This is a genomic window from Cryobacterium arcticum (assembly GCF_003185895.1).
GTDB classification, from domain to species: domain Bacteria; phylum Actinomycetota; class Actinomycetes; order Actinomycetales; family Microbacteriaceae; genus Cryobacterium; species Cryobacterium arcticum.
In genome coordinates this window covers 282,501-337,206 of the sequence record NZ_QHLY01000012.1, presented here as the reverse complement: position 1 = coordinate 337,206, position 54,706 = coordinate 282,501, and the positions used below count along the sequence as shown (strand labels likewise).

Annotated in this window: 56 protein-coding genes (2 of these 56 only partly in view); 28 read left to right on the top strand and 28 right to left on the bottom strand. The window is 68.3% G+C overall.

Annotated features, from left to right (window positions below):
- From CTB96_RS11265 to CTB96_RS11250, 4 genes are all read right to left on the bottom strand, one after another.
- Positions 1-739, bottom strand: partial view of a cupin domain-containing protein gene (locus tag CTB96_RS11265; protein WP_110127003.1) — the 5' portion only. The gene continues 503 nt to the left of window position 1, outside the view; the window shows 739 of its 1,242 coding nt (coding positions 1-739); it begins with the start codon at positions 737-739; the stop codon falls past the left edge of the window.
- Positions 739-993, bottom strand: coding sequence for a BatC protein (locus CTB96_RS11260; protein WP_110127002.1), 255 nt, complete (start codon positions 991-993; stop codon positions 739-741). The genes CTB96_RS11265 and CTB96_RS11260 overlap by 1 nt, the downstream gene beginning before the upstream one ends.
- A gap of 440 nt (positions 994-1,433) precedes the next feature.
- On the bottom strand, positions 1,434-2,828 hold the full coding sequence (locus CTB96_RS11255) for an FAD-binding oxidoreductase (protein WP_110127001.1): 1,395 nt from the start codon (positions 2,826-2,828) through the stop codon (positions 1,434-1,436).
- Positions 2,829-3,034: 206 nt separating this feature from the next.
- The gene (locus CTB96_RS11250) at positions 3,035-3,772 is read right to left on the bottom strand and encodes a DUF72 domain-containing protein (protein ID WP_110127000.1); all 738 of its coding nucleotides are present in this window, start codon (positions 3,770-3,772) and stop codon (positions 3,035-3,037) included.
- A 138-nt stretch (positions 3,773-3,910) separates the two neighbouring features.
- Here CTB96_RS11250 and CTB96_RS11245 point away from each other — a divergent pair, with 138 nt between their 5' ends.
- Positions 3,911-4,822: a hypothetical protein gene (locus tag CTB96_RS11245; protein WP_146215802.1), complete on the top strand. Its 912-nt coding sequence runs from the start codon at positions 3,911-3,913 to the stop codon at positions 4,820-4,822.
- Positions 4,823-4,835: 13 nt separating this feature from the next.
- Here the strand turns inward: CTB96_RS11245 and CTB96_RS11240 are convergent, their stop codons facing one another.
- Positions 4,836-5,681, bottom strand: a complete 846-nt coding sequence (locus CTB96_RS11240; protein ID WP_110126998.1) for an SDR family NAD(P)-dependent oxidoreductase — start codon at positions 5,679-5,681, stop codon at positions 4,836-4,838.
- A gap of 117 nt (positions 5,682-5,798) precedes the next feature.
- On the opposite strand from CTB96_RS11240, the gene CTB96_RS11235 reads away from it, so the two are divergent.
- Positions 5,799-6,464 (top strand): GntR family transcriptional regulator, encoded by a 666-nt coding sequence (locus tag CTB96_RS11235; RefSeq protein WP_110126997.1) that lies wholly within the window; start codon positions 5,799-5,801, stop codon positions 6,462-6,464.
- Positions 6,465-6,527: 63 nt separating this feature from the next.
- Complete coding sequence (locus tag CTB96_RS11230; protein ID WP_110126996.1) at positions 6,528-7,727, top strand: MFS transporter; 1,200 nt, start codon at positions 6,528-6,530, stop codon at positions 7,725-7,727.
- 19 nt (positions 7,728-7,746) lie between these two features.
- Here the strand turns inward: CTB96_RS11230 and CTB96_RS11225 are convergent, their stop codons facing one another.
- The 4 genes from CTB96_RS11225 to CTB96_RS11210 all read right to left on the bottom strand — a co-directional run bounded on the left by CTB96_RS11225 (position 7,747) and on the right by CTB96_RS11210 (position 11,709).
- Positions 7,747-8,169 carry a phage holin family protein gene (locus CTB96_RS11225; RefSeq protein WP_110126995.1) on the bottom strand — a complete coding sequence of 141 codons (423 nt, stop codon included), beginning with the start codon at positions 8,167-8,169 and terminating at the stop codon, positions 7,747-7,749.
- A gap of 114 nt (positions 8,170-8,283) precedes the next feature.
- On the bottom strand, positions 8,284-10,164 hold the full coding sequence (locus tag CTB96_RS11220) for a carbohydrate-binding domain-containing protein (RefSeq protein ID WP_110126994.1): 1,881 nt from the start codon (positions 10,162-10,164) through the stop codon (positions 8,284-8,286).
- Positions 10,165-10,234: 70 nt separating this feature from the next.
- Entirely contained in the window at positions 10,235-11,038 is an 804-nt protein-coding gene (locus tag CTB96_RS11215) for a polyphosphate polymerase domain-containing protein (protein WP_110126993.1), read from the bottom strand.
- Complete coding sequence (locus tag CTB96_RS11210) at positions 11,035-11,709, bottom strand: DUF4956 domain-containing protein (RefSeq protein WP_427846483.1); 675 nt, start codon at positions 11,707-11,709, stop codon at positions 11,035-11,037. Before CTB96_RS11210 ends, CTB96_RS11215 begins: the two co-directional genes overlap by 4 nt.
- Positions 11,710-11,850: 141 nt before the next feature.
- Between CTB96_RS11210 and CTB96_RS11205 the strand changes: the two genes are divergently transcribed.
- The 3 genes from CTB96_RS11205 (at position 11,851) to CTB96_RS11195 (ending at position 14,275) form a co-directional block, all read left to right on the top strand.
- Positions 11,851-12,132, top strand: coding sequence for a hypothetical protein (locus CTB96_RS11205; RefSeq protein WP_110126992.1), 282 nt, complete (start codon positions 11,851-11,853; stop codon positions 12,130-12,132).
- A gap of 66 nt (positions 12,133-12,198) precedes the next feature.
- Positions 12,199-12,747 (top strand): GNAT family N-acetyltransferase, encoded by a 549-nt coding sequence (locus CTB96_RS11200; protein ID WP_110126991.1) that lies wholly within the window; start codon positions 12,199-12,201, stop codon positions 12,745-12,747.
- A gap of 22 nt (positions 12,748-12,769) precedes the next feature.
- Complete coding sequence (locus tag CTB96_RS11195) at positions 12,770-14,275, top strand: maltokinase N-terminal cap-like domain-containing protein (protein WP_110126990.1); 1,506 nt, start codon at positions 12,770-12,772, stop codon at positions 14,273-14,275.
- A gap of 7 nt (positions 14,276-14,282) precedes the next feature.
- Here the strand turns inward: CTB96_RS11195 and CTB96_RS11190 are convergent, their stop codons facing one another.
- The gene (locus CTB96_RS11190) at positions 14,283-15,992 is read right to left on the bottom strand and encodes an AMP-binding protein (protein ID WP_110126989.1); all 1,710 of its coding nucleotides are present in this window, start codon (positions 15,990-15,992) and stop codon (positions 14,283-14,285) included.
- A gap of 99 nt (positions 15,993-16,091) precedes the next feature.
- On the opposite strand from CTB96_RS11190, the gene CTB96_RS11185 reads away from it, so the two are divergent.
- Positions 16,092-17,138, top strand: a complete 1,047-nt coding sequence (locus tag CTB96_RS11185; RefSeq protein WP_110126988.1) for an ATP-dependent DNA ligase — start codon at positions 16,092-16,094, stop codon at positions 17,136-17,138.
- Positions 17,139-17,157: 19 nt separating this feature from the next.
- On the opposite strand, the gene CTB96_RS11180 is transcribed toward CTB96_RS11185, so the two are convergent.
- Both CTB96_RS11180 and CTB96_RS11175 read right to left on the bottom strand, forming a co-directional pair.
- Positions 17,158-17,373 carry a PLDc N-terminal domain-containing protein gene (locus tag CTB96_RS11180; RefSeq protein ID WP_110126987.1) on the bottom strand — a complete coding sequence of 72 codons (216 nt, stop codon included), beginning with the start codon at positions 17,371-17,373 and terminating at the stop codon, positions 17,158-17,160.
- Positions 17,374-17,448: 75 nt separating this feature from the next.
- A complete protein-coding gene (locus CTB96_RS11175) occupies positions 17,449-18,414 on the bottom strand; it encodes a DNA topoisomerase IB (RefSeq protein ID WP_110128438.1) in 966 nt (321 codons plus the stop codon).
- A gap of 324 nt (positions 18,415-18,738) precedes the next feature.
- On the opposite strand from CTB96_RS11175, the gene CTB96_RS11170 reads away from it, so the two are divergent.
- On the top strand, positions 18,739-19,167 hold the full coding sequence (locus CTB96_RS11170; protein ID WP_110126986.1) for an ASCH domain-containing protein: 429 nt from the start codon (positions 18,739-18,741) through the stop codon (positions 19,165-19,167).
- A gap of 55 nt (positions 19,168-19,222) precedes the next feature.
- Here CTB96_RS11170 and CTB96_RS11165 read toward each other — a convergent pair whose 3' ends face one another.
- The 3 genes from CTB96_RS11165 to CTB96_RS11155 all read right to left on the bottom strand — a co-directional run bounded on the left by CTB96_RS11165 (position 19,223) and on the right by CTB96_RS11155 (position 22,440).
- A complete protein-coding gene (locus CTB96_RS11165; protein WP_110126985.1) occupies positions 19,223-20,254 on the bottom strand; it encodes a hypothetical protein in 1,032 nt (343 codons plus the stop codon).
- A 69-nt stretch (positions 20,255-20,323) separates the two neighbouring features.
- On the bottom strand, positions 20,324-20,719 hold the full coding sequence (locus CTB96_RS11160; RefSeq protein ID WP_110126984.1) for a hypothetical protein: 396 nt from the start codon (positions 20,717-20,719) through the stop codon (positions 20,324-20,326).
- Between the two features lie 11 nt (positions 20,720-20,730).
- Positions 20,731-22,440, bottom strand: coding sequence for a PspC domain-containing protein (locus tag CTB96_RS11155; RefSeq protein WP_110126983.1), 1,710 nt, complete (start codon positions 22,438-22,440; stop codon positions 20,731-20,733).
- Positions 22,441-22,554: 114 nt separating this feature from the next.
- Between CTB96_RS11155 and CTB96_RS20920 the strand changes: the two genes are divergently transcribed.
- The 3 genes from CTB96_RS20920 to CTB96_RS11140 all read left to right on the top strand — a co-directional run bounded on the left by CTB96_RS20920 (position 22,555) and on the right by CTB96_RS11140 (position 26,212).
- Complete coding sequence (locus CTB96_RS20920) at positions 22,555-23,952, top strand: ATP-binding protein (protein WP_282433135.1); 1,398 nt, start codon at positions 22,555-22,557, stop codon at positions 23,950-23,952.
- Positions 23,949-24,641 carry a LuxR C-terminal-related transcriptional regulator gene (locus CTB96_RS11145; protein WP_110126982.1) on the top strand — a complete coding sequence of 231 codons (693 nt, stop codon included), beginning with the start codon at positions 23,949-23,951 and terminating at the stop codon, positions 24,639-24,641. The genes CTB96_RS20920 and CTB96_RS11145 overlap by 4 nt, the downstream gene beginning before the upstream one ends.
- Before the next feature lie 98 nt (positions 24,642-24,739).
- Positions 24,740-26,212, top strand: coding sequence for a CotH kinase family protein (locus tag CTB96_RS11140; RefSeq protein ID WP_146215801.1), 1,473 nt, complete (start codon positions 24,740-24,742; stop codon positions 26,210-26,212).
- A 28-nt stretch (positions 26,213-26,240) separates the two neighbouring features.
- Here CTB96_RS11140 and CTB96_RS11135 read toward each other — a convergent pair whose 3' ends face one another.
- Positions 26,241-26,975 carry a glutamine amidotransferase gene (locus CTB96_RS11135; protein WP_110126980.1) on the bottom strand — a complete coding sequence of 245 codons (735 nt, stop codon included), beginning with the start codon at positions 26,973-26,975 and terminating at the stop codon, positions 26,241-26,243.
- Positions 26,976-27,074: 99 nt separating this feature from the next.
- Here CTB96_RS11135 and CTB96_RS11130 point away from each other — a divergent pair, with 99 nt between their 5' ends.
- The 3 genes from CTB96_RS11130 to CTB96_RS11120 are packed head-to-tail and all read left to right on the top strand — an operon-like array spanning position 27,075 to position 28,841.
- Positions 27,075-27,914: a thymidylate synthase gene (locus tag CTB96_RS11130; protein ID WP_110126979.1), complete on the top strand. Its 840-nt coding sequence runs from the start codon at positions 27,075-27,077 to the stop codon at positions 27,912-27,914.
- Positions 27,904-28,437 (top strand): dihydrofolate reductase, encoded by a 534-nt coding sequence (locus CTB96_RS11125; RefSeq protein ID WP_110126978.1) that lies wholly within the window; start codon positions 27,904-27,906, stop codon positions 28,435-28,437. Before CTB96_RS11130 ends, CTB96_RS11125 begins: the two co-directional genes overlap by 11 nt.
- The gene (locus tag CTB96_RS11120; RefSeq protein WP_110126977.1) at positions 28,434-28,841 is read left to right on the top strand and encodes a PPOX class F420-dependent oxidoreductase; all 408 of its coding nucleotides are present in this window, start codon (positions 28,434-28,436) and stop codon (positions 28,839-28,841) included. The genes CTB96_RS11125 and CTB96_RS11120 overlap by 4 nt, the downstream gene beginning before the upstream one ends.
- On the opposite strand, the gene CTB96_RS11115 is transcribed toward CTB96_RS11120, so the two are convergent.
- Both CTB96_RS11115 and ligD read right to left on the bottom strand, forming a co-directional pair.
- Complete coding sequence (locus CTB96_RS11115; RefSeq protein WP_110126976.1) at positions 28,813-29,904, bottom strand: CPBP family intramembrane glutamic endopeptidase; 1,092 nt, start codon at positions 29,902-29,904, stop codon at positions 28,813-28,815. The genes CTB96_RS11120 and CTB96_RS11115 overlap by 29 nt on opposite strands.
- A 131-nt stretch (positions 29,905-30,035) precedes the next feature.
- A complete protein-coding gene (gene ligD / locus CTB96_RS11110; RefSeq protein WP_110126975.1) occupies positions 30,036-31,058 on the bottom strand; it encodes a non-homologous end-joining DNA ligase in 1,023 nt (340 codons plus the stop codon).
- Positions 31,059-31,232: 174 nt separating this feature from the next.
- Between ligD and CTB96_RS11105 the strand changes: the two genes are divergently transcribed.
- The 4 genes from CTB96_RS11105 to CTB96_RS11090 all read left to right on the top strand — a co-directional run bounded on the left by CTB96_RS11105 (position 31,233) and on the right by CTB96_RS11090 (position 35,208).
- A complete protein-coding gene (locus CTB96_RS11105) occupies positions 31,233-32,780 on the top strand; it encodes an HNH endonuclease signature motif containing protein (protein WP_110126974.1) in 1,548 nt (515 codons plus the stop codon).
- Positions 32,781-32,952: 172 nt separating this feature from the next.
- A complete protein-coding gene (locus CTB96_RS11100; protein ID WP_181397235.1) occupies positions 32,953-33,519 on the top strand; it encodes a GrpB family protein in 567 nt (188 codons plus the stop codon).
- A 137-nt stretch (positions 33,520-33,656) separates the two neighbouring features.
- Positions 33,657-34,628 (top strand): aldo/keto reductase, encoded by a 972-nt coding sequence (locus tag CTB96_RS11095; RefSeq protein WP_110126972.1) that lies wholly within the window; start codon positions 33,657-33,659, stop codon positions 34,626-34,628.
- 46 nt (positions 34,629-34,674) lie between these two features.
- Positions 34,675-35,208: an MmyB family transcriptional regulator gene (locus CTB96_RS11090; protein WP_110126971.1), complete on the top strand. Its 534-nt coding sequence runs from the start codon at positions 34,675-34,677 to the stop codon at positions 35,206-35,208.
- Here the strand turns inward: CTB96_RS11090 and CTB96_RS11085 are convergent.
- Positions 35,155-36,114 (bottom strand): DMT family transporter, encoded by a 960-nt coding sequence (locus tag CTB96_RS11085; protein ID WP_110126970.1) that lies wholly within the window; start codon positions 36,112-36,114, stop codon positions 35,155-35,157. The two genes, CTB96_RS11090 and CTB96_RS11085, sit on opposite strands and share 54 nt — an antisense overlap.
- Positions 36,115-36,186: 72 nt before the next feature.
- Between CTB96_RS11085 and CTB96_RS11080 the strand changes: the two genes are divergently transcribed.
- Positions 36,187-37,089 carry a LysR family transcriptional regulator gene (locus CTB96_RS11080; protein WP_110126969.1) on the top strand — a complete coding sequence of 301 codons (903 nt, stop codon included), beginning with the start codon at positions 36,187-36,189 and terminating at the stop codon, positions 37,087-37,089.
- A 26-nt stretch (positions 37,090-37,115) separates the two neighbouring features.
- On the opposite strand, the gene CTB96_RS11075 is transcribed toward CTB96_RS11080, so the two are convergent.
- A complete protein-coding gene (locus CTB96_RS11075; RefSeq protein ID WP_486601894.1) occupies positions 37,116-38,189 on the bottom strand; it encodes a DNA polymerase IV in 1,074 nt (357 codons plus the stop codon).
- 113 nt (positions 38,190-38,302) lie between these two features.
- On the opposite strand from CTB96_RS11075, the gene CTB96_RS11070 reads away from it, so the two are divergent.
- Entirely contained in the window at positions 38,303-38,758 is a 456-nt protein-coding gene (locus tag CTB96_RS11070; protein ID WP_219993259.1) for a putative immunity protein, read from the top strand.
- 30 nt (positions 38,759-38,788) lie between these two features.
- Here the strand turns inward: CTB96_RS11070 and CTB96_RS11065 are convergent, their stop codons facing one another.
- The 4 genes from CTB96_RS11065 to CTB96_RS11050 all read right to left on the bottom strand — a co-directional run bounded on the left by CTB96_RS11065 (position 38,789) and on the right by CTB96_RS11050 (position 42,230).
- Entirely contained in the window at positions 38,789-39,229 is a 441-nt protein-coding gene (locus CTB96_RS11065; protein ID WP_110126968.1) for a VOC family protein, read from the bottom strand.
- 44 nt (positions 39,230-39,273) lie between these two features.
- On the bottom strand, positions 39,274-39,696 hold the full coding sequence (locus CTB96_RS11060; RefSeq protein ID WP_110126967.1) for a VOC family protein: 423 nt from the start codon (positions 39,694-39,696) through the stop codon (positions 39,274-39,276).
- A gap of 133 nt (positions 39,697-39,829) precedes the next feature.
- Positions 39,830-41,302 (bottom strand): esterase/lipase family protein, encoded by a 1,473-nt coding sequence (locus tag CTB96_RS11055; RefSeq protein ID WP_110126966.1) that lies wholly within the window; start codon positions 41,300-41,302, stop codon positions 39,830-39,832.
- Between the two features lie 49 nt (positions 41,303-41,351).
- Positions 41,352-42,230 (bottom strand): alpha/beta hydrolase, encoded by an 879-nt coding sequence (locus tag CTB96_RS11050; RefSeq protein ID WP_110126965.1) that lies wholly within the window; start codon positions 42,228-42,230, stop codon positions 41,352-41,354.
- Positions 42,231-42,420: 190 nt separating this feature from the next.
- On the opposite strand from CTB96_RS11050, the gene CTB96_RS11045 reads away from it, so the two are divergent.
- On the top strand, positions 42,421-42,717 hold the full coding sequence (locus CTB96_RS11045; protein ID WP_110126964.1) for a hypothetical protein: 297 nt from the start codon (positions 42,421-42,423) through the stop codon (positions 42,715-42,717).
- A 66-nt stretch (positions 42,718-42,783) separates the two neighbouring features.
- Positions 42,784-43,791, top strand: coding sequence for a glutathione S-transferase family protein (locus CTB96_RS11040; protein ID WP_110126963.1), 1,008 nt, complete (start codon positions 42,784-42,786; stop codon positions 43,789-43,791).
- 159 nt (positions 43,792-43,950) lie between these two features.
- On the opposite strand, the gene CTB96_RS11035 is transcribed toward CTB96_RS11040, so the two are convergent.
- Positions 43,951-44,712, bottom strand: a complete 762-nt coding sequence (locus CTB96_RS11035) for an SDR family NAD(P)-dependent oxidoreductase (RefSeq protein WP_110126962.1) — start codon at positions 44,710-44,712, stop codon at positions 43,951-43,953.
- Between the two features lie 165 nt (positions 44,713-44,877).
- On the opposite strand from CTB96_RS11035, the gene CTB96_RS11030 reads away from it, so the two are divergent.
- Positions 44,878-45,795: a 3-methyladenine DNA glycosylase gene (locus tag CTB96_RS11030; protein ID WP_248283342.1), complete on the top strand. Its 918-nt coding sequence runs from the start codon at positions 44,878-44,880 to the stop codon at positions 45,793-45,795.
- On the opposite strand, the gene CTB96_RS11025 is transcribed toward CTB96_RS11030, so the two are convergent.
- Positions 45,752-46,453 carry an NAD(P)H-hydrate epimerase gene (locus CTB96_RS11025; RefSeq protein ID WP_110126961.1) on the bottom strand — a complete coding sequence of 234 codons (702 nt, stop codon included), beginning with the start codon at positions 46,451-46,453 and terminating at the stop codon, positions 45,752-45,754. The genes CTB96_RS11030 and CTB96_RS11025 overlap by 44 nt on opposite strands.
- 53 nt (positions 46,454-46,506) lie before the next feature.
- Here CTB96_RS11025 and CTB96_RS11020 point away from each other — a divergent pair, with 53 nt between their 5' ends.
- From CTB96_RS11020 to CTB96_RS11005, 4 genes are all read left to right on the top strand, one after another.
- Complete coding sequence (locus CTB96_RS11020; RefSeq protein WP_110126960.1) at positions 46,507-46,821, top strand: hypothetical protein; 315 nt, start codon at positions 46,507-46,509, stop codon at positions 46,819-46,821.
- A gap of 125 nt (positions 46,822-46,946) precedes the next feature.
- Positions 46,947-47,423 (top strand): DoxX family protein, encoded by a 477-nt coding sequence (locus CTB96_RS11015; protein ID WP_110126959.1) that lies wholly within the window; start codon positions 46,947-46,949, stop codon positions 47,421-47,423.
- Positions 47,424-47,426: 3 nt separating this feature from the next.
- Entirely contained in the window at positions 47,427-48,023 is a 597-nt protein-coding gene (locus CTB96_RS11010) for a TetR/AcrR family transcriptional regulator (protein ID WP_110126958.1), read from the top strand.
- Between the two features lie 70 nt (positions 48,024-48,093).
- Entirely contained in the window at positions 48,094-48,585 is a 492-nt protein-coding gene (locus CTB96_RS11005; protein ID WP_146215800.1) for a DUF6578 domain-containing protein, read from the top strand.
- A 31-nt stretch (positions 48,586-48,616) separates the two neighbouring features.
- Here the strand turns inward: CTB96_RS11005 and CTB96_RS11000 are convergent, their stop codons facing one another.
- A complete protein-coding gene (locus CTB96_RS11000) occupies positions 48,617-50,857 on the bottom strand; it encodes a UvrD-helicase domain-containing protein (protein WP_110126956.1) in 2,241 nt (746 codons plus the stop codon).
- Positions 50,858-51,078: 221 nt separating this feature from the next.
- Here CTB96_RS11000 and CTB96_RS10995 point away from each other — a divergent pair, with 221 nt between their 5' ends.
- Positions 51,079-53,256, top strand: coding sequence for a glutamine synthetase III family protein (locus CTB96_RS10995; protein WP_110126955.1), 2,178 nt, complete (start codon positions 51,079-51,081; stop codon positions 53,254-53,256).
- Between the two features lie 65 nt (positions 53,257-53,321).
- Here CTB96_RS10995 and CTB96_RS10990 read toward each other — a convergent pair whose 3' ends face one another.
- Positions 53,322-54,706, bottom strand: partial view of an ATP-dependent Clp protease ATP-binding subunit gene (locus CTB96_RS10990; RefSeq protein ID WP_110126954.1) — the 3' portion only. Its footprint extends 1,192 nt past the window's final position; only the last 1,385 of its 2,577 coding nucleotides appear in the window; its start codon lies off the right edge, out of view; its stop codon occupies positions 53,322-53,324.

Below are 54,706 nucleotides of genomic sequence, written 5' to 3'. Positions count from 1 at the left end.
CGTGCCGGGTGAGGGCGGCGACGCCGATGGTGAGGTGGATGGAGGTGCCGCCGAGCGCCGTGGCCGAATGGATCCAGCCCCGCGGCAGGTAGAGCACATCGCCGGGCCTGAAGGTCTCCTCGATCTCCGGCGTGTTCTCGGCCTGCCGGGCGACGGCGGCGCGGTGCTCGTCCCAGGGCTGGTCGCGGAGCGGGCTGGGGTGCACCGGGGCGTGGATGCGCCAGCGCTTCTCCCCCGCGATCTGGATCACGAAGACATCGTGCACGTCATAGTGCGGGTCGAAGCCACGGGCCGATGCCGGCGTGATGTAGGCGTTGACCTGCGCGGGATGGCCGAGGTCGGCCACGAGTTGGCGGGTGTATTCGGCCAGCGGAGTCCAGGTGCGATGTAGCCCCTGCAGCACCAGGGTCGCCCCGGCGGCGAACTCGTCGAGCACCTTGTCGGCGCTGACCTGGTCAGCGATCTCGGCGCCGAATCCGCCGGGCGCGGTGAACCGGGCGGCGTTCAGCACCGCGCCCTCTGTGGCCATCCGCACGAACGGCGTGCGCAGGGCCCGGCGGGTGACGAGTTCATCGACCGCTCCGGCGGAGAAGAGATCACCGAAGGTGTGGGGCAACTCGCTCGCCCGGGTGAACAGGGGCCGTTCGGCCCAGTATTCGGCCGCAAAGGTATGCGGCGATATGGCGAGTAGGCGCGCGAGCGCGGGTCGCTCGCCCGACCCGCGCTCGTCGCCCCGCATCAGGCGGATCCGTCGGCGCCGCCGTCGTGCCCTTCGCGGTTCGCGCCGCCGTCGGCGACGCCTTCTTCCGCAGCCGAGCCGTCGGCTCCGCCGTCGTGCCCCTTGGGGTTGGCGCCGCCGTCTGCGGTGCCCTCGCCGGCATCGGCCGTACCGTCTGCGCCGCCGTCGTGCCCCTCGGGGTTGGCACCGCCGTCGGCCGTGCCCTCGTTCGGGTCCAGACCGGATGTGGTGATGTCGTCATCGTTGATGCTCACTGCGAACCTCCGTAGCCGTTGTCTGGCGTCGGCTGACGCCCACTGGCGATAGTACGACGCCCGGTTCGCGAATGGGAGTCTAACCACGCAATTCATCGCATCCGCCACACGGGCGAGCTCGTCGACTCGTGCTGAGCCCGTCGAAGGAGACCCGGCGAGCGAATCCGCGGGACGAGCCACTCGCTGGTCGAGCTCGTCGAGACCCAGTGACGGGCGTGGGGGACGTTGAGCAGACCGACTCACGAGATCTCGACAGGCTCGACCAGCGCATGGGAGCTCGCCGAGACCCGGTGAGCGAATCCATGGGACGCGCCACCTCGCTGGTCGAGCTTGTCGAGACCCAGTGACGGACGTGGGGGACGTTGAGCAGACCGACTCACGAGGTCTCGACAAGCTCGACCAGCGGATGGGTCGGGACCGGCGGGACCCGTGAACGGGAGTTAGAGCTTCTTTCCGGGGTTCAGGAGCGAGTGCGGGTCGAACGCCGCCTTGACCCTGCGCTGCAGGTCGCGCAGCACCGGGCCGAGTTCGTCGTCGAGGTGGTCGCGCTTGAGCACGCCGATGCCGTGCTCCCCCGAGGCCGAACCGCCCAGGGCGATGGCCAGGGCGATCACGCGGGCGAAGGCGGCGTGGGCCGCGTCGATCTCGGCCGGCACGTCCGGGTTGTAGCCGATCACCGGGTGCAGATTTCCGTCGCCGATGTGACCGCCGGTGCTGATCGGCACGTCGAGTTCCCGGGAGATCTCCGCCAGGCCGTCGAGCAGGGCACCGAGCTGGGAGCGCGGCACCGTGACGTCTTCGTTGAGCGCGCCGCCGCGGGCGGAGTGCACCGCGGGGTGCAGCAGACGCCGGGCGCTCATTAACCGTTCGAGGGATTCGGCATCGTGGGCGATGGCGACATCGGTGGCGCCGTTCGCGCGCAGCACCTCGGCGTAGGCCTCGGCGTCTTCCCTGGACTGGCCGAGCTGGTCCGACTGCACGAGCAGCAGGGCGCCGGCACCGGCGGGCAGGGTGGAGGCGGGGTCGTAGGCGTTGATGGCGGCGATGCAGGCGCCATCGAGGAATTCGAGCACGCTCGGCCGGCGGGCGCCGGCGATGATGCTGTTGGCGGCGGCGAGGGCATCCGCTGGATGGGTGAAGGTCGCCGAGACGCCGGATGGGCTGGCAGGCTTGGGCAGCAGGCCCACGGTGATCTCGGTGATGATGCCGAGGGTGCCCTCAGAGCCCACCAACAGGGCGGTGAGGTTGTAACCGGCGACGCCCTTGATGGTGCGCTGGCCGGTGTGCACGATCGATCCGTCGGCGAGCACCACGGTCAGCTGCCGCACGAAGTTGCCGGTGACGCCGTACTTCACGCACAGCATGCCGCCGGCGTTGGTGGCCACATTGCCGCCGATGGTCGAGGCACGCCAGGAGCCGGGGTCCGGCGGGTAGAACAGGTCGACGGCCTCTGCGGCGCGGGCCAGGGCGATGGTGCGCACGCCGGCCTGCACGGTGGCGGTCTGGTTGGCGACATCCACCGACAGGATCTTCTTCAGCTTGGTGGTGCTGAGCACAAGCGCGCCCTCGATGGCGTTGCCGCCGCCGGCCAGGCCGGTGCGGGCGCCCTGCGGCACGATCGGGATGCGGTGAGCGGCGGCGATGGTGACCACGGCGGCGACTTCTTCGGTGCTGGCCGGGAAGAGTACAGCCAGCGGCTCGCCGCTCGGGGTGCCCTCTGACTGGTCACGACGGTTACTCTCGGTGCGCGCTCCGGTGACGATCTGCGCGCTGGAGAGCACGGCGGAGAGTTCGTCGATAACACTGGACGCGATGTCGGTCAGGGTGTTGGACATGGATACCTCTGTCGGGAAACGCACCACCTGCGGGTGCCTCATCGACGCGCCGATCTCGTCAGAACGCGTCCGGGGCCACAAGTCTATGCACGGGATTTCATCGTGATCGGGCTTTGTGTAAGGTTGCCCCGCCCGGTTGCCGCGACGGGGGCGGTTTCCATATCTCACCATCCGCCCCGGCGCTAGGGGCCTTGTGAGTGCTTTCGTCACACCCCGAGCTCGCGGCGCAGGGTCCAGGCGTTCCGCACGGCATTGCCGCCGCCATCGTTGTTGAAATAGGCGAACACCTCCAGGCCGTCCGCCTGCCACTGGCGGATGCGGTCGGCCCACCAGCGCAGATCGTCGTCGGAATACGATCCGCCGTAGAGGAATTCCTGGTCGGGCCCGTGCAGCCGCAGGTACACGAACGGGGCCGTTGCCCGCAGCACGCAGGGCAGCCCGGCGCCGCTCATCACGCAGTACGCCGCCCCGTGCCGTTCCAGGATCGCGAAGACCGCGTCGTCGTTCCAACTCTCGTGCCGCAGCTCGACAGCCACCCGCATCCACCACGGCAGCGCACCGAGAAAGTAGTCCAGCCGGGCGTCGTCCCTGGTCTGGCCGGGCGCCAGCGGCACCAGCAGAACAGCCCTGCGATCGCCGAGCTCGTGCCAGCCCTCCTGGATGCGTCCGGACCAGACCTCCGGGTCGTAGAGCTTCTTGGCGTGGGTGAGCCCTCGGGGAGCCTTGACCGACATCTGGAAGCCGGGCGGCAGGCGCTGGTGCCAGCTCGCGAAGGTGGTGGACCGCGGCCAGCGGTAGAAGCTGGCGTTGAGTTCGACGGTGTCGAAATTGCCTACGTAGTAGGCCAGCCGCTTGGCCGGCGGCAGCCCGGCGGGATAGAGCACGTTCTCCCAGTGGTCGTAGCTCCAGCCCGAGGTGCCGATGTGAAGTCCGGGTGCCGTCATGGAGGTACATAGTGGCCTGCAGTGCGGGCGTCCGTCCAGAACCACTCCGGCGATCCGCATCCGCCCGCAAATTGTTGCCCGCCCGAAACACCCGATCGGTAAACTGTGCCTCACACAGGGGACACGAGTACAACGGGGGTGGCGGGAATTTCTGGCGAGAGAAGGCGGCTACGGCCCGAGCGCGCGCGGTGGACGGCGAACCCTCGGGCCCGGCTGATCGCCCTCGCCGGCCTGCTCGTGGTGGCCCTGGCCGTGGTCCTGGTCGTTCGCGCGGTGTCGCTGTCGGCCGCGCAGGCAGCCTACGATCTTGCCGCCGCCGCCTTCCGCAACGACCAGGCCGCCGCGGCCCAGCTGGTCACCGACGGCGAGGTCGCTCTCGACGACGCCATCGCCGTATTCGACGCCAGCGCCGGCAAGGTGCTCACCGATCAGCCGCGCCTCGACCTGGCCACGGCGATCGACGCGGCCACCGACCGGCTCTCCGGCGCAGCCCAGGAACTGACGGCAGCCGAGACCGCCGCGGACGCGTCAACCGTCAGCACCGCCCTGTTCGATCTGGGCGGCCGCGCCAGGACGAGCGCGAGCACACTCTCGGCCTTCGACTTCAGTGCCGCCGCCGGGGTGGACGGTATTGCCGGCGAGCTGGCCGCCCCGGTGGCCGCCGTCACCCAGGCCATGGCGGACTGGCAGGCCGAACAGGATCGCATTCTGCGGGAGCGGTACACCAACAACGTGCACGCCACCGGCTGGACGCCCGAACTCGACGAGTGCATCGGCTCCGTCGACGTGACCGCGCACTACCAGAACGTGCCCACCATCGCCGAGCACTGGTCCTGCGGCGGCAAGAACTTCCCCGACGACGCCGGCACCATGATCACGCTCACCGGCGAACATGCCGGCACCTACCGGGTCGACGGCATCGTGGCGATGCTCAACGCCGACCGGGACAGCACGGCCGACCTGCCGCGTGGCTTCGACCTGCTCTACCAGACCTGCCAGAACGGCTACTCGGGCACGATGTCGTTCACGGCGCTGACCAAGGTCAGCTGACCCGCGCTCCCGGCTAGGAGGCGCTCCCCTGCGGGAGGAGGTCGGACGCCACCATGTCGACGCTGCGCTCCCACAGCGCGGTGGCGAGCCCGGCATCGGAAGCCTGGCTGTTGGCGGATCGCACCCGGCGCTTCTCGTAGTACTCGCCGGACTGCCAGTCGACGCCGGCGGCGGTGCCGGCCAGCCAGACCAGGGTGTCCGCGCCCTTCTCCGGGCTGATCAGCAAGCGCTTGAGCGCGGTCTGATAGACCAGCCGCATCACGCTCGTCGAATCGGTGGAGAAACTGGTGGCTACCACGCCGGGGTGGAAGGCGGCGGTCACGAGGCCCCGCCCGCTGTAGCGCCGGTGCAGCTCTCGGGTGAAGAGGATGTTGGCCAGCTTCGCATCGCCGTAGGCCTTGTTCGGCGAGTACTTGCGGTCGTTCTCGAGGTCGTCGAGGTTGATCCGGCCGAAGCGGTTGGCGGCGCTCGAGGTGTTGATCACCGTCGCATGGCTCGCGACCAGGCGGTCCAGCAGCAGGGTGGTGAGCAGGAACGGCGCCAGGTGGTTCACCTGCAGGGTCTTTTCGTGGCCGTCGACGGTCAGCTGCCGGTCACCCATGATGCCGCCGGCGTTGTTGGCCAGCACGTCGATGCGCGGGTAGCGCCGCAGAAGTTCGGCGGCCAGGGTGCGCACGTCGTCCAGTCGGGTGAAATCCGCAAGGTGGTGATCGACCCCGAGTTCGGCGGCCAGGGCTTCGGTCTTCTGCGGCGAGCGCCCGACCAGAACCACCCGTTCACCGGCCTGGCTCAGTGCCCGTGCGGCGGCAGCGCCGATCCCGTCGCTGGCGCCGGTGATCACAATGGTTCGTTCGCTCATCACACGTTCTTTCACTCGGGTTCACAGGCAGGGCTTGTCGACCCCTGAACTCTACTCGGGCAGACTGTTGTAGCCATTGATGCATTTATCAGCGCCATTTCTCGGTACGATGGGGTCATGCTCCCTCCGAATCAGGCCCGCACCCCGGTGCTCTCGGCGGTCGACCGCGCCTACACCTTCGTGGCCGACGCCATCATCTCCGGCGCCCTGGCCGCGAGCAGCCTGATCACAGAGGGCGACATCGCCCAGACGCTCGGTCTGAGCCGCACTCCGGTGCGGGAAGCATTCCTCGCGCTCGAATCCGCCGGCCTGCTCCGCCTCTTCCCCAAGAAGGGCGCCGTCGTGACGGCCATCGACGACGACGAGACCGCAGAGCTGCTGCAGGTGCGCATCCTGCTCGAGACCAAGGCCGTGCAACTCCTCGGCGAGCGCCCGCAACACATCGACGCAGTGGCCACCGAACTGCGCGAACTCATCCAGGCCCAATCGGATGCTGCCGCAGCGGGCGACCTACTCGCCTACGCCCGCGCCGACCATCGCTTCCACTCCCGCATCGTCGACGAGACCCGCAACCGGGTCATCGACGACATCTACGCCAGGCTCGGCCCCCGGCTGGAGCGTTTGGTCCACCGGGTGGCCGCCCGCGACCCCGCCAGCATCGGTCGGCTCATCGACGAGCACCGACTCCTGGCCGAGCACCTGCACGTGGGCGACACCGCCGCCTACGACCGTGAGCTGCGCTCCCACGTCGAGTCCGGGCACCGCATCGCGCGCGCACTCTGAGCGCCCGCACCGTCTCCGTTCTCCCGCTGCACCTCCTCGCGTCACCCTCCACCGGAAAGCACCATGACCAGCCGTAGCCCCCGCCCACTCCCAGCCTGGCAACTCGCCGCGCCCGCTCTCTTCGTGATGGCCTGGGGCGGCAACCACTTCACTCCCCTGCTGCACATGTACGAGACCCTCGGTCATTACTCCACGGTCACGGCCGACCTGTTCCTCGGCTTTTACGTCGTCGGACTGGTGCCCGGTCTCCTGCTGGCCGGTGCCCTCTCCGACCGTTACGGACGCAAGCCCCTCGTGCTCGTCGGCGTGATCGCCGGCATCGTGGCCAGCATCCTGCTCGGCCTGGGCTTCTCCAGCGAGGTTGTCATCTGCTTCGGCCGGTTCCTGGCCGGCCTGAGTGTCGGCGTGGCCATGTCCGTCGGCACGGCCTGGCTCAAGGAGCTCTCCAGCGCCCCATTCGACCGGGTCGCCCGGCCGACCGCTGGGGCCAGGCGACCGGCGCTGACCCTCACCGTCGGCTTCGGCCTGGGGGCCGGTGTCTCGGGGGTGCTGGCCCAGTGGGGGCCGCTTCCCACCCTGCTGCCCTACCTGGTGCACATCCTGCTCAGCCTGCTCGTGCTGCCCTTCCTGCTGAAGGCACCCGAAACCGTGCCGCGGAGCCGCGTGCACGGGTCGCTCTGGCTCGACCTGCAGGTGCCACTGGCCGGACACCGGCGCTTCCTGCGGGTGGTGCTGCCCACCGCCCCCTGGGTGTTCGGCGCCGCCGGCATCGCCTACGCCATGATGCCCAAGCTGGTGGAGACGCAGCTCGGCGAACTCAACCTCGCCTTCGCCACCCTCCTGACCGTCGTCACCCTCGGTACCGGCGCGCTCGTGCAGCCACAGGTGTCCAGGCTCAACTCCCTCACCCGGGGCAAAGCGCTCCTGGTGGGCATGGGCCTGATGACCGTCGGTGTGCTCAGCGCCCTGGCGACAGCGATCACGGTCTCCCCCGTGCTCGCCCTGGTCACCGGCATCCTGCTCGGAGCCGCCTACGGCATCACCGTGGTGGCTGGGCTCGTAGAGATCCAGCGGATCTCCACTCCGACCGACCTCGCCGGCATCACCGGCGTGTACTACAGCCTCACCTATGTGGGGTTCCTGTTGCCGGTGGCTTTCGCCAGCCTGAGCGACTTCGTCAGTTACCCGCTGATGCTCTCGCTCCTGGCCGCGGCGTGCGCCGCCTGCCTGGCCGCGACCGCCCTCGGACTGCGTCGCAGCTGAGCCGCAGCGCCCGGAGCACCTAGCCCCCTGCCCCTCCTCGCGGCATGGTGCCCCCGCCGGCCCGACCGGGCTTCGAGTCACCCCGCAGGAACACCAACGGGAGCAGCAGGGATGCCACCGTGGTGAGCAGCCACACCACCAGGGCGGCAAGGATCCAGGTCTGCCAACCCCGGATGGTGATACCCCCGGGCAACAGCGAGGCGAGCCAGAGCGCACCGAAGGTGGACACCAGCCCGATGCCGCCGAGGAAGGCCGGGGCACCACGGGCCACGATCTTGGTGAGCACCGGGGTGAGCAGGCTCTGCGCGACGGCGAAGACGACAACCGCCGTGACGAACCCGGTCGGGGTGACGGTGAGCTCCGGCAGCACCAGCGATGCCACCCACAGCCCGAGTGCGGCCGAGAGTAGAAAGACCAGTGCGCGCAGCAACAGGCGGACCATGCCGCGATGGTAGCGCCGCCGCCGCCGTCCGTCAGCACCGCCCCGGCACACGAAACGGCCGGCCCTGAAGGGCCGGCCGTTCTGTTCGGGTCTCTAGCTTGTGTGCTGAGCCGGTTAGCGGGGTCCGCCACCACCGGCGCCGCCCCCACCGCCGCCCATCGTTCCGGTCGCCGCCACCCCGGCGGTGACTGTGCTGGAGTTCGAGGCTGCGGAGTAGTCGCCGTCGGCGTACACCCCGGCGGCCACCTCGGTGGACGCCGTTCCACCGACATAGACGCTGTAACTCTCGCCGTCGACGAGCTCGTCGCTGGAGAACACCACCGACTGGAACTCCTTGGTGGATTCGAAGGCCATCACTACGTCTCCGGCGCTGTCGACCAGCTGCACGGTGGTGCCGGCGTCCTGCACGGAGTCCAGGGCGATGGCCACGAAGCTCTGCGCAGATCCGGCCTCGGGTGACACGGCCATTCCGGCGCTCCCGGCGGCCAGCAGGGTGCCTCCCGTGACGGTGAAGGTGCCGTTCACGTCGAGGGCGCCGTTTCCGCTGTCGGTCGGTCCGTTCACCACCAGGGTTCCGCCCGACATGGTCGCGGAGCCGTTGGAGTCGAATCCGTCGCCGCCGGCGTCGATCACGGTGGTACCGCCGGTGATGGTGATGGTCTCTCCCCCATCCGAGTCCATTCCGCCGCCGCCGCCACCCTGGGTCGTGGTGGTGCTGCTGCCGCTGGAGGCGTTCAGGCCGTCATCGCTGGAGGTGACCGAGACGGTGCCGCCACCGATGCTGATGGCCATGCTCTCCAGGCCTTCATTCGAGGTCGTGACGGTGGTCGAGCCGCCGATGATGTCCAGGGCAGTGTCGGCGTGCACGCCGTCGTCACCGGAAGCGAGGGTGACCTCGCCCGACGCGATCCGCACGGTGCCGTCGGAGTGCAGCGCGTCATCCGCCGCGTCGACGCTGAGGGTGCCGCCGTCGACGACGGTCACCACCCCGCTCTTCACGCCCTTGGCCGACACGTCGTCGGAGACCGTCGCCGTGTTGCCGCCGCCGACGAGCACGGTCACATCGGCACCGGAGAAGACCACGTCGGTGAATGCCTGCATGCCGTCGCCATCCGCGGTCACGTCGACGGTGCCACCGGTCAGCGAGATGTAGCCACGGGTGGCGTCTTCCTCGTTGTCCGACTTCAGACCGTCGCCGCCCGCCGTCACCGTCACGGTGCCGCCGTCGATCACCAGGTAGTCCTTGCCACGGATGCCGTCGTCCGCCGCCGTCACCGTGATGGTGCCGGAGTTGATGATCAGGCCGTCCTTGCCGGTGATGCCGTCTGCGCCGTTGCCGGTCACGTCGAGGGATCCGGTGCCGGTGATGGTGAGGTCCGCCGCACTGTAGAGCGCCGCGTTCGCCTCGTCATCCTCTGCGTAGCTGTCGGTGTCGGCCAGAGTGTTGGTCGACCCGTCGGCGAGCACGATCATGGCTTCGTCGGCTTCGGTCACGACGAGAGCGGACCCGGTGGAGTTGGTGACCTCGACCCCGTTGAGGATCAGTCGCACGGTGCCCTCGCCGGTGGAGGCGACGACGATCTGGCCGTCGTCGAGGGTGCCGCTGAGTTCGTAGGTGCCGGCCGCAGTGATGGTGACAGTGCTGCCGGAGATCGTGACCGCGTCGCTGCCCGCCGCCGAGGAATCGACCGTCGCGCTGTCACCGTCGAGGGTGACCGGCACCACGTCGGCGTCCTCCCATTCGTAGTCGGCGTCGTCGTCGTGGGTCTCCTGGTTGGCGGCGAGGACCTCTGCGGCGGTTGTGGACTCGTCGATGGCGACGACGGCGGTGCTGTCGCTGGACGTCGAGGTCGATGTTCCGGTGGAGCCGGTCGACGCGACGGCGGTGCAGCCGGTCAGCAGGGCGGCGGTCACCAGGAACGGCAACACCCGGTAGGTGCAGGCCTTCACGCCGAAGCGGCGGCTGCCGGCGGCTCTGGGGGATGAATTCTTCATGGGGTACTCACAATCGGGGTCGGTCAGGGTCAAGAAACGAGAGGGGGCGAGCGCACGACAGGCGTGGGCGTCAGTGGAAGTACCGGCGCAGCACGGGAGCCCATTTGTTGGAGGGCAACTCGCCGTGCAGGGCGGCCATGCCGGTGGCGTACTTCGAGATGGTGGCGGGGCGGTGGCCGTGTGCCCAGAGAATTCGGTCGACGGCGGATGCCCGTGCCCCGGACTTGGTCTCGACGATCGCCACCCGGGGCAGGTCCAGCCGTTCTTCCGGGGTGTCCCCCGGCGACAGGGTCGACCAGGACAAGCCCGTGTCGATCGTGGCCCGGCTGCAGGACTGCGGCAGGAACATGGTCGTGCGCAGGTAGCGGGTCATCAGCGTCGGAGCCAGCTCCTGCCCTTCCGCTCCGGTGATGTCGGCCGCGTCGAGCACGTAATCGGCGTACTGGCGGCCCTCGGGAGTGAGCGTTGCCCGGTCGTCGACCGCGTAGGGCAGGCGGTCCTTGACCGTCACGCCGCGGCCTCCCCTGGTCTTCACCTCGAGGTAGCTCTCGGCCGAATCGACGTAGGTGCGGGTGCGGATCTTGAACCGGCGCCGGCGGGGATGCGCGGCCATCAGGAAGCTGGTGAGCTCCGGGGTGTCGAAGTACACCGATTCGTAGGCGCTGGAGCGCACCCCGTCGATGTCGAGCACCCGCACTCCTGGATCGAGGTCGCCCAGCACCGCCTCGAGCTCGGTGCGCGGCAACACGTATTTGCGGTCGATCCGGGTGAGCAGGCTGGCCCGTTCGGTGAGTTCGGCCAGGCCGATGGGCGCGAGGCCGGCGAGGGCGACATCGAGCGACGGGTCGAGCACCGCGGCGCCTGCCGGGCTCATCGGCCCGTCTCCTGCAGAACGGCGGTTCCGCCGGCGGCGGTGGCGCCGGTGCGCGCCACCAGGGGTTCGGCGCGACTGGAGCGCGGTGCTCCCACCTGGTAGCGCACGTCGACGAGGGTGGTGTCGTTGACCAGGTCGAGAGTGCGCACGTGCACACCGTGCACCCGGGCGCCGAGGAGCCCCTCGAGGTGGGCGATGAGTGCGGATTCGTCCGCGAACGCGGCGTCCAGCACCACGGTCTGCTGCCGGTAGCGGCGGAACAGCCGGGGGTTGTCGCCGAAGTACACCACGGCCACGATGAGGGCCATCAGCACCACGGTGAGCACGGTGGGTTCGGCGCTCAGGCCGGCCAGGAGCCCCATCGCGAGGGCGGCGAAGTAGTACGCCACCTCGTGCTGCTCGATCTCGCTCGAGCGCAACCGGATGATCGACAGCACCCCGAACAGGCCGAGGCCGAGGCCGACGCCGACGGTGCTCGAGGCCAGAACCTGGGCCACGGCGAGCACGCCGACGTTCACGATGAGGTACGCGACGACGAGGTCACGACGACGGTGACGCGGAAAATACAGCCCGAACGTGAGCAGACTGATGAAGAGCAGATCGATCAGGATGATCGCGGCCTGCAGCATGGTGTCCTCCAAATGAACAATCGGTAACGCAACGATGTCCATCTAGCCGGACGTTCCTATGAGGCGGCTATGGCGATGTTATGAGCCGCACACGAGTCCGCTCCGGTGGCAGTTCGGCCTCGCACTGTCGGAGGGTCTGAGGTAAACTTCGAACATATGTTCTATCGTTCGAGGGAATCTCCCATGAGTCTGATCAATGAATCCATCACCGTGTGGATGTCGCCCGCCGGGGCGCCCGTGCGCCTGGTCTGGCGCTCCCGCCGGTTCCGGGTGACCGACACCCCCACTCCGCTGACCAAGGCGTTGTCCCTGCCCGACGAGCTGCTGCAGTTCCTCACCCACCCGCCCAAACCCGTTGCCGCATGGCGCTGCCAGGGCACGGCCGATGACGGCACGTCGCTCGTCTTCGATATCCAGCACGATGACGGCCGGGGCAGCTGGCAACTCCTGCGCGCCTACGACTAGCCGCGCAGGTACAGCGCCGCGTCGGCAGCACGGCAGCGGGCTTCGCGCGGCCGATAGTGTCGAGGCATGACACCAGAGCTTGCCGACCGGCCGATGTCCCTGCGCCGGGTGCGCGACACCGATACGCACCAACTGCTGGCTCTCAATTCCGCCGCGGTACCGGCCGTGAACGACCTCGATGTCGCCGAACTCACCGCGATCCTCGGCAGCAGCCACAACGCCCTGGCTGTCGTGGCCGACACCGAGCCCGAGACCGTGCTCGGCTTCGCGATCCTGTTCGCCGCCGGTGCCGACTACGCCAGCGAGAACTACACCTGGTTCTCCGCCCGGGCGGCGCAGTTCCTCTACGTGGACCGCATCGTCGTGGCCGCCGGCCAGCGCGGGCAGGGCCTCGGCGCCCTGATCTACTCGGGGATCTTCGATGCGGCCAGGGCGCTCGGCACCGAGACCGTGTTCTGCGAGGTGAACCTGCGACCGGCCAACCCGGAATCGCTGGCCTTCCACAAGCGTTTGGGCTTCACCGAGGTCGGCCGGCAATCGACCAAGAACGACACCGTGGTGGTGTCGTTGCTGAGTGCATCCGTGTCGGATACCCGTTCGGCGCCCCCGGAATAGCAGGTCGAGCTACGCTGAGCGCATGAAGCATGCCAGCGCGGGCACCGGTATCGACCTCCCCGCCGAACTCGACGACTGGGCAGGTCACCAACGGTGGTTCGCCGGCAAGGCGCACAGCCCGGTACTGCGCAGCATCGGCCAGTGGTCGTTGCCCACGGATGCGGCCGACGTGCGCATCGCCAGCCACCTCGTCATCGACACGGCCAGCAGGTTTTCCACCCTCTACCAGGTGCCGCTCACCGCGCGGCGGTACCCGCTGGAGTCCGCCACCGGCGGCTTGATCGGGCAGAGCACCGACCTGGACGGCACTCTGTGGTTCGTCTACGACGCCACTCACGACCCCGCGTACGCGTCTGCTCTGCTGACGTTCATGGTCACCGGCGGCGCCGTGCGGGGCGAGGCCCGGCCGGAGAGGCACGTGGCCACCGAGGACGCACCATCTGGAGTACTCGCAAGCGGCGACGTGGTGCACGCGCTCACCCTCGATGGCGCTCCGACCGACCCCGGCGCTCTGGCGGGCATGTCGGTCACCGCCAGCCGGGTGATCAGCGGTGAGCAGTCGAACACCTCGATCATCATCGACCTCACCGACCGCTTCGGCCGGCCGGCCCGGCCCGTGATCGTCAAGATCTTCAGGGTGGTGGCCAATGGTCAAAATCCCGACGTCTCCGTGCAGTCCGCGCTCGCGCGGGCCGGTTCGCGGTTTGTGCCGGAACCGATCGGCGCGGTCTCTGGCGAGTGGTCTGACCCGCTCTCGTCCGAACGGCACAGCGGACACCTGGCCTTCGCCCAGGAGTTCCTGCCCGGTGTCGAGGATGCCTGGCGGGTCGCGCTTCAGGCCGCCGCGGCCGGTCATGACTTCGAGGCCCAGGCCCACGCGCTCGGCGTCGCGACCGCCGCCGTGCACCGCGACCTGGCCCTGGCCTTCCCCACCGTGGATGCCACCGCCGACGTGGTCAACCAGCTCTGCTTCAGCATGCGCGAACGCTACCGGCTGGCGGCCAGGGAAGTGCCGGAACTGGCGGCGCACCGCGATGCGATCCTCGCCGTGTTCAATCGTGCCCAAGCGGCGACCTGGCCGAGGCTGCAGCGCATCCACGGCGACTATCACCTCGGTCAGGTGCTGGACGCACCGGGGCGCGGCTGGGTACTGATCGACTTCGAGGGCGAACCGCTCCGGCCGCTGGCCGAGCGCACGCTTCCCGACATTCCACTGCGGGATGTGGCCGGCATGCTGCGCTCGTTCTCCTACGTCGGCGCGACCATCCTGATGCGCGATCCGGCGGTCGTGGAGGGCCGCGCCGTCGACTGGACGATGGCTGCGCGGGCCGCATTCCTGTCTGGATACCTCGGCTCGGGCGGCACCCTGGCCGGCCAGGAGCCGCTACTGGCCGCGTTCGAGCTCGACAAGGCCGTCTACGAGAGCGTCTACGAGACCCGCAACCGGCCGACCTGGGTGCAGATTCCGCTGCGCGCTGTGCGGAGACTGCTCGACCAGGCGGCCAGCCAGCACAGCACCACGCGCTGACTGGCGGCTAGGAGCGCTTCTTCAGCTCGGGGAACTGATCGTCGCGCCATTCGTCGGCCAGGCGCTCGTTGGCCGCGGCGGCCTCGTTCTCCCTGGCACGCAGCTCGACCCGGCGGATCTTGCCCGAGTTGGTCTTGGGCAGCTCGAAGAACTCGACCCGGCGCACCCGCATGTACGGCGGCAAGCCGTTGCGGGCGTGCCGCAGCACCGCGAGGGCGGTCTCGGCGTTGGGTTCCCACCCGGCCGCCAGGGCCACATAGGCCTTGGCGATGTTGAGCCGGGTGTCATCCGGTGCGGGCACGACGGCGGCCTCCATCACTGCGGGGTGCTCGATCAGCACGCTCTCCACCTCGAACGGGGAGACCTTGTAGTCGGAGGACTTGAAGATGTCGTCGGTGCGACCGATGAAGGTGAGGTAGCCGTTGTCGTCGCGGTTGGCGACGTCGCCGGTGTGGAAGTAGCCGTCACGCAGCACCTCGGCGCTCCGCCGGGTGTCACCGTGGTACCCGCTCATCAGGTTCACCGCGATCGAGGTGAGGTCCAGGCAGATCTCGCCCTCCTCGGCCAGGGCGCCGGTGATCGGATCGACCAACACCACGGCCACGCCGGGCAGCGGCAGGCCCATCGAGCCGGCCTTGAGTACCGAGCCGGGAACGTTGCCCACGATCGCGGTGGTCTCGGTCTGGCCGTAACCGTCGCGGATGGTCAAACCCCAGGCGCGCTGGATCTGGCTGATCACCTCGGGGTTGAGCGGCTCTCCGGCCGAGAGGATCTCGCGCAGGCTCGCCGGCTTGGCGCCGACATCCGCCTGGATCAGCATGCGCCAGACGGTGGGCGGCGCACAGAAAGTGGTGACGCCCGCCCGGTGCAGCTGGTCGGCGAGGGCGGCGGGGTCGAACTTCGAGTAGTTGTAGATGAAGACCGTTGCCTCGGCGATCCACGGTGAGAAGAAGCAGCTCCAGGCGTGCTTTCCCCAGCCGGGCGAGCTGATGGCCAGGTGCACGTCGCCGGGGCGGAGGCCCAGCCAGTACATCGTGCTGAGGTGTCCCACCGGGTAGGAGACCTGGCTGTGCACGACCATCTTGGGCTTGCTCGTGGTGCCGGAGGTGAAATAGATCAGGGACGGGTCGGTGGAGGCCACGGCGACGCCGACCTTGGTCGGCTCGGCGGAGGTGGAGTCGGCATAGCTGGTCCAGCCCTCGGCGGGCGTTCCGACGCAGATACGGGAGAAGGCGCCGTCGACGCCGTCGAACTTGGCCGTGTCGACGTCGTTGGCGATCACGTGCTGCACGCCGGCGCGCAGCACCCGGTCGGCTAGGTCGTGTGTGCCGAGCACCGTCGAGGTGGGCAGGATGACCGCGCCCACCTTCATGATCGCGAGCATGGTCTCCCACAACTCGACCTGGTTGCCGAGCATGAGCATGACGTGGTCGCCCTTGGCCACGCCGTGCTGCACGAGCCAGGTGGCGACCTGGTCGGAGCGGGTGGCCATCTCGTCGAAGCTGACCTTGAGCTCACGGCCGTCCTCCTCGACGATCCACAGCGCGGTCTTGTCGTTACCGGTGGCGATCACGTCGAACCAGTCGACGGCCCAGTTGAACGAGGCGCCCACATCGGGCCAGACGAAAGCGGCGGATGCGCCGGCGTGATCGCTGCGCAGCGCGAGGAGCTGGTCGCGGGCGCTGCGGAAGTTGGTCGTACTCGTGCCGGGATTCATGCAGTCCATCATCCTCACATTTAGATGCCTCCAACGGCATAAAGAGCCGTTTTGCCGCGCGCACTGTCGGATCCGGCGCAACAGGGTCAAAATCGGGACATGTCTGTCGCAGCCCCGGTCTCCCCCATGCTCGCTCGAGCCGTCGACGCCGTGCCCGAGCCGGATAGCGTGGAGGGCGGCCTCAGCTACGAACCCAAGTGGGACGGGTTCCGCAGTATCGTCTCCTTCGACGGCACCACCAGCGCCATCGGCAGCCGCGGCTCCAAGATGCTCACCCGGTACTTCCCTGAGCTCACCTTCGCGTTCGAGAGTCAACTGCCCGAACCGTGCGTGCTCGACGGCGAGATCGTTCTGCGCGCGGGCGAACCGGGCAACGAACGTCTCTCCTGGGAGCAGCTGTCGCAGCGCATCCACCCCGCCGCCACCCGCATCCGCCGACTGGCCGACGAGACTCCGGCCACCTTCGTGGCGTTCGACCTGCTCTCCCGCGATGGTGTGAGCCTGCTCGACACGCCGTTCGCCGAGCGCCGGGCCGCCCTCGAAGACCTGGTCGGCCGGCTGGGCGACCCGATCCACCTCACCCGCACTACCCGGGACGTGGCCCTGGCCCGCCGCTGGCTGGTCGAGTTCGAGGGCGCCGGCCTCGACGGCGTCGTCGCCAAGCCGCTCGCCGCGCCGTATGCGCCGGGCAAGCGGGCGATGTTCAAAGTGAAGCACCACCGGTCCGCGGATGTTGTGCTGCTCGGTTACCGTCGGCATGTGAGCGGCCACGGTGTGGGCTCGTTGCTGCTCGGCCTCTACGACGACGACGGCGAGCTGCGGAACGTGGGCGGCGCATCCGCGTTCAGCGACGCCCGCAGGCAGGAACTGGTGCAGGAGCTGGAACCCCTGGTGATGCGGGACGATGCCGGTGACGTTGTGACCGGAGAGACCGAGCAGAGCAGGTTCTCAGCCGGCAAGGACACATCGTTCGTGCGGCTCGAGCCCACTCGGGTACTCGAGGTGCGGTACGACCACATGGAGGGCGCCAGGTTCCGGCACACCGTGCAGTTCGACCGCTGGCGGCCGGACCGCGAAGCCCGCTCCTGTACCTTCGACCAGCTCGAGACGCCGATCGCCTACGACCTCGGTGACGTGCTCGACTAACGCGTACCCCGGCAGCTGGTCAGTTCTTGCGACCGGCGAGGAAGTACGCGATCGGTCCGGCGAAGTTGATCGAGATGACCGCCGCCCAGACCCCCTTGGGACCGTTCACCTTCTTAGCCGGCCGGTGGGCCAGGTCGCTCCACGCGAGTCCGGCGAGCACGAGTTGCACGATTCCCCCCGCCACCGTGCCGAACTTCTGCCCACCGTTCATGTCGCTCCACTTTCGCGATGCCATCTCATGCTCCCGTCGTCGTCGCGCAGCTGCCTCGACTGGCGGCACGCGTCAGACGCATCATGCCACCGAACCGGGTCAAAGCAGCAACAGCCGGCGCAACTCTGACTCGGCGGAGGCAGCGCGAGCCGGATCGATCGTCTCACCGGCGGTGAAGGCGTCGACCACCCGCGGGTCGACGTAGCTCGTGCGTGCGATGGTGGGCGTGTTGCCGAGCACTTCTGCCGCGGCCTGCATGGCCGCCGTGAGCGCCCGGGCCCTGGCCCGCTTGGACTCCTCCGGCCCGTTCTTCGCCAGGCTGATCGCCGCCGCGATGGTGCCGCGCAGGGTGCGGAAGTCCTTGGCCGTGAAGTCCCCTCCCGTGTGCAGCTTGATGAACTCGTTCACGTCGGCGGCCGACACCGTGCGCGGTTCGCCGTCGTCGTCCCAGGCGAGGAACGGCGCATCCGGGGAGTCATCCGGCGCGTCCCGCACGAAGGCGGCCACGTCGGGATCGATCAGGCTGCTCTGCCAGGACTGCCCGCTCTTGGCGGGAAAGGCGAAGTGCACTGTGTCGCCCTCGACGCTCACATGCGAGCGCTGCAGGGTGGTGAGGCCGTGACTGCCGTTCTCCTCCGCGTACCGGTCGCTGCCGATGCGCAGGGCACCGGAATCGAGGATCCTGAAGGCGGCAGCCAGGGCGCGCTCCCGGGTGGCTCCCGATTGGCGCAGGCACCGGGTCACGTAGCCGCGGGCCCTGGGTAGCGACTCGGCCAGTTCGAGGGCGCGGGCGAACTTCACCCGGTCCTGCTTCAGGCGCCAGTCCGGGTGGTACAGGTACTGGCGCCGGCCGGCGGCATCCACCCCGGTCGCCTGGATGTGGCCGTTGGCATACGGCGCGATCCACACCTCCTTCCAGGCCGGCGGGATTGCCAGGGCGGCGAACCTGGCGCGTAGTTCGGGGTCGGCGATGACCAGCCCGGCGGCATCGAGGTAGCTGAAACCGCGGCCGGAGCGCCGGCGGGCGTACCCGGCGCCCGAGGTATTGCTGCGGCGCAGCCGCACGGCGCGAGGGCGAGGTGCGGAGGTGCTGACCGGCTTCTGGGGCACGGCCTTCGTGGGCACGGCCTTCGTGAGCACGGCCTCCGTGGCCACAGCTATCTTCACCACCACGGTCTTGGTGGTTCGTGTTCGAGTCATCGTCGCCATAACGTCCTCCGGAGACTGTGGGTTTTTCAGCGTAAGCGTGCGCAGCATTCCGGGCAAGCGCCCCGTGGCTCCCGCAGCCGGAAACACCGGCTCGGCAGTGGCGTGGCGCGCTGCGTGCGCTCTCTATACTTTTCTCACGACCCGCGCGAGCACTCGCGGGCGACGCGAGAGAAAGTCACCATGCTTGCCGATATCGACACCCTTCCCCCGCTCGTGTTCGGTGAACCCGGCGAATTCCGCGAGCTGATGGTTGCGCTGGTGATGAGCGGCGACAAGACCGGCTCGTCCAACCTGCGCGTGGCCTACGAGCTGACGGCTGACCCGCTTCCCGAGGTGGGCACCGAATACGCCCTCGTCGATTCCGCGAACACCCGGGTCGCCGTCGTCGAGGTGCTCGAGGTGCACGAGCACACCGTTGCGGAAGCCACCCTGGAACTGGCACAGCGCGAGTCTCCCTCGCTTGAGAACTGGCATGCCATGCACCACGACTACTGGCAGACGCTCGTTCCGGCCATCCGCAAACACCTCGAGGACCCCGACTGGGTACTGACGGATGCCGAACCGGTGATCAGCAAGGTCTTCCGCGTCGTGCACGCACCCGTCATCTAGAACGGCTCGGCCGCATCCGCGCGAACCGTCTGACCGGCGGCACTACCGGGGCCGGTCAGGCGGGTTTGGCCAGTGCGGCGAGCAGCCCGGCCGGTTCATCCGGCTCTTTGAGGCTGAGGGCGAACTGGCTTCCGCTGGTGAGGCTCACGATGAGTCCGGGGCCTGAGCGCAGGATCACCGCAGAGCGTCCCGGCATCACCCGGTACCCCCAGCCTCCCCAGCGCAGGGCCTCGAGGTAGTCGGCGTGCACGGCGTCGATCGCGGCGAGCGGAATGGTGCGCAAAGGGATGCCGAGTGTGCCGGAGGAGACCAGCAGACCGCGGGCGTCGATTCCGACCTGGATCCGGGCGAAGGCCGCGCTGACCAGGGCGATGACGGCCAGGGTGGCCGCACCGATCAGTTTGGCCGGGGTGGTGCCGCCGGCCAGCAGCGGGCCGAACAGCAAGCCGACGGCCCCCAGGCCGAGAGCCGCCGCAAGCCACGCGAATAGCGGGGAGACCTCGGTGCTCGACCAGGCTTCCTCGGTGTCGGCGTACAGGTCCGCGGCGCCGTCGGTGGCGGCGCCGTCGGTGGCGGCGCCGTCGGTGGCGGCGTCGTCGTGCAGGGCCGCGGTGCGGGGCGGGGCCGACCACGGCGAGGCCAGCAGGGCGGCGATGCCGCCGTAGCCGCAACTCAGGATGGCCAGTAGCGGCCAGGCGCCCACCTCGGGTTCCGCGGATCCCGCGAGGATGGTCGATCCCGCACAGACTAGCCAGACGCTGGCGGCCAGGCCGGCGACGAAGCCGCTGGCCAGGAAGATCGTGCGGCGGTTGGGGGCGGCGCCGGCCGGCAGGGCGAGCAGGGAGCCGACGGCCGCGGCCAGGCTGAGCACGACGGCGATGAGCAACAGCAGCCAGGTGGGAGCCGTCGAGGTCACGCCATCCGGGCCCCACTGCTTGGGCAGGTCTGCCGGCAGCCGGTCGAGCCAGCTGGTCGCGGTGACGCCGACCACCAGCACCGGCAGCCATAGGGTCGCCACCGCGGCGATGTCGCGGGCGCGGGCCCGGCCGACAACCTCAGGTTGGTTCTGTTCTGCTGCCTGCCCCATGTGCGACCCCCCGATCGGTGTTGTACCAACCCTAGGTGCAGGGCTGTGCGCCACCGAAACGACGGCCGGTCAGCCGGCCCGGCGGGATGCGGCAGCGATACCGGCGACGACCAGCAACAGCCCGATGCCCACGACGGCCGTGAGCAACCAGGTGACCAGGTCGAAGCCGCCCGGAACCAGCTCTCGGGCCGCGACGAAGGCCGCGAGGGCGAGCATCAGGGCGCCCCACAGGATGGTGGCGAACAGGGGGCGGCGTTTGGGCAGCGGCGCCGGTACGGCTGCCGCCGGGGCGGGCGGAGTTTGAGTCGGCGGAGTCGGGTCCTGCGGCGGAATCGGAGTGGTGGCCGCCGTGGGATGTGAATCGGCGGCGCTCTCCCCGGTGGTGTTGTCCGGGTAGGGCTGGGTGACGGGGTCCGTGCTGCCACTCGTGTTGGCGTTGGCGTTTGCGCCGGTGTTGTCGGTCATGGTGTGTGCTCCTAGCGCAGGGCCGGCTCGGCCGGCTGGTTGATGGTGACCTCGCCGAAGCCGTTCCACACCCGCACGGTGGTGACGCCGGTGCCGGTGCCCTCCGTCACAACTCGGGAGTCGTGGACCAGCACGCCGCGGCGGTCGACGTCCGGTGCTTCGGTCGTGTCGTAGTCGATGCTGCCGGCCAGGTTGCTGGCTTCGACCAGGACGGTGCGGTTGTCGGGCAGCACCAGCTCGACGTCACCGAACGCCAACCAGATGTCGACGGTTCGGTCGGTGGCGGAGGGGGTGCTGTCGATCGCGGTGAGGTCGATGACGGGCGCTCCGGCAATCATGGCGAATCCGGTGGGATCGCTGGTGTCGTACTCCCAGGTGGGGTCTCCGAAGGTCACAAAATCGGTGCCGGCCGGGATGAACGCGGTCCACACCAGGGTCGAGGCCAGCACGATGCTGAAGAAGTTCAGCCAGCCGCCCTCCTTGCCACGGATGCCGGCGACGATGATGCCCACGGCGATCACGGCGAGCGCGGCGGCCGCACCCACCAGGTAGGCGGTGTTCGACCAGGCTCCGTCGGCGACGAAGGATGCGGCGACAGCGCCGGTGCTGAGGGCGAGCCCGGCGACCACCGAGATGAAGCCGGCACCCAGGTGCTTGCGGCGGTGCAGCTCGCGGTAGATCTGCGGGTCGAAGGTGCTGGCACTGGCCGACTTGGGCGTCGATGCGTACGGGTTCGATCCGTATGGGGTGGAGTCGAAGCGGCTGGAAGCGTACGGGGCGCTGCCGGAGGGGGCTGCGCCGTAGGGGGCTGCGCCGTAGGGGGCTGTGCCGTACGGGGCGGTACCGTATGGTGCTGAACCGGACTGGCCGTTCGACCGTGTCTGCCAGTTTGCTCCGCGGGTGGTCAGATCGTCCCACAGCGAGGGCTGCGGAGGTGTGGCAGCAAAGCCTGCTGCCCCAGCGGGCGACGAGGGTGCCGGCGGCTCCGGCACCGGCGGGATGGGCGGCACAAAGGTGCTGGTCGGCGTACTGCCCTCGGCTGGCATCGGCGCCGAGTCGGTGGCGGCCGGTGTGGCATCGTGCGGAGCGCTGCCGGAGGGAGCATTGCCGGAGGGTGCACTGCCGTATGGAGCGCCGCCGTTCGGGTACCCGCCGTTGGGGTAGCCGTTGGGGTATCCGCCGCCGGGCTGCCCAGGGCGAGTGCGCGGAGAGGGAACCCGCTTGGCGATGTAAACCACCAGCAGAACGATGCCCACGGTGAGGCCGATGGCCCAGCTCGTGCGCAGCAGCACCTCGAGCCAACCCGGCATACCCCACACCTCCGGCGGTCCCTGCCACCAGATGCCCTGCATCCACGGAATGAAGGTGAAGAACAGCAGAACACCGACGGCGATCATGGCGGGCTCGAAGACCTGGTGCACGGCCTGTTCGACCAGGCTGCGTCCTCGCTCGTCTGGGATCAGCGCCCAGCCCACCGCGTAGAGGAAGAAGATCGGGCCGCCGAGGATGGCGATCACGACGGCGATGCCGCGCACGATCAGCGGGTCGAGGCCGGTGCGGGCCGCGAGGGCGCCGCAGACGCCGGCCAGCCATCGGTCCTGGCCGCGCACGAAGCCGAGGCCGCGCACCCAGTCGAAGAACTGGGCGCCGCCGGCGGGCTTGGGCTGCCCGGTCGAACCGTAGGGGGTGCCGGGCGAAGAGGTGGACGGTGCATCTGTCATGGCTCCATCTTGCTGCTCCCCTGCCGTGGTCGGCCATGGGGGAAGTCCCTGATTGCACCCTGAGGATGCGCTTCGGGGTGCACCCGGCAAGACCGTAGGTGATTGGATGAACAGGTGACCGAAACGCGCGCCACCGAAGCCCGCATTACCGGGCGACTCACTCGGCCACGCCTGCGCATAGTGGCTGGCGTGTGCGCGGGTTTCGCCCGGCACACCGGCCTGCCGGTGACGTTCGTGCGCACGGTGACATTCGTGTTGGCACTCTGCGGCGGCGCCGGTGCGCTGCTCTACGGCTGGTTGTGGGCGACCACCCCCGACGAAGCGGCGGATGCGCGGCTCGGCTTCGACGGCCGACCGGAGCAACTGCCCAAGGCTGTGTTACTGGGCTCCGGCCGCACCGCGACCGGAGGCCCCACCCTCACCGGCTCCATTCCCACGGTGGCAGCCCCGTTCACTCCGGGCAGTGCCGGCCCCACCTCCGGCCTCACGGCCCATGCCGCGACCAGCCCGGAGCCGGCAGACGAGACCGCCGCCGCCCTCGAGACCGAGGAGTTCCACCGAGCGCCCGTCACCGAGATCTTCCTGGGCCTCGCCCTGGTGGCCACGGCCGGCGCGCTGATCGCCAACCGGCTCGGCGCCGACCTTCCGCTGGACGCGATCATCCCCGCGATCGTGGCCCTGGCCGGCACCGGTCTGGCCTGGCGGCAGTTCGCCGAACTGCGCAGCGGCGCCGGCCCGCGCAGTTCCGGCATGCTGGTGCGTGCCCTCGGCGCGCTCGTTCTGGTGGCGCTGGGCATCCTGCTCTTCTTCGTCACCAGCGAGAACCCCAACGTCTGGACCGTCGTAGTTGCGGCGGTGTCGGTGCTGATCGGGGTGGCTGTGGTGGTGGCGCCGTGGGCCGTGCGGCTCACCCGTGACCTCTCCGACGAGCGAGCGGCACGGGAACGAGCGGGCGAACGCGCCGAGATGGCCGCACACCTGCACGACTCTGTGCTGCAGACCCTCGCGCTCATCCAACAGAAAGCCGGCCCGCACTCGGATGCCGCCAGGCTCGCCCGTGCGCAGGAACGCGACCTGCGGGAATGGTTGTTCACCGGCGCCACGACGGGCCGGGTCGACCTCTCCACCGAACTGCGCCGGGTGGCCACCATCGTTGAGCGCGACTTCGCGGTGCACGTGGATGTGGTCGCGGTCGGATCCGTCGATCGCGACGTGCCGGAGGCCCTGCTCGCCGCCAGCCGCGAAGCAATGCTCAACGCCGCCCGGCACGCCGGCGGGCGCGTGTCGGTCTACCTGGAAAGCTCCCCCACCGCCATCGAAGTGAGCATCACCGACCGCGGTCCCGGGTTCACGCTCAGCGACATCCCCGCTGACCGCATGGGCGTGCGGGAGTCCATTCTGGGGCGGATGCAGCGCGCCGGTGGCACGGCGACAGTGCAGTCCGGCCCCGGCGGCACCGGCACCGAGATCCGGTTGACCCTCCCCCTCGACGTTCAGGAAGACACCCCATGACCGATCCCGGCACCCAGAGTGCAGCGCAGAACGCCAATCCGCCGCTGACCATCGTGATCGTCGACGACCACTCCATTTTCCGGTCGGGCCTGCGCTCAGAGCTCGACCCGGCTCTGCTGGTGCTCGGCGAAGCCGCCACTGTCGATGAGGCCGTGGCCGTGGTGATCGCCACCCAGCCCCGGGTGGTACTGCTCGACGTGCACCTGCCCGGTGGCATCGGCGGTGGCGGCGCCGAGGTAATCCGCGCCGCCGCACCCCAGGCTCCGGCGACTCTGTTCCTGGCGTTGAGCGTGTCGGATGCGGCTGATGACGTGGTCAGTGTCATCCGGGCCGGTGCCCGCGGCTACATCACCAAGAGCTCGTCGGGCGCCGAGGTCTCCGACGCCGCCCGCCGGGTCGCCGGCGGTGACGCCGTTTTCTCGCCGCGCTTGGCCGGGTTCGTGCTCGACGCATTCGGAGCCGTCGCCGGCGAGACCGCCTCCACCAGTGACGAGCTTGACAGGCTCTCCGCCCGGGAGCAGGAAGTGATGCGCCTGATCGCCCGCGGCTATGCCTACAAGGAGGTGGCGACGGCGCTCTTCATCTCCCCCAAGACCGTGGAGACGCACGTGTCGGCGGTACTGCGCAAGCTGCAGCTCTCCAGTCGGCACGAACTCACCGCCTGGGCCACGGCACGCAAGCTGTTGTAGCCGGCGCGGCGCATCCGTTCAGCGGATGCACGAGCCGCCCATAGCCGCCCCATAGGCGGTGCTGGTGCACTGGATCACTCCCTACCGGAAGGTGCCCAGTGCCCCAGCTACCGAACCCACGCGACAGGTCCCGACGTGAGAGTTCCCGACGTGACATCTTCCGGCCGCGCAGCCGGATGCGCCCCGTCGCCGCCCTCGCGATCGGCGCCCTCGCGCTGGCCGGGCTGACCGCCTGCGACGCCACCGGAGCCACCGGAGCCACGACCTCGTCATCGCTGACCGCCGAGCAGGCCGCTGCGCTGCTCGACTCGGACTTCTACGACACCAGCCTGGTGCATTCCATCACCATCGACTTCGACGACGATGACTACCAGGCGATGCTCGACGCCTACAGCGAGACCGGCGACAAAGGCTGGATCTCGGCGACGGTCACCATCGACGGCACGGTCTTCGAGCAGGTCGGACTGCGGCTGAAGGGCAACTCCAGCCTGCGCGGCATCGGAAGCGACTCGACGGCCGACACCGACGACGACGGAGCAGACACCGGGGCGCCGGCTGCCCCGGACTCGGGCGACGGCTCGGTGAACACCGACGACCCCGAGACGCTGCCCTGGCTCATCCGGCTCGACAAGTACGTCACCGATCAGTCCTATCAGGACCGCACCGAATTCATCGTGCGGGGCAATACCAGCGAATCCTCGCTCAACGAGGCAGTGGCACTCGAGCTCATCGGTCTGAGCGGACTCGCCACCGAGAAGTCGGCCGCGGTGCGGTTGAGCGTGAACGGCGGCGACGATGCGCTGCGGCTGGTGATGGAGAGCATCGACGACGACGCCTGGAACGACGACGCCTTCGAGGCCGGCGGCTCTACGTACAAGGCCGACTCCGGCGGCGACTACAGCTATCGGGGCGACGATCCCGCGGAGTACACCGACGTCTTCGACCAGAAGACCGGCGACGACGACCTCACCCCGCTGATCGACTTCCTCGACTTCATCAACAATTCCGACGACGCGACCTTCGCCGCCGACCTCGGTGATCACCTCGACGTGGACTCGTTCGCCACTTATCTGGCCATGCAGGACCTCACCGCGAACACCGACGACATCGATGGCCCCGGCAATAATTCCTACCTGCGCTACGACAGCGAGACCGGGCTGATGACGGTTGTGGCCTGGGACGCCAACCTCTCCTTCGGCGGCATGAATGGCGGGATGGGCGGCGGCTTCGGCGGAGACGGTGGCGATCGCGGCGCCCCGCCGGACGGTGCGACCGCGCCCGACGGGGAAGCACCAGATGGCGCTGCACCAGACGGCGCAGCACCAGACGGCGGTCCCGGCGGGGGCGACAACATCCTGGCCACCCGGTTCCTGGCCGACAGCACCTTCTCCGCGCTCGTCGACACGGCCACGACCACCCTCACCGCCAGCCTTTACGACAGCGGCGACGCCCAGGACGTGCTCGACCGGTGGACCGCCCTGCTGACCGACCAGGCGAGCGATCTCGTGCCGGAAGACACCCTCCAGGAGGAATCCGACACGATCGCGGCGTACCTCACCGCAGCGGAGTGACCCGGCCGGCGTCGACTCAGGCGTGCCGTCAGTCCGTGCCGAACCGCTGCACGAAGGCCTTCATGATGGTGGCCGGCTCGGTGACCGTGGACGCGTCGATCGCGGCGATGACGTCGTCGTAGGCATCCGGTTCGAAGTAGCCGTTGTCGTGGTAGACGCGCAGCCGGGTGAGGATGCCGGCCTGGGTCAGTTCGGGATGGAATTGCGTGGCGTAGACGTTCTGGCCCACCCGGAAGGCCTGCACCGGGCAGTTCTCCCCCGTGGCCAGCAACACCGCTCCGGTCGGCAGCGCCGTGCAGGCCTCCTTGTGGCCCACGAACGCTTCGAAGCGGGGCGCCACGCGACCGAAGAGCTGATCGGCCTCGCCGTCGGCGGTGAGGCTCACCTCGATGGGTCCGGCCGCCTCCGACCAGGTATCGTCGACGACACCGTCGAGGTAGCTGGTGAGCAGGCCGATGCCGTAGCAGGCGCCGAGGAACGGGTAGTCTCGCGCCACCACATCGGCGAGCAGGCCGTCGAGTTCCCCCTCGACCCGCCGCTGAACAGCCGACTTGGTCTCTGCGGCGTCACTGGCATTGAACGGGCTGCCGCCGACGATCACGCCGGAGTAGTCGTCGAGGGCGATCGGGGGCATCGGGCCGGCTTCGAGGCGCACCCGGTGCAGCTGTTCGGGCCGCAGCCCGCCCGCGGCAAGGAAGCCGTTGTACTCGTCGTCGGCGGCCTCGTCCTCAGACCGGGTCGCGAGCAGCAGAAAGGGCTTCACGGGCCCATGCTACCGAGGATGCGGGCGGGTATTACGGATATGACGGCCAGACCCGCAGCAACACCTTAATCGTGCTGCGCACCGGGTAGATTTGAGCCAATGAACAGTCAGCCTGACACCAGCGCATCCGAGGCCAGCAGCATCGCCACTCCGTATGAGGACCTGCTCCGGCTGGTTCTGGAAACCGGCGCGAACAAGGCCGACCGTACCGGCACCGGCACCCTGAGCGTGTTCGGCGCCCAGCTGCGCTTCGACCTGAGTGAGGGCTTCCCGCTCATCACCACCAAGCGGGTGCATTTCCCGTCGGTGGCCTATGAGCTGCTGTGGTTCCTGCGCGGCGAGAGCAACGTGGGCTGGTTGCAGGAGCACGGCGTGCGCATCTGGAACGAATGGGCCGACGAGCAGGGCGAACTCGGCCCGGTCTACGGCGTGCAGTGGCGATCCTGGCCCACCCCGAACGGCGGCCACATCGACCAGATCGCCCAGGTGATCGAGACCCTCAAGGCCAACCCGGACTCCCGCCGCATCATCGTGTCGGCCTGGAACGTCGCCGACATCCCCGAGATGGCCCTGGCCCCGTGCCACGCCCTGTTCCAGTTCTACGTCGCCGACGGCAAGCTCTCCTGCCAGCTCTACCAGCGCAGCGCCGACCTCTTCCTGGGGGTGCCGTTCAACATCGCCAGCTACGCGTTGCTCACGCACCTCGTGGCCGCCCAAACCGGACTGGAGGTGGGCGACTTCATCTGGACCGGCGGAGATTGCCACATCTACTCCAACCACCTCGAGCAGGTCACCGAGCAGCTCAGCCGCACGCCGTTCCCGGCGCCGACGCTGAAGATCACCGCCGACCGGGAGAGCATCTTCGACTACGAGTTCGGCGACCTCGAGGTCGTGGACTACGTGCACCACCCCGCCATCAAGGCTCCCGTTGCCGTCTGACGTCGTCGCGGCGACCGAGACCCGGCCGGATGCCCGCATCGGGCTGATCTGGGCACAGGCCGTGAACGGCGTCATCGGCGATGCCGGCACCATCCCGTGGCGACTGCCGGAAGACCTCGCCCGGTTCAAGGAACTCACCCTCGGCGGCGCCGTGATCATGGGTCGCCGCACCTGGGATTCCCTGCCGGAGCGGTTCCGCCCGCTCGTCGACCGAGACAACATCGTGGTCACCCGGCAGGCCGACTGGACCGCCGACGGGGCCGTTGTCGCCCACTCGCTGCCAGAGGCGCTGGCGAACGTGGCCGAGGGTGTCTCCGCCTGGGTCATCGGCGGCGGCGAGATCTACCGGCAGGCCCTGCCGTTGGCCGATCACCTGGAGATCACCGAGGTCGACCTCGACGCAACCGGCGACACCGTCGCTCCCCCGATCGACACCGAGTTCGGCCAAGCCGCTGCCACTGAGTGGCTGGTCTCGCGCACCGGACTGCGCTATCGCTTCGTGAGTTACGAGCGCACCCGATGAGCGTGCATCCGCTGCTCGCGCTCGGCGACGAGGCCTTCGTTCTGCTCTCCACCTTCCGCACGACCGGGATCGCGGTGGGCACCCCGGTGTGGGTGGCCCGCGACGGTGACAGGTTGCTCGTGACCACAGGCGGCACGTCGGGCAAGGTCAAGCGCATCGGGCACACCGCCCGGGTGGAGCTCACGGCCTGCTCGATGCGCGGTGACATTCTCGACGGCGCCTTGGCTGTGACGGCCCACGCCACGGTGGCCACGGACGCGGCGACTCTCGCCAGGCTCGACGAGGTGCTGCTGGCGAAGTACGGCGAGCAGTTCACCGCGGTACGCGCGGCCGCCCACGGCCCCGGTAGTGCGGCCGCCAGCGTGGCGATCGTGCTTACGCCGGGCGGTTCGACTCCGGCGTAACCGGGGAGGGCTGACTGGCTGCGGCAGCGGTACGTCGCTGCAGGGCCGGCTGGATCCTGAACTGGCCGGTGAGCACGAGTACCCCGATCACGACCGCCATCACGATCCAGCCCACCCAGCCGAGCGGGCCGGTGGCCACGGGGTCAGCGGTGCTGTTGGCGGCCACGACCAGCAGGAGGAACCCTGCTGCCGCGTTGAACGCGCCGTGCGCGAAGACAGCCGGCCAGATCGATGCCGTACGCAGCCGCAACCAGCCGATCAGCACGCCGTAGAACACGCATCCGCCGATCATCATGGCGACGCCCAGCAGGTTGGCCTGGCCGAAGTTGTAGCCGAGCAGGATGAGCGGGCTGTGCCAGAAGCCCCAGACCGCGCCGGAGATGAGCAGGGCGGGCCAGGTGCCGAGCGGACGCAGGCTCGGCAACAGCCAGCCGCGCCAACCGAGCTCTTCCCCCAGGGCGAAGATGCCGTTGAAGAGCGCTCCAATGGGAATCGTGAGCACCTGCAGCAGCACGATCACGCCGACGGGTACGGGTGATTCGATCGGGCTGGCGGCCTGGAGCACCTGCGCGAAGCCGGAGAAGGTGACCAGGTCGAGCTGCACCAGGCCCAGGGCTGCGGCCAGGAAGACGCCCACGATGACCAGCAGGGCGCTGCCGATGATGCCGAACACGGTCATCCAGATGATGCGACCCAGCGGGCGCAGCGGCCAGAGCCCGAGGTACTCCGAGATCGGTTGCGGGCGCGGGCGCTGCACCATGAACACCACGAAGAGGGCCGCCACGCCGGGGGTGAACATGATCACGGGCAGCAGCAGGGCCGCGAGCGGGTTGGCCAGACCGCCGTCGAACCACAGCGGCAGGGAGACGAGCCAGGCCAGCCCGCAGGCCAGCACGACGAAGACCACCACGGCCGTCCACGGCACCCGGGCCGGCGTCGACGTCGACGCCGGCCCGGGTGAGGTCGGGCGCACCGGCTCCGCAGCCGACTTCGCCGGGCTCTCGTGCGGGATGCTGTGGTTCGGGATGCTCTGGTTTTGTGCGCTCTGGTTCGCTGCGGTCATACCCACCACGCTAGCCAGCATTCGGCCGCCCGGCATCCCCCGCGCGGCGGAGACGTGTGCCCTGACCGGCACAAACGTTCCTGCGGGGCGGCCGAGTGCATCCGCTCGCTCGCCGTCTTACAGGCGTGGGGCTACGTGTCGTGGCGAGCCCGGCTGGGTTGCACCCGCGGGGGCTCCCCCGGCATCTTGGGGTAGTCGGGCGGGAACGGCAGCTCGCCGAGGCCCGCGGCCAGGTCGCGTTCCCACCACTCCAGCAGCGTGTCGATCCGACCGGGGTGCGCGTGCATGTCGGCCCAGGGATCGCCCGTGGTGCGCAGCCGCTCAGGCACGGTGAGGATCGTGTGCGCCTTCGGGTCGGTGTTCTCCAGCTCATCCCAGCCGATCGGGCACGACACGGAGGCGTGCGCCAGCGCTCGCGGGCTGTAGGCACCCGCCATGGTGCGGTCGCGGTTGGCCTGGTTGAAGTCCACGAAGATGCGGCTGCCGCGTTCTTCCTTCCACCAGTTGGTGGTGACGGTGTCGGGCAGGCGACGTTCCAGTTCGCGGGCGGCACCGATCACCGCGTGCCGCACGACCTGGAACTCGCGGGTCGGCTCGATGGGCGCGAACACGTGCAGCCCCCGGTTGCCGGACGTCTTGATGAACGCCGTGAGGCCGGCCTCCGCCAGCACTGTGCGCAGCTCGAGGGCAACAGGGATGGCGTCGTCGAAGTCGGTGCCGGGTTGCGGGTCGAGGTCGATGCGCAGCTGGTCGGGATTGTCGGTGTTCTCGGCTCTGGACGGCCACGGGTGGAACACGACCGTGTTCATTTGCGCGGCCCAGACCGCGCCGGCGGGTTCGTCGATCACGAGCTGCGGATGTGTGCGCCCGCTCGGATACACGACCGGCACCGCCCGCACGAACTCCGGTGCGCCCTTCGGCGGGTTCTTGGAGAAGAACTGTTCACCGTCGATGCCGCCGGGAAATCTCTGCAGCGAGACCGGACGGTCGCCGTTCGCCGCGACGAACGCCTCCCCCACCTCGACCAGGTAGTTCACCAGGTCGAGCTTGGTGATGCCGTCGTCTGGCCAGAGCACCCGGCTCGGGCTGGAGACACGCATGACCCTGTCGCCCTGTGGGCCGGGCACAGTGATTTCGGTCGCTTCGCTAGCCATGGGCCCAACTTAGCCATCTCCCCCGCTTCCCGCCACGCACCAGGGGCCCGCGAGCCGTGACCTAAGCCCCAGAATTCCGGGGTTTTCGGTGCTTTTCTCACGGGTCGCGGATGTTGTGGGCGGGGTGGCTCTGACGAACCCGTCAGTGTCGGTGGTAGGTGAGACGATCTCATCATGAGTAGCCCATCCGTGGCACCACCGCCGGCTCCGGACGATGACGTTCCCTCTCCGCAGCCCACCCGGCACGACCGGGTCCTGGCCGAACTGGCCCGCAAAACCGAACTGGTCGCGATCGAGGATCGTGCCATCGCGCAGGCCCAAGCCCGCAAAGTGGAACGCCTGGTGGAGTTGCAAACCTGGAGCGAGAAAGCAGGTGTCGCCCAGGAGCTCCACGGCACCAGCCCGGCCACCGTGCTCGCCGATCGGGATGCGCCGTTGACCGTGGCGCAGGCCCGCGCCGCCGCTTTTGCCCGCTGGGAAGACAAGGAGGTCGCCCGGCGCACTATCGTCAGCGAGCTCGCCTGCCTGACCCGTGTGGCCGAACGCACCGTGGACCGTTGGATGGACGAAGCCCAGTTCCTCTACTACTACGCCCCAGCGACCTTCGACGCGTTGGCGGCGGGAGAGATCAGCTACCGGCACGCAACCACGATGGTCGACCAGGTGCGCACCCTGCCGGACGAGGACCAGGCTGCGTTCGAAGAACAACTGCTGCCGGCCGCGAAGACCATGCCCGTCGGCCGGTTTAGGGAGAAAGCCCGCCGACTGCGGGAGAAACTGCACCCGGAATCCCTCGTCACTAGGGCCAAGACCGCGGTCGCCGGCCGGCGCACGTACTGGGAGGCCGACTACGACGGCATGGGCTGGCTGCACTGGTACGGCACCGCCGAACAAACCACGGCCGCGTTCGACCGGATCACCTCGATGGCCACCAGCCTGAAGAAAATCGGCGACCCCACCCCACCCGCCGACGGACCACAGAATGCGTTCGGTGAACCCGGGGTGTCAGCGGTTGAGGCGCTGGAGGCGGAGAAACGCGGCCTGGACCAGTTCCGGGCCGATGTCACCGCCGCCCTGCTCCTGGACGGGATTACCAGCACCGGACTCGGCACCGGGGTGACCGGCACGGTGATGGTCACCGTGACCGCGGACACCCTCCTCGGCCGCAGCGACGAACCGGCGATCCTGGAAGGCTACGGGCCGATCTCACCCGAAGCGGCCCGCAGGATCGCCGGCGACGTGCCCGGCTTCACCCGGCTGCTCACCCACCCCGAAACCGGCGTCGTGCTCTCCCTGGGCACCACCCAGTACAAGAACACCACAGCCATGAAAACCTGGTTGCGGATGCGGGATGAGACCTGCCGGTTCCCCGGCTGCTCCCGGCCCGCGATCCGCTCCGACATCGACCACACCACTGATTGGGCCGACGGCGGACCGACCGATCACGACAACCTCGCCCACCTCTGCGAACCCCACCACCGGCTCAAACACCTCTCCCAATGGACCGTCACCCAGGAACCCGGCGGAATCCTGCTCTGGACCTCACCCGGCAAACGCAGCTACCGCACCGACCCCGCCAACCAACTCGCCCCACCCCCACCCGCACCACCAGTCGCGGAACAGCGACCCCGGAAACAAGCCGCCGACGACCGCTACCTCAGACCGAAGCACCAACCCGAACGCCACCCGTCACCACCGGTACCCGACGACCCACCGTTCTGACCCAGGCGAAACGACCGCAGGCCGGCTCGCGAGGTCTCGACAAGCTCGACCAGCGCTTGGCAGCGAGCAACTCACGGAGTCCACCCGCGATCGGTTACGACCGACGGCGAATGGTTACGACCGGCATGTGCGCTCTTTCTGGTTCGCTGGCCCCCCTTGCGACAATGGCTCTATGAGCAGAATGCGTACGCCGCGGCGCCCCGATGTCACGACCCTTGAGTTGATCGGAGGAGCCGAGGCGCTCGAACTCGAGCTTCACAGCTATGACAAACGATGGGCGAGCAGCTATCTGGAACACCAGCGACGCATCAGCGATGCTGTCACGACGGGCAAAATCAGCATCGAGCACATCGGTTCCACGTCGGTGCCCGGACTGGCAGCGAAGCCGATCATCGACATCCTGGTCACGGTGGACGACATCACCGCCGAAGAGGACTACCTCGATGCGCTCTTGGATGCCGGGTATGAACTGCGGGTCCGCGAACCGAGACATCGCCTCGTGCGCACTCCAACGCGCGACGTGCATGTGCACCTGTTTGAACACGACGATCCTGCCGTGCACGAGTACCTCCTCCTGCGTGACCATCTCCGTTCCGATGCGACGGACCGTGCCCTCTATGAGGACACCAAGAGGAGACTGCTCAGCAAGCGGTGGGACGACATGAACGACTACGCCGACGCCAAGACTGACGTCATCATGGCCATCAAGGAACGAGCGAGGGCAGCCCGAGGGCGCTGATTCCGCGGGTCTCAGCAGCCGTGAGCCGAGCCATTCCCCGACAGGGACTCCCTCGTTTTTCGCCAGTCGCGTACCGTCGCTCACAACCGCAATACACCCACGCGAACACAATCCACGCGAACACACAGGAGCACAGCATGGAATACACCCGACTTGGCCGAAGCGGGCTCACCGTGAGCCGAATCGGGCTCGGCTGCATGAGCTACGGAGACCCGCATGCCGGCTTGCACAACTGGACCCTCGACGAGGAAGCCGCAGCACCGTTCTTCCGGCAGGCGGCTGAACTCGGCGTCACGTTATGGGACACCGCGAATGTGTACCAGGGCGGCTCGTCGGAGGAATACGTGGGTCGCGCCGTCAGGCGATACTCCCGCCGAGAAGAGATCGTTCTGGCTACCAAAGTCAACGGCACGATGCACGCTGGTCCCGGAGGGTCCGGCCTCTCCCGCGCGGCCATCCTCGAGCAGGTGGATGCGTCGCTCAGCCGCCTCGGCACCGACTACATCGACCTCTACCAGATTCACCGTTTCGACAGCGACGTGCCCGTCGAGGAGACGATGGAAGCCCTCCATGACATCGTTCGGGCGGGCAAGGTGCGCTATCTCGGCGCGTCATCAATGTATGCCTGGCAGTTCGCGAAGCTACAGACGGCCGCCGCCGTTCACGGCTGGACCAGCTTCGTGTCGATGCAGGATCAGTACAACCTGATCAAGCGTGAGGAAGAACGCGAGATGCTACCGATGTGTGCCGATATGGGTGTCGGCGCCATCCCGTATTCGCCGCAGGGCAAGGGCCGGCTGACCAGGCCCCGCGATGTCGTCACCGACCGTTCAGCCGCTGACACTGTCGCGAAGGCGTTCGACACTGACTTTGACGGCCCGGTGATCGATGCCGTCGAGCGGGTCGCGGCCGACCGTGGCGTGCCGATGGCGCAGATCGCCTTGGCCTGGGTGCTCAGCAAGCCCACCGTGAGTGCGCCCATCGTCGGTGCCACGAAGCCGCACCATCTTGCTGACGCAGCGGCGGCCCTCGAACTGCAGCTCACCGACGACGAGGTCCGGGCACTCGAAGCGCCGTATGTGGCCCAGGCTCCGTTCTGTACTGATTGACCACCGACGGAGCCGGGTTCACGGCGTCACGGCTAACCTCGAAGATATGGAGAGCACGGTGCAGCTGCAGGACTTCCTGACCTCGCGTCGAGCCAAGGTGAAGCCCGAGCAGGTCGGCCTGCTGCCGGGCACGAATCGCCGGGTTCCCGGCCTGCGGCGCGGAGAAGTCGCACAGCCCAATCTGGCCAGATTCACCTTCCTGGACCGCGAGCACTCAGAGTCGTTCCACCCGAACTGGGATCTCGCTGCCGACATCACCGTTGGAATTCTGCGCCTGGAAGCGGGACGGGACCCCCACGACAAGGATTTGCACGACCTGGTCGGTGAACTGGCCACTCGCAGCCAGGAGTTCCGTACGCGGTGGGGCGCCCACAACGTCCGCGATCATGGCACGGGCACGAAGCACTTCCGGCACCCGGTCGTCGGCGACCTCCACCTGGTCTACGAAGCCGCCGAGCTCGTCGCCGACCCCGGCCTATCCCTACTCATCTACACCGCAGAACCTGGGTCCAGCTCGGCCGACGCGCTACAGCTGCTGGGAAGCTGGGCTGCCACTCTGGAGAGCGCCGACACCAGATAGCTCGGCGGTGGAGGCGGAGCGGTGTCGTTGCTCGATTGACCTGCCCCACGCGGTCCCGGCGAGGATCAGGGCGATCCCCACGTAGCCAGCGAAGGTAACGGAGTCGTGGGCGACAGTGATGCCGATGATCGCCGCCCAGACGGGTTCAGTGCCCAGGAGCAGACTCACTCGCGACGGCGAGGTGCGCCGCACCGCCCAGGTCTGCACGAGGAACGCGAAGACTGTGCACGCGACGACGAGGTAGAGGAGCAGAACCGTGCTCCCGGGGTCGAGACGGGCAACAAACCGCGGAATCGACTCGCCGTAGAACAGTGACGCTGCCGAGAAGACGAGCGCGCAGGTCGCTAGTTGCACCGTGGTGAGGTGGAGCGAATTCATCGGGGCGTTGCCGGTGAGCCTGAACATCGAGGTGACATGCACGGCGCGAACGAGCGCCGCCACGAGGACGAGCAGGTCGCCGAGGCTCGGCGCCTGGAATGCGCCCCTGCTGGCCAGCAGGGCAACCCCGGCTATGGCCAGCACAGCGGCGAGGAAGAATCTGCCGGGTAGCCGACGCCCGGAGAGCGCGGAATCGAGGATCGGCGTGAATACGATCGTCAAACTGATGATGAGTCCGGCATTGGTCGCGGAGGTGTGCGCGATGCCGAAGGTTTCGAAGGCGAACACGGCAGCCAAGATCATCCCGAGCAGCACCCCCGCTCGCAGTTCCGCCGCGGATATCCGGGCGCGCCCAGCGGCCACGATTGCCGCCATCAGGGCCGCAGCGAGCAGCATCCGCACGGCGAGAAGCGCCACGACGGATTCTGGCGTGACCAGTTCCTTGGCCACGAGGTAGGTCGACCCCCACGTGGCGGCGACCAGGAGCAGGAGCAAGTCGACGCGGAATCGACTGAGGAGAGCGGGCATGTTCCCATCGTGGGGGTGGACCTAACGTAATACAAGAAAGCGATTATGTGCCGGATGCTTTAGTTTGAACTTATGGAATTGGGTCAACTTCGGGCATTGAGAGAGTTGGGCGACAGGGGCAGCATCGCTGCCGTCGCAGCGGCGCTCTACGTCACACCCTCGTCGGTGTCGCAACAAATCAGTGCGTTGCAACGGCACTCCGCTGCGCCACTGACCTACAAGGACGGGCGGAGGACCGTGCTGACCGACGCGGGGCGCGCTCTGGCGAGAGCGGCGATCGACGTGGACGTCGCGCTCGAACGCGCCCACCAGGCTGTGGCGCGCTTTCAGGACGATCGGTGGGGAACGGTTTCCGTGGCTGCGTTCCACAGCGCGGGCCAGGCCGTTTTCGGCCCGCTGATCGCCGCGTGTGCGAGTCCGGAGCAGCCTGACGTGCAGTTGAGCGATTTCGACGTGGCTCAGGAGGATTTTCCTCCTCTCACCGCCGACCATGATCTGGTTCTCGCGCACCGGCTGGTCGGCAGCCCGCCCTGGCCGGGGTCGGTGCGGGTGGAACCGCTCCTGTATGAGCCCCTGGATATCGCCGTTCGACGCGACCACCCCCTCGCTGCGAAAGGGGCGATCGAACCGGCCGACCTTCACGACGAGGCCTGGGTCACGGTGCACGAAGGCTTCCCGCTCAAGCAGGCTCTCTCGGTGATTGCGGGAATCGGGGGCCGTGAAGCGCGCATCCTGCACCGGATCAACGAGTTCTCCGTAGCCGCCTCCGTTGTCGAAGCGAGCGGTTGCATCGCTCTGATGCCCCGCTACACGACCGACCTGCGCGACCACCCTCAACTGGTGCTTCGCCCGCTCGCCCGCCTCGAACTGGGCCGTTACATCGACTGCCTGGCTCGACCCGAGACCCTCGAGCGCGCCAACGCGCAGGCGGTGCTGTCACAGATCAAGACCATTGCCGGAGCTCTCACCCGCTGACCGGCGTGACCGACGGGCCGACGCGGTCACCAGCCGCCGCGGGTCGGCGTGTGTCCCTGTCGGGCGTCGTCGGGCATGGCCATCTCGGCCCGCAGGCCCAGGAGCCGGATCGGCCGGCCCGCCTCAATCTCCGCCGCGAGGTCGAGCGCCCGGGCACGGATTTCGTTCTGGTCGGAGGTTGCGGGTATTTTCCGGGCGCGGGTCGTCGTGACGAATGGTGCATAACGCACCTTGAGGGTCAGCCCGATCACGGGCCGCCCTTCGGCCTGGACGTCCTCAAGAACCCGCGCCGCCAGTTCGATGACAGCATCGGACACCTGGGCGGGGTCGGTCAGGTCGTGCTGGAAGGTGGTCTCCCGGCTATGCCCGCGTGCGACCCACGGGGTGTCGTCGACCACGCTCGCGCCATCCCCTCGGCCGAGTTCCGCGTACCACGGACCCATCTTGGGCCCGAACTCCGGAACCAGGACTTGGGGGTCGGAGGCGGCAAGTTCTGCGACGGTGGTGATGCCGAGTTTCGCCAGCCTGCCCGACACCTTGGCTCCCACACCCCACAGGTCTTGGGTGGGCCGACTGCCCATGACGTCGAGCCAGTTGCCCGCCGTGAGACGGAAGACGCCGGCCGGCTTGGCGAACCCGGTGGCGACCTTGGCTCGCACCAGGGTGTCGCCGATGCCCACGCTGCAGTGCAAGAGAGTGCGCTCCAGAACCGCGGCCTGCACCCGCCGGGCGTAGTCCTCCGGATTGGGCGTTCCTACTCCCAGGAAGGCCTCGTCCCAGCCCAACACCTGCACGGTAGCGCCGGGCTGATCGCGCAGGGTGGCCATCACGGTGTCGGATGCCGCGAGGTATGCCTCGTGATCGACGGGCAGGATCACCGCATCGGGCACCTTTCGGGCCGCAATTCGGAGCGGCATCCCGGAACCCACCCCGAACGCCCTGGCTTCATAGGACGCCGTCGACACGACAGCCCGCTCCGTGGGATCGCCCCGGCCGCCGACGATGATCGGTTTGCCCGCAAGCTCCGGCCGCCGGAGCACCTCGACCGCCGCTATGAACTGATCCAGATCGACGTGCAGCACCCACCGGATTTCGTTCACGCCACCAGTGTGTCCCAAACTCCGCTGGTTGGCAGGGCCGCCTGCAGCCAAGCGGATCCGTCGGGCAAGCCAACCACGACTCGGCGCAGCGGCCTAGCTGAGACTATTAGGGGGTGGACGGACAACCGCACGAGAAATGGGCCAACCCCCAGCCGCCGATTCACCACGCGATCGCGCGCTGGGCGGCGGCATCCGCCGAACGCGCCCTGCCGATCTTCGAGGAGTTGCGGCCCCGCGATGATCGGCCCCGCGCGGCGATCGCCGCCTTGCGCGCGTGGGAGCGCGGCGAGCTCCCGATGACTGCCTGCCGCAACGCCGCTTTCGCGGCTCACGCCGCGGCACGCGATGCGAACGACGCGGGCGCGATGGCCGCCGTTGCTGCTGCGCGCGCAGCGGGGCAAGCCGTTGCTGTCGCTCACATGTTCAATCATGCGCCGCACGCGGCGACCTACGCTGCCAAGGCGCTCGGCCTGCACGGCGGTGAGGGCGCCCGTGACGCCGAACGCGTGTGGCAATGGCAGAACCTGGCCCCGGAGTTGCGCTCGATGGGCTTCCCGAAGGGTATGTGATCGCACCAGCGCCGCTCACCGGCGGTGATATCAGCCGATCCGCTCGGCCAAGGCAACGATGATGCCCTCCGGACCGCGCACGTACGCCATCCGCCAGACATCCTCGTACTCACCGATGCCGCCGACCAGACCATACCCGTCCGCGGCGAGCCGGTCCACCCGTGCCTGGAGGTCGTCGACCTCGAACGACAAACTGCGCAGCCCGAGCTCGTTGGCCATGGCGTCGGCCGAACCCGGAACGGGGTCGGGCCGAACGAAGCTGGACAACTCCACTCCGGTACCTCCCCCGGGTGCCTTCATCATGACGATCTCCGTGCGGGAGTCCGGGATCGCAATGACGGTGTCGATGAACTCGCCCTCCACGAATGCGCGGCCCTCGATCTCAAGGCCGAGGCCCACGAAGAACGCCGTCACCCGCTCGAGATCCCGCACCGTGACTCCGACGTGATCGAACCGCATGATTCGCGACATGGGCACAGCCTCCAAGACATTCGTTCCAGCCGGACGAACGGAGCCTACTGCGCGGGAGGCGTTCCGGCGATGTTGATCATCCACGCCACCCCGAATTTGTCGACACACATGCCGAAGCTGTCGCCCCACGGCGCCTTCTCCAGCGGCAGGGTCACGGCACCGCCATCGGCCAGTTTGTCCCAGTACCCGCGCAGCTCCGTCTCGTCCTCGCCGCTCAGCGATACCGAGTAGTTGTTGCCCGGCTTGTAGTCCATCGAATTCGGGGTGTCAGACGCCATCAGGTTGAACCCGGTGGGGGTCTCGAGCGCGGAGTGCATGACCTTGTCTAACTCGGCCGGGTCCTCGCTGGCGTGGAAGTCCCGGAACGTACTCACGGTCAGGTCGCCGCCGAAAACGGTCTGGTAGAACTCCATGGCCTGTCGGGCGTTGTCACGGAAGCCGAGATAGGGGTTGAGCTTCGTGCTCATGGTGATACTCCTCACTGTCCGGACCAGGCGTCCAGATCCACATTGATCTTGGGTTGCTTTATCGTGACTCGATTATCGACCTGTCCCGGCCGGAGCGCGAGGCCAGCCGCGGACAGCCGCGGACAGCATGTGGTCACTGCCAGTGCGTGACCGTGAGCGCCAGCGCGGCCTCGTCGCCCAGCAGCCGCGCAGCCACGTTGGGCAACGGAATGACCGGATGCCAGCTGCCGTCTGCGGCCCGTCCCGACGCCCACTCCAGGGTGTTGGAGAGTTCGGCGGCGCCGGGCCGCTCCACCAGAGTGCTGTTCCACTCCCATTGAATGTGGGCGAGGGCGCCGGCCTCGGTGAGTTGTACCTCAATGATGAGCGAGTCCTGCCAGTCCCCGATTTGTTCGAGGTGCTCGCCGAAGCCGAACAGCCCGCCGCGCTCTTCGAGCGAGAGCAGCTTGAGGTCGAGCGCATATCGCGCCACGTGCTGGGCCGTGGGAATCAGGAAGGCCGTGATCAACGGAACCGGTGACATCGGCGTGGGAATCCTTTTCGCCTCCGCATTCAGGTCAACCGGGCAGTAGTGGTCTGCCGTCTGCTCGTGGATGAGCACCGGGAGCTTGCGAATCGCCAACCGCACCTCCGCCTGCCAGACCCGGGCGTCCTCGAAGCTCAACCCCTGCAACCCGATCTCAACTCGCAGGGTGCCGAAGAGAAAGCGTTTGAGGTTCTGGTACGCCTCTTCTGAGTTCACCAGGCCATACCGGCCCGAGTGCGACCGATGCACATAGGCGCGCGCCGACCCCACCACGTAAGCGTTGCGGATGGCGACCAGCCCGTCGCTCTGCACGCCCATCAGTGTGCTGGACAGCCCGGCTGCCACGTCATAGTCGCGCGCGTTGGTGCCCACGATGCTGAGCACTCGGTCCGGGGTGAACGCGCCGCTCAGCCGCCGGGTGTCGCCGTTGGCCGGCCCGGGGGCATCGTCGGGATAGAGGTATTCCCGCATGTACTCCGGGGCGAAGATGCGCGACCCCTGCGGGCCGAAGGTATTGATGATCCAGCCGCCGATCGGTCCACCGAGTTGCGGGTCGATGCCACCGTGCGGCGTGCCGATGGTGCACAGCTTAGAGACCGACATACGCGGGTCCTTCAGCCCCACCTGCAACGCGGTGCGGCAGATCAACCCACCCATCGAATGCGCCACCAGATACACCGGCGGGTGGCCGAGGGTCTTCTCCCGCACGAGCCAGATGAAGTCGACCAGCCCTTTCGCGGCCGAACGGATGTCGTACGGTCGCGGCGGAGTGCCGAAGGTGCGGGCCGCCGCATCGTAGAACCGGTAGATCCACACCGAGTCGGTGCGCAGCGTGCCTGGCTCGGCATCGAGCAGCACCTGCTGCTGACTGCCCTCGATGCGCACGTCGTAGCCCTGGTCCTTGATCAGCCGGATCAGCGGCCCTTCATACTGGTGGAACCGCGGAGTACCGTTCGCTCCCACCCGCACGTGTACTGACCCTTCATTGAGACCGTAGAACGGGTCATCCGCCGCGGCGTCGATGGCGCCCTGGCCACCGGCGAACCCGCGCACGTAAATGATCGGGAATCGTGCGCTCATTGTGCCCTCCGCTCTGTCGATCCGGGCCGACCACTTCGCTGCCGCGGAGTCAGCCGGCCGATCGGGCCGGTACGAACCGGCTGATGAACCCGAAAGCCAAATCGGCCACATCGCGCCACCCGCTGTCGATCACGAGGGAGTGCCCGCGACCGGGGATCTCGGTGATCTCGGTGATGCCCTCGTTCCTGGCCTGCAGCTTGTAGCTCGCGCGGGTGATCGCCAGGGGAACAGTGTTGTCATTTTCGCCGGCCAGCACGAGCAGGGCGCCGCGGTCGGGATTCTTCGTATCCACCCGGGTCTCACCGCCGAACGGATTGAAGTTGGCCACCGCCGCCTGGAACAGCGGCGCACCGGCGGCGGGCACGTGGTATTCGCTGTAAAGGTGCTTCGCTTCGGCCAGGTCGAGGTTGTTGGCCCAGCCGTATTGGAACTGCTCGAAGGTGAGCGAGATCGCCTTTCCGCGGTTGCCCGGATTGCCGAGCACGGGAGCGGCCGATTTGAGGGCGGAGGCCGGCAACGGCAGCACTCCCTTGAACGGGGCGTTGTCGATGCTCACGGTGGCGAATGCCACCCCCTCGCCGGCCAGCTTCTGCGCGATCAGGCCGCCGAAGGAGTGCCCGATCACGGCGGGCTTGAGCGTGAGTCGGGAGATGGCCCCCAGATAGTGGTCGGTGACCTGCTGCACCATCTTGTGGGCGAAGGCATCGGGCGACTCGTACGCCTCCTCGACCGTGCGCGGGTCGTCGGGCCAGCCGGGCGCGATGGTGATGAAGCCATTGGCTTCGAACAGGTCACGCCACGGCTTCCAGCTACTCGAGAGCAGCCAGAGTCCGTGCACGAACACCACGGGAGTGAGTCCGGACGCATTGGCCCGGTCAATTTCGTCGACCTCCCAGTCCGTGAGAGTGGGCGGTTCAGCTGCGACCATGTTGACAATCCCTTCCAGGAGTCCGATGCGGGGTTGTGGGGACGGACCGGTAGCCGGGTGCTCATCGCATCCGTTGAGGTCGTGAATATCCGGGATGAGGTGCCAGCGCAAGGCCCGTGTCGGCCCAGCGGTCACCGCCGCGTCGGCTCGGGTTACGCTGGCCCTGTTCCCGACAAACCGAAGGACAGCCATGGACCACCTCGCCACAATCGTCGCCGACATCCACATGACCTCCCCGGATACCTTGCGGGTCATCGCAACCGCCCTGAATTCGGCGGTGTCGGGCGCACACACGGCGCACGCCTTCGTGGCCCTGCCGGAAGGAGGTCGGGTCGAGGTGGACACCCCGAAGTTCGGTGAGGCTCCTCCGCTCGCGATCGACGTCTACGACCTACGCGGCACTGCGGAGGCACACGCCGCGGCCCAGGCGCTACTCGAGACCCTCACCACAGCGACCGGCTGGCCGCTTCATCATCTGCGCGGCTGATCGGCTCCTCCCCACCCGGGTCGGTTTTCCATGCATACGCACGGGGTTGTCGCGTAGCGTTCTCTTATGAGCAATCTCACTCCCAGCTACGTGGAACCCGGCCAAGCCTTCAACCGCGACACCAACTACATCGAGGACCGCATCACTCGCGATGGCCGCGACGGCTGGCCGGTCGAACCGGGGCGCTACCGACTGGTGGCAGCCCGGGCCTGCCCGTGGGCGAACCGCACGGCGATCGTGCGTCGTCTACTGGGACTGGAGAACGTCATCTCCCTCGGCCTGCCCGGACCGACCCACGACAAGAACAGTTGGACCTTCGACCTAGACCCCGACGGCGTCGACCCGGTCCTCGGCATCGACCGCATCCAACGGGCCTACTTCGCCCGCTTCCCCGACTACCAGCGCGGCATCACAGTGCCGGTGATCGTGGATGTGCCCAGCGGCAAGGTCGTGACCAACAACTATCCGCAAATCACGATCGACCTCGAAACCGAGTGGGTTGACTATCACCGACCCGGCGCCCCCGACCTCTACCCCGAGGCCTTGCGCGCGGAGATCGACCAGGTGGCCGAGCTGATCTTTCACGACGTCAACAACGGGGTCTACAAATGTGGCTTCGCCGGCAGTCAGAAGTCGTACGAGCGCGCCTACAACACACTCTTTGCACGCCTGGACTGGCTCGAAGAGCGACTGTCCGGCCAGCGTTACCTGGTGGGCGACACCATCACCGAAGCGGATATCCGGCTGTTCACCACCCTGGCCCGGTTCGACGCGGTCTATCACGGCCACTTCAAGTGCAACCGCAACAAGCTCAGCGAGATGCCGGTGCTCTGGGCCTACGCCCGCGACCTGTTCCAGACGCCGGGATTCGGCGACACCATCGACTTCGAGCAGATCAAGAAGCACTACTACGTGACCCACAGCGATATCAACCCCACTGGCATTGTGCCTAAGGGTCCGGATGCCGCCGTCTGGCTCACCCCGCACGGCCGCGAGGCACTGGGCGGCCGGCCGTTCGGCGACGGCACCCCGCCGGACGCGCCCCTCGAGGGCGAACGCGTGCCGGCGCTGTAGCCCATCAGGTCGGAGTCGTGCCGCCCGGCCCTTTCTGCGGAATTATGTTCCACGCGGCGGCACGACTGCCCCTGATCGCGGCACGGTTAACGCAGCCATCCCGCCTCCGTCGGCGAGACGAAAGCGGGATGCGTGGGGCGAACCCCATTGAGCAAGTGACTAGCGAGCGAGCCAGCCGCCATCAACCGGGAGGGTGATGCCGTTCACGTAGTCGGAGGCGCTACTGGACAGGAACACCGCGGCGCCGACCAGGTCAGAAGCCTGACCCCAGCGGCCGGCCGGGATGCGCTCGAGGATCGCGTTGGACCTGGCAGCGTCTTCGCGCAGCGCGGTCGTGTTCGCGGTGGCGATGTAGCCGGGAGCAATGGCGTTCACGTTGACGCCGGACACTGCCCATTCGTTGGCCAGAGCCTTGGCCAGACCGACGACGGCCGACTTGGAGGCGGTGTAGCCGGGTACGTTCACGCCGCCCTGGAAGCTGAGGAGCGAGCCGGTGAAGATGATCTTGCCGTGGCCCCGCTTGACCATGTTGCCACCGACGGCGCGGCTGAGCACGAACTGTGACGACAGGTTCACGTTGATCACTTCGTCCCAGAACTCATCGGAGTGCTCCGCGGCCGGCGCACGGCGGATGGTGCCGGCGTTGTTGATCAGGATGTCGGCGTTCAGCGCGGCAAGCTCTTCACCGAGTGCGGTGATGGCGGCACGGTCGGCGAAGTCGGTGTCGAACGGCGTGAAGGTGCGACCCAGCGCCTCAACGCGCTGGGAGACCTCGCTGCCGACCATGGGCATGTTGACGCTGACGCCCACGATGTCGGCGCCGGCGGCGGCGAGACCCTCGGCCATGGCAAGTCCGATGCCACTGCTGGCGCCAGTGACGATGGCAACCTTGCCGGTGAGGTCGAAGGGGTTCGCGGTCATTGTAGTGCTCCTCTGTGAGTCTTCTGCGTCGATGACGTCTTCCGAATCGCGCTTGAGCGCGCGTTCTGCATGGCGGAACTTTGTTCCACCGCACTCCTACTATATTCGGTGAACGTCTCCAACGCGACGCGTTCGGCAACATTCCGGCCCGAGTACCCTCGAATTGTGCCGATTCCTCCTTCGACTCCCACCCCGCGGCTTCCGCGATCCGAGTGGCTCGAACGAGAACGGGAGCACCAGGATCGGGCAGATGCCGCCACCCGGGGACGCCGGGAACGCGCCGGCACCGGCCGCACGCATCCGGTCGACGATTTTCTCTTCACCTACTACCCGTTCCGGCCCGGCCTGCTGCGCCGCTGGCACCCGGGCGCCAACGTCGTGCTGGAGAACGCCGCCCACGAGGAGCGCGCCACCTGGAAGTGGTACCTGACGGACGGCGACGACGTGTCGGTCGACGTGGCGGCCTTCCACACCAGGAACGAGCGCAGCATCCGCTTCATCGTCGGACTGCTCACGCGCACCGCGCAGCGAGCCGGCAACTTCGGCTGCTTCGGCCTGCACGAGTGGGCAATGGTCTACCGGCAGGGCGAACACCGGCATGAATCCCCGCTGCGCCTCAGTCAGGGCGACACCGACGCCGTGGTGGAGACACACCGCATCAGCTGCACCCACTTCGATGCCTTCCGGTTCTTCACTCCTGCTGCGGTCGACCTCAACTCGGAGCAGGCTCATCCGGTGCTTCCCAGCCGGGAGAACCAACCCACCCTCGAGCAGCCCGGCTGCCTGCACGCGGGTATGGATGTCTACAAGTGGGCGATCAAGCTCGGGCCGCTGATTCCGGGCGACCTGCTGCTGGACTGTTTCGACCTGGCCCGCGACATCCGGGAACTCGATATGCAGGCTTCGCCGTACGACCTCGGGGACTGGGGAACTGTGCCGGTGGCTATTGAGACGCCAGCCGGCAAGGCGGAGTACGTGCGCCGGCAGCGCGGCTTCACCGAGCGCAGCAACGAACTGCGCGCTCGGGTGGTCGCTGCCGTCACCCCAGATCGCGCCGCCGAATCCGTTCCAGATCTGCGCTGATGCCGATGTCGGCCACGACCAGCCGGCCGCTGTAGTCCGCACCGGGCCGGCGCACCAGCCCGGTCTTGCAGCCGCCGAAGGTCACGGTGACATCGGCTCGCAGCACGGTGGCATCTGGCACCGATCCGTCATCGGGGTGGATGCCGCTGGGCAGGTCCACCGCGATCACGAGGGGTGGCGACGCGGGGCCGTCGGTGACCCCGAGAAGCGCGGCCACGACGTCTCGTGCCCGACCGCGCAGGGCGGGGCTCGCAGAGGTGCCGGTCCCCAGGATGCCATCGAGAATGGCGTCGCTCCGCCGTCCCAGATCGGTTATGGCATCGGCCGGTTCATCAAGCGGCCGGAGCGCCGCACCACCCGCCAGAGCGGCTTCGAGGCCGGCCCGGTGCAGCCGATCGCTGGTGGGCAGGATGCTCACCAGGGCGCCGCGACCGGCCAGGATGGCGGCGGCGTACAGCGCATCCCCGCCGTTGTTCCCGGCCCCTGCCAGTACCAGCATGTGCGCGCCGGCGACTCCCCCGCGCCGAGTTTCCAGGAGCGCGGCGGCCTCCTCGGCCAGGGCCGTCGCTGCCCGTTGCATCAACGGTTCGCCGCGGGCGAGGTGCGGCTCTTCGGCTTCGCGCACCTGGGCCGCCGTGAAACTGTGCTCGGGGGTCATTCGCTCAGGGTACGCCGGGGTCGCGGGCTATGCGCCGTGACTACAGTGGTTGCATGAAGCTGACCAAGATCGACCCGCCCGGTCGGAGCTTTTCCCGCTGGTTGACCGATGAAGAAGTAGGCCAGGTGCTGGCCAGCAGCCGCGGCTGGAAGCTGGGTAGCGACGGCAGCGTGGTCGCCGGTTCGCTGCGCAAGACGACGATCGCGCCCTCCCTGGCAGCCCTGGGCGCCGCCGCGGCGGCGAACCGGTGGATCAGCCGCCCGTCGGTGGCCGGCAGCGACGGCAGCGGACCCACCCACGTGATGTGGGGAGTGTTCGAGGCCAGGCCCGACGCCGAGGTGGCGGCGCTGGTGGCTGCCGCCAGCTAGGCGACGGCATTCCGGCCGCGAGCTGGCCCATCCGTAGCGCCGACCTGGTACTGACCGGTTGATCATTGACCGCGTGATCAATGTAGTCTGAGGGCGCCCCATCCGCCCCGCTCGAAAGCCGCACCATGACCCTCCTCGCCCCGCAGAAGAAGCGCACCACAATCCTCCGCACTCTCTTCCGGCTGGTGCTCGGCGCCTTCCTGCTGATTGCCGGCATCGGCCACCTCACTGTGGCCCGGGAGGCTTTCCTGGCGCAGGTTCCCACCTGGCTACCGTTCGACGGCGACTTCGTCGTGGTGGCCTCCGGCATCGTCGAGATCCTGCTCGGCGCTTCGCTCCTCGCCCTGGGGCGCTACCGGGTGCAGGTGGGCTGGATCGTCGCCGCCTTCTTCGTCGCCATCTTCCCCGGCAACATCTCCCAGCTGGTCACCCACACCGATTCTTTCGGCCTGAACACCGATCTGGACCGCAGTATCCGGTTGCTCTTCCAGCCGGTTCTAGTGCTCTGGGCGCTCTGGTCGACCGGCGCCTGGAAGGCGTGGCGCGAGTACCGCGCCGCGCAGCGCACCCAGCGCAGCACCCAGCCCAGCGCCCAGGACTGATCCGTGGGCGGACCGAAGAAGTCGGAACAAGAGCGGTGCGACGCGATTCTTGCCGCGGCGTACGACATCGCCGTCGCCGAGGGGCTCGACGCCGTCACCGCCCGCCGGGTCGCCACGGCGGCCGGAATCTCCCCCGGGCTGGTGTTCTTCCATTTCCAGTCGAAAGACGGCCTGCTCCAGGCTCTGCTGGATGCGCTGCTCGATGGCACGCTCGACGCCCTCACCGCCCCGGACCTGGCTGTCTTGGCACCGTGGGACCGGCTCGAACGGATGATCCGGGGCGAGCTGGAGCGCCTGCAGCAGTATCACGCCGCCGTCGATTTGCTCTTCGCGTTCTATTTCGCCCGGCGCGACGACCTCTTCCGTCCCCGCATCGAGGCGTCGTTCGGGCGCTACCTGGAGGCGTTCCTGCCGGTCTGCCGCGAGCTGGTCACCGACAGCGCACCCGGGAGCGTGGCCTCGCGAACCACCGGGGACGACCTCGCGGCCACGGTTGTCGCCCTGGTGCAGGGCGCGTCCATCCAGGCGATCCGCAATCCGGCGTCCTTCACCCCCGAGGCGTTGCTCGCCACCCTGCAGGCGTTCCGGCCGATGTCCTGAGCATCGGCTCCCTGCTGAAGCGAGGGACCGAGTGCCTGCCCGGAGGCAGCGTTTTGCCTATTCTGGTGAAATGGCTATTCCCCGCGTGCATCTCAGCGCTTCCCACGAGCCACTCGTGTCGGAAGAAGCACGCGCGGTCGATGCGGAGGACATTCCCCCGGTCGCCGGATCCCACGACACGGATATCTGGCTGACCGCATGGCAGGTCGCCGAGGGCCGTTTCGACGTCGCACTCGACCAGCACGTCGCCTGGTCCCTCGTGCCGATGGATCAGGACTGGATGGCCCGCTTGTTCGCCTGCAGGCGAGCCGTCGCCCTGCAGCGGGACACCTACGCCGACGCACTGCGCGGCACCCCCGGCGCCCCGACGTGGACGCACCTCTCCGGCCGTGTTGCCCGGATCGACCAGATCTCGGTGCGCTATCACCCGTCGGAAGACCCGGCGGAGCGCGGGCTGGTTCCGGAAACCGGCGGGGCTATGCAGCACAGCGTGCTGAGCGTGCGGGAGCCGCGCGCGCACCACGGCACGATTGTCGGCTGGATCGTGCGGATCCGGGCATAACCCGAAGGCGGAGGCTCGGCGCCAGCGGGTGCTAGTTCAGGCCGTCCAACCCAGCCGGTAACGGCCCGTCGCTCACCAGGTAGAGACGTTGGGTGGCCCGGGTCATCGCCACGTAGAGTGCGCCAGCACCCCGCTCCGAGGCGGCGACGATCGCGGCCGGATCGACCACGACCACGGCGTCGAATTCGAGGCCCTTGGAGTCATGCGGGGTGAGCACCGCGATGTCACGGAGCAGACCGGCGGAACCCCGACCGATGGCGTCACCGAACTCGGCCCGCAACGCCTGGTAGAGGGCATCGATCTCGGGCTCGAGCACGATCACGGCCACGGTGCCGCCCACACCGAGTGCGCGTTCCCGCCGCACGGCGTCGAGCGCATCCGTCAGCACCTCGACCGGCCAATCGCTCGCGCGCACGGTGCGTGACGCCGTGATCGGCAGACCGTGGGCCACCGCCATGCTCTCGGCGGCCTCGGCGATCTGGCTGGGCGTGCGGTAGTTCACCGTGAGCTCTTCCAGGCGCCAGCGGTCGGCCTCGAAGGAGGCCTCCAGCACGGGCGCGAGGGCCTCCCGCCAGCTGTTGGCCGCAGCGGCCGCAGCAGCCTGGGCGATGTCACCCACGATCGTGAACGACCGGCGCGGACCGCGGCGCATCAGCAACCGCCACTGCATCGGGGAAAGTTCCTGCGCCTCGTCCACGATCACGTGCCCGTAGGTCCAACTGCGGTCGAGAGCGGCCCGTTCGGCAGTGGTGGCCCGGTCGCCGAGCTCGGCGAAATTGTCGGCGAGGGCCTTCGCGTTCACGAGCCCCTTCACGTCCATGTTCTTGATCGCCAGTTCGGCGTTCTCGATGTCGCGCTTGCGCTGTTCCTTGGCCTCACGTTTCTGGGCGGCGTCGACGGCGCTGTACTCCCCCAGGTGCTCGGCGGCCTCGTCGAGCAGCGGGATGTCGGCGATCGTGAACTCGGCGTCGCGGGTGCGGTAGAGCAGGGCGCGCTGCGCGGCACGCCAGCGCGGGGTCAGTTGCTCGAGCCACTGCGGGCGGGCATAAAGGTCCTGCACGAGCTTCTGCGGTGTGAGCGGCAACCAGGCGGTGTTCAGCGCCACCCGCACGTCGTCGGCCAGGCGCAGGTCTTCACGCAGCATCGGCAAGTCGGTGTCGTCCATCGACCGACCCTGCTTCTTGAGCTGTTCGAGCCATTCCCGGGCCAGCGAGTTGAGGGCGTGCTTGACGAAGACCACCCGGGCCTCGTTGTGCGGCTTGCCGCCGGAACGGGCACGGTGGATGGCCGACTCGATCAGTTGTGGCTTCAGCACCAGAGTGTCGCCGTTCACGAGCAGCTTCTGGCTGGCGGCCGGCACCTTCTGCCGGCTCTTCACGGCACGGGCGATCAGGTCGGCCATGAAGGTCTGGCCCTTGAGTGCGGCGACCGCGGGGGCGTCTTCGTGGTTTGCCTCGACCCCGGGGAACAGCTGGCCCACAGAGGCCAGCACAACGCCGGTCTCGCCGAGCGAGGGCAGCACCGCCTCGATGTACTGCAGGAACGACGTGGACGGGCCCACGATCAGCACACCGGAGTTCTGCAGCCGGTCGCGGTGGGTGTAGAGCAGATATGCCGCCCGGTGCAGGGCAACGGCCGTCTTGCCGGTGCCGGGGCCGCCCTGCACGACGAGCACACCGTTGAGCCCCGACCGGATGATGCGGTCCTGCTCGGCCTGGATGGTCGAGACGATGTCGGTCATGTGCCCGGTGCGCTGGGCGGTCAGGGCCGAGAGCAGCGCTCCCTCGCCCTGGTGCAGCGCGGCGGTGTCACCCTCGAGCAGCGCGGCATCCAGGATCTCGTCTTCGATGCGGATGATGCGGCGCCCGCTGGAGAGCAGATGGCGGCGCGACCGGGCGCCCAGTGGCGTCGCTGCGGTGGCCTGGTAGAAGGCGCTGGCCTGCGGCACCCGCCAGTCGAGCAGGATCGGCTGCAGGTTCTCATCGCGCAGGCCCACCCGGCCGATATACCGGTAGACGGGTGCGCCGTCGTCGTCGGGCGCGGTCTCCAACCGGCCGAAGGCGAGCCGGTCGTCGACCTCGCGCAGCTGCACGATGCGGTCCTCGTAGGTGCGGGCGAAGGTGTCGCGCTCCGACCGGGACTGGTGGTTGCCACCGACGTCGAGCATCCGCACGGCCTTCAACTGGCCCTCGGCCTCCCGCTGCAGTGCGTCGAGTCGCGCGTACAGCGTTGCGACGTAGTCCTGTTCCCGCGCGAGCTCTCGATCGACCACTCAAACACCCCTCAAATCAAACGACCAGTTTAGCCGCTGGTGGCCCGGTCGGGTTTCGCGCCGGCCTTCGTCCCCCGCACGGGGTGACCTGGGCTTGTTTGGCCGGTCACCGAAGCTAATCCGTCACGCGGCCGAAACCTGACCGGCATACAAGCTCCCTAGATTTGGGGCACCGGATTCCGCAACCCGGCGCGGAGTCTTGCGAGCACAAAGGGGTAACAATGAGTGGAAATGCCATGCGCCTTCAGGCGATCAGAGATGTCGAGGCGTATGTGCCCCCGGCCGTCAGCTTCACTGACGCTGAAACCCCCGGCCAGATCTTCGGCGAGAACGTGTTCAGCAGCGTTGTCATGCAGAAGCGCCTGCCGAAGCTGGTCTACAAGTCGGTGATGGCCACCATCGAACACGGCGCCATGCTCGACCCACTCGTCGCCGACGCCGTCGCCTCCGCGATGAAGGACTGGGCGATGGAGAAGGGCGCGTCGCACTACGCGCACGTCTTCTACCCGCTCACCGGCCTCACCGCCGAAAAGCACGACAGCTTCCTCGAACCCGTCGGCGATGGCACCGCACTCGCCGAGTTCGCCGGCAAGACCCTGGTGCAGGGTGAACCCGACGCGTCCAGCTTCCCCAACGGCGGCCTGCGCAACACCTTCGAGGCCCGCGGCTACACCGGCTGGGACGTCACCAGCCCCGCATACGTTCTGGAGAACCCGAACGGCAATACCCTGTGCATCCCCACCGTCTTCGTCTCGATGACCGGTGAGGCCCTCGACCACAAGACGCCGCTGCTGCGCTCGCAGCAGGCCATGGGCGAGCACGCCGAACGCATTCTGCGTCTGTTCGGCCACGTCAAGCCGGCCAAGGTCGTCTCGTTCTGCGGTCCGGAGCAGGAATACTTCTTGGTCGACCGTCACTTCTTCCTCGCCCGCCCCGACCTGCTCAACTCCGGCCGCACCCTCTTCGGCGCCAAACCGCCCAAGGGCCAGGAATTCGACGACCACTACTTCGGCGCCATCCCCGAGCGTGTGCTCGGCTTCATGATGGACACCGAGCGGGAGCTGTTCAAGCTCGGCATCCCCGCCAAGACCCGCCACAACGAGGTCGCTCCCGGCCAGTTCGAGATCGCGCCGATGTTCGAGCGCGGCAACATCGCCGCCGACCACCAGCAGCTCTTGATGACCACCTTCAAGACCGTCGCCAAGAAGCACGGCATGGCCTGCCTGTTCCACGAGAAGCCGTTCCAGGGCGTCAACGGCTCCGGCAAGCACGTCAACTTCTCGCTCGGCAACAACCAGCTCGGCAGCCTGCTGGTGCCCGGCGACAACCCGCACGACAACGCCCAGTTCCTGGTCTTCTGTGCCGCGGTCATCCGCGCCGTGCACAAGTACGCCGGCCTCCTGCGGGTGTCGGTCGCGTCGGCCACCAACGACCACCGCCTCGGCGCCAATGAGGCTCCGCCCGCGATCATCTCGATCTTCCTCGGCGACCAGCTGGCGGATGTCTTCGAGCAGCTGGCCAAGGGACCGGCGACCTCGTCGAAGGACAAGGGCACCATGATCATCGGCGTCGACACGCTCCCGCAGCTGCCGACCGACCCGGGTGACCGCAACCGCACCAGCCCGTTCGCCTTCACCGGCAACCGGTTCGAGTTCCGCGCCCCGGGTTCGATGCAGACCGTGAGCGGCCCGATGGTCACCATCAACACGATCATGGCCGAGTCGCTCGACTACATCGCCACCGACCTCGAAGCCGCTGTCGCCGCCGGCACCGACTTCGACACCGCCGTGCAGAGCCTGCTCACCCAGATCATCACCGATCACGGCGCTGTCGTGTTCAACGGTGACGGCTACTCGGATGCCTGGCCGATCGAGGCCGAGAAGCGCGGACTCGCGAACCTGCGCACCACGCTCGACGCCCTACCCGAGCTGATCACCGAATCCGCGATGGACCTGTTCGACAAGTACAAGGTCTTCAACCACCGCGAGATGCACAGCCGCTACGAGATCGGCCTGGAGCAGTACGCCCTCACCATCAGCGTCGAGGCCCGCCTCACCCTGGAGATGGCGACCACCCAGATTCTCCCGGCCGCGGTGCGGCACCAGACCGAGGTCGCGGTCAACGTCGGCGCCCTCAAGGCTGCCGGCGTGGACGCCGACACTGCTCCGTTGCTGGCGGTGAGCGGCCCGATCGCCGAGCTGCGCGACGCCCTGGCCACGCTCAAGGCCGCCCTGGCTGAGGAGACCGGCCACGAGGCTCTGGCCGAGGCCGAGCACGCCCGCGACGCCCTGCTGCCCGCGATGGCCGCGGTGCGCACGGCGGCCGACGCTCTCGAAGAGATCGTGGCCGACGACCTGTGGCCGTTGCCGACCTACCAGGAGATGCTCTTCATCCTGTAGCCGCCACTAACGACGAAGACCCAGCCGCACCCCTGAGGGCACGGCTGGGTCTTGTCGTTTGCGGGTTACGCGGCCAGCGGCATCCGCACCGGCTCGGCGTTCACCCGCAGCGCGCCGTCCTGCACGGTCACGGCCACGACTCCGCCGTCACCGAGCTCGGAGGCCACCAGCAGGTCGGCAATCCTGTCGTCGAGCTGACGCTGGATGACCCGGCGCAGCGGCCTGGCCCCGTACTCGGGCTCGTAGCCGGTCTCGGCGATCCAGTCCACGGCCTCGTCGCTCACGGTGAGCGCGTGACCCTGAGCGGCCAGGCGGGCCTCGGTCTGAGTCAGCAGCAGCCGCACGATCTGGCGCAGTTGCGGCTGGTCGAGCTTGCGGAACAGCACGACCTCGTCGATGCGGTTGAGGAACTCGGGCCGCATGGCCTCGCGGAGCTTGGCCATCACCCGGTCGCGCAGTGCCTTCTCCGAGCCGAATCCGTTGCCGGCGCCGTCCAGGTCGGCGGTGAAGCCGAGCGCACCGCTGCGGCTGGCCAGAACCTCTGAACCGATGTTCGAGGTCATGATGACCACGGTGTTCCGGAAGTCCACCGTGCGACCCTGACCGTCGGTGAGGCGGCCGTCGTCGAGCACCTGCAGGAGCAGGTTGAAGACGTCCGGGTGCGCCTTCTCGATCTCGTCGAGCAGCACCACCGAGTACGGGTTGCGCCGCACGTGTTCGGTGAGCTGGCCCGCCTCGTCGTAGCCGACGTAGCCGGGAGGGGCGCCGACCAGACGGCTGACGGTGTGACGCTCGCTGAACTCGCTCATGTCGAAGCGCAGCATGGCCTTCTCGTCGCCGAAGAGCGACTGCGCCAAGGTCTTTGCCAGTTCGGTCTTACCCACCCCGGTCGGGCCGAGGAAGAGGAAGCTACCGACCGGGCGGGAGGCGTCGCCCATGCCGGTGCGGTTGCGGCGCACGGCCTTGGCGATCACGGTGACCGCGTCGTCCTGGCCGATGACCCGCTGGTGCAGGTCGTCTTCGAGGGTGACGAGGCGTTCGCGGTCCCCCGCCGTGAGGCGGCTGGCCGGGATACCGGTGGCCCGGGCGATGATCGCGGCGATCTCGGCCTCGTCCACCACGGCGGACGGCGCCGGCTTTCCGGCATCCGCGGCCTGGTCGGCCTCGGCGGTCTCGATCTTCTCGCTCAACGCCTCGGACTCATCCCGCAGCCGGGACGCCTCTTCGTAGGCCTCGGCGGCGACGGCGATGGTCTTCGCGGTCTCGACTCCGGCAAGCTGCTCGCGCAGGCCATCGATGTCGACCCGGGAACCGAGTGCCAGGCGGGCGCGAGCGCCGGCCTGGTCGATCAGGTCGATGGCCTTGTCGGGCAAGAACCGGTCGGGGATGTACCGGGCGCTCATTTCCACGGCGGCGCGGATGGCCGCATCCGTGTACCGCACCGAGTGGT

Excerpts from the sequence above, each read along its gene's own strand:
- CTB96_RS11255 (WP_110127001.1), bottom strand. The coding sequence starts at position 2,828 with ATGTCCAACACCCTGACCGACATCGCGTCCAGTGTTATCGACGAACTC.
- CTB96_RS11250 (WP_110127000.1), bottom strand. The coding sequence starts at position 3,772 with ATGACGGCACCCGGACTTCACATCGGCACCTCGGGCTGGAGCTACGAC.
- CTB96_RS11240 (WP_110126998.1), bottom strand. The coding sequence starts at position 5,681 with ATGAGCGAACGAACCATTGTGATCACCGGCGCCAGCGACGGGATCGGC.
- CTB96_RS11235 (WP_110126997.1), top strand. The coding sequence starts at position 5,799 with ATGCTCCCTCCGAATCAGGCCCGCACCCCGGTGCTCTCGGCGGTCGAC.
- CTB96_RS11230 (WP_110126996.1), top strand. The coding sequence starts at position 6,528 with ATGACCAGCCGTAGCCCCCGCCCACTCCCAGCCTGGCAACTCGCCGCG.
- CTB96_RS11225 (WP_110126995.1), bottom strand. The coding sequence starts at position 8,169 with ATGGTCCGCCTGTTGCTGCGCGCACTGGTCTTTCTACTCTCGGCCGCA.
- CTB96_RS11220 (WP_110126994.1), bottom strand. The coding sequence starts at position 10,164 with ATGAAGAATTCATCCCCCAGAGCCGCCGGCAGCCGCCGCTTCGGCGTG.
- CTB96_RS11215 (WP_110126993.1), bottom strand. The coding sequence starts at position 11,038 with ATGAGCCCGGCAGGCGCCGCGGTGCTCGACCCGTCGCTCGATGTCGCC.
- CTB96_RS11210 (WP_427846483.1), bottom strand. The coding sequence starts at position 11,709 with ATGGACATCGTTGCGTTACCGATTGTTCATTTGGAGGACACCATGCTG.
- CTB96_RS11205 (WP_110126992.1), top strand. The coding sequence starts at position 11,851 with ATGAGTCTGATCAATGAATCCATCACCGTGTGGATGTCGCCCGCCGGG.
- CTB96_RS11200 (WP_110126991.1), top strand. The coding sequence starts at position 12,199 with ATGACACCAGAGCTTGCCGACCGGCCGATGTCCCTGCGCCGGGTGCGC.
- CTB96_RS11195 (WP_110126990.1), top strand. The coding sequence starts at position 12,770 with ATGAAGCATGCCAGCGCGGGCACCGGTATCGACCTCCCCGCCGAACTC.
- CTB96_RS11190 (WP_110126989.1), bottom strand. The coding sequence starts at position 15,992 with ATGAATCCCGGCACGAGTACGACCAACTTCCGCAGCGCCCGCGACCAG.
- CTB96_RS11185 (WP_110126988.1), top strand. The coding sequence starts at position 16,092 with ATGTCTGTCGCAGCCCCGGTCTCCCCCATGCTCGCTCGAGCCGTCGAC.
- CTB96_RS11180 (WP_110126987.1), bottom strand. The coding sequence starts at position 17,373 with ATGGCATCGCGAAAGTGGAGCGACATGAACGGTGGGCAGAAGTTCGGC.
- CTB96_RS11170 (WP_110126986.1), top strand. The coding sequence starts at position 18,739 with ATGCTTGCCGATATCGACACCCTTCCCCCGCTCGTGTTCGGTGAACCC.
- CTB96_RS11165 (WP_110126985.1), bottom strand. The coding sequence starts at position 20,254 with ATGGGGCAGGCAGCAGAACAGAACCAACCTGAGGTTGTCGGCCGGGCC.
- CTB96_RS11160 (WP_110126984.1), bottom strand. The coding sequence starts at position 20,719 with ATGACCGACAACACCGGCGCAAACGCCAACGCCAACACGAGTGGCAGC.
- CTB96_RS11155 (WP_110126983.1), bottom strand. The coding sequence starts at position 22,440 with ATGACAGATGCACCGTCCACCTCTTCGCCCGGCACCCCCTACGGTTCG.
- CTB96_RS11145 (WP_110126982.1), top strand. The coding sequence starts at position 23,949 with ATGACCGATCCCGGCACCCAGAGTGCAGCGCAGAACGCCAATCCGCCG.
- CTB96_RS11130 (WP_110126979.1), top strand. The coding sequence starts at position 27,075 with ATGAACAGTCAGCCTGACACCAGCGCATCCGAGGCCAGCAGCATCGCC.
- CTB96_RS11120 (WP_110126977.1), top strand. The coding sequence starts at position 28,434 with ATGAGCGTGCATCCGCTGCTCGCGCTCGGCGACGAGGCCTTCGTTCTG.
- CTB96_RS11115 (WP_110126976.1), bottom strand. The coding sequence starts at position 29,904 with ATGACCGCAGCGAACCAGAGCGCACAAAACCAGAGCATCCCGAACCAC.
- ligD (WP_110126975.1), bottom strand. The coding sequence starts at position 31,058 with ATGGCTAGCGAAGCGACCGAAATCACTGTGCCCGGCCCACAGGGCGAC.
- CTB96_RS11105 (WP_110126974.1), top strand. The coding sequence starts at position 31,233 with ATGAGTAGCCCATCCGTGGCACCACCGCCGGCTCCGGACGATGACGTT.
- CTB96_RS11100 (WP_181397235.1), top strand. The coding sequence starts at position 32,953 with ATGAGCAGAATGCGTACGCCGCGGCGCCCCGATGTCACGACCCTTGAG.
- CTB96_RS11095 (WP_110126972.1), top strand. The coding sequence starts at position 33,657 with ATGGAATACACCCGACTTGGCCGAAGCGGGCTCACCGTGAGCCGAATC.
- CTB96_RS11090 (WP_110126971.1), top strand. The coding sequence starts at position 34,675 with ATGGAGAGCACGGTGCAGCTGCAGGACTTCCTGACCTCGCGTCGAGCC.
- CTB96_RS11085 (WP_110126970.1), bottom strand. The coding sequence starts at position 36,114 with ATGCCCGCTCTCCTCAGTCGATTCCGCGTCGACTTGCTCCTGCTCCTG.
- CTB96_RS11080 (WP_110126969.1), top strand. The coding sequence starts at position 36,187 with ATGGAATTGGGTCAACTTCGGGCATTGAGAGAGTTGGGCGACAGGGGC.
- CTB96_RS11065 (WP_110126968.1), bottom strand. The coding sequence starts at position 39,229 with ATGTCGCGAATCATGCGGTTCGATCACGTCGGAGTCACGGTGCGGGAT.
- CTB96_RS11060 (WP_110126967.1), bottom strand. The coding sequence starts at position 39,696 with ATGAGCACGAAGCTCAACCCCTATCTCGGCTTCCGTGACAACGCCCGA.
- CTB96_RS11055 (WP_110126966.1), bottom strand. The coding sequence starts at position 41,302 with ATGAGCGCACGATTCCCGATCATTTACGTGCGCGGGTTCGCCGGTGGC.
- CTB96_RS11050 (WP_110126965.1), bottom strand. The coding sequence starts at position 42,230 with ATGGTCGCAGCTGAACCGCCCACTCTCACGGACTGGGAGGTCGACGAA.
- CTB96_RS11045 (WP_110126964.1), top strand. The coding sequence starts at position 42,421 with ATGGACCACCTCGCCACAATCGTCGCCGACATCCACATGACCTCCCCG.
- CTB96_RS11040 (WP_110126963.1), top strand. The coding sequence starts at position 42,784 with ATGAGCAATCTCACTCCCAGCTACGTGGAACCCGGCCAAGCCTTCAAC.
- CTB96_RS11035 (WP_110126962.1), bottom strand. The coding sequence starts at position 44,712 with ATGACCGCGAACCCCTTCGACCTCACCGGCAAGGTTGCCATCGTCACT.
- CTB96_RS11025 (WP_110126961.1), bottom strand. The coding sequence starts at position 46,453 with ATGACCCCCGAGCACAGTTTCACGGCGGCCCAGGTGCGCGAAGCCGAA.
- CTB96_RS11020 (WP_110126960.1), top strand. The coding sequence starts at position 46,507 with ATGAAGCTGACCAAGATCGACCCGCCCGGTCGGAGCTTTTCCCGCTGG.
- CTB96_RS11015 (WP_110126959.1), top strand. The coding sequence starts at position 46,947 with ATGACCCTCCTCGCCCCGCAGAAGAAGCGCACCACAATCCTCCGCACT.
- CTB96_RS11005 (WP_146215800.1), top strand. The coding sequence starts at position 48,094 with ATGGCTATTCCCCGCGTGCATCTCAGCGCTTCCCACGAGCCACTCGTG.
- CTB96_RS10995 (WP_110126955.1), top strand. The coding sequence starts at position 51,079 with ATGAGTGGAAATGCCATGCGCCTTCAGGCGATCAGAGATGTCGAGGCG.